Source organism: Paenibacillus polymyxa (assembly GCF_018614975.1).
GTDB lineage: Bacteria > Bacillota > Bacilli > Paenibacillales > Paenibacillaceae > Paenibacillus > Paenibacillus polymyxa_E.
The window spans coordinates 1-57,671 of record NZ_JAGGNR010000036.1 but is presented as its reverse complement, the minus strand read 5'-3'; the positions used below and the strand labels follow the sequence as shown (position 1 = coordinate 57,671).

50 protein-coding genes and 1 other annotated feature are annotated in these 57,671 nt (G+C 46.5%); of the genes, 36 read left to right on the top strand and 14 right to left on the bottom strand.

The window, feature by feature from the left end; genetic code table 11:
* Nucleotides 1-226 precede the first annotated feature (226 nt).
* From J7E78_RS23130 to J7E78_RS23100, 7 genes are all read left to right on the top strand, one after another.
* On the top strand, nt 227-478 hold the full coding sequence (locus J7E78_RS23130; RefSeq protein ID WP_143760279.1) for a hypothetical protein: 252 nt from the start codon (nt 227-229) through the stop codon (nt 476-478).
* Between the two features lie 32 nt (nt 479-510).
* Nucleotides 511-1,419 carry an ABC transporter ATP-binding protein gene (locus J7E78_RS23125; protein ID WP_215078356.1) on the top strand — a complete coding sequence of 303 codons (909 nt, stop codon included), beginning with the start codon at nt 511-513 and terminating at the stop codon, nt 1,417-1,419.
* Complete coding sequence (locus tag J7E78_RS23120; protein ID WP_036668933.1) at nt 1,412-2,203, top strand: ABC transporter permease; 792 nt, start codon at nt 1,412-1,414, stop codon at nt 2,201-2,203. Before J7E78_RS23125 ends, J7E78_RS23120 begins: the two co-directional genes overlap by 8 nt.
* A 175-nt stretch (nt 2,204-2,378) precedes the next feature.
* On the top strand, nt 2,379-3,452 hold the full coding sequence (locus J7E78_RS23115; protein ID WP_251035208.1) for an AI-2E family transporter: 1,074 nt from the start codon (nt 2,379-2,381) through the stop codon (nt 3,450-3,452).
* Nucleotides 3,453-3,666: 214 nt separating this feature from the next.
* Nucleotides 3,667-4,062 (top strand): GntR family transcriptional regulator, encoded by a 396-nt coding sequence (locus J7E78_RS23110; protein ID WP_215078354.1) that lies wholly within the window; start codon nt 3,667-3,669, stop codon nt 4,060-4,062.
* Nucleotides 4,063-4,085: 23 nt separating this feature from the next.
* Nucleotides 4,086-5,186, top strand: a complete 1,101-nt coding sequence (locus J7E78_RS23105) for a DUF1648 domain-containing protein (RefSeq protein WP_215078353.1) — start codon at nt 4,086-4,088, stop codon at nt 5,184-5,186.
* 58 nt (nt 5,187-5,244) lie between these two features.
* The gene (locus J7E78_RS23100; RefSeq protein ID WP_215078352.1) at nt 5,245-6,834 is read left to right on the top strand and encodes an alpha/beta hydrolase family protein; all 1,590 of its coding nucleotides are present in this window, start codon (nt 5,245-5,247) and stop codon (nt 6,832-6,834) included.
* Between the two features lie 117 nt (nt 6,835-6,951).
* Here the strand turns inward: J7E78_RS23100 and J7E78_RS23095 are convergent, their stop codons facing one another.
* Nucleotides 6,952-8,310 carry a hemolysin family protein gene (locus tag J7E78_RS23095; protein ID WP_091033797.1) on the bottom strand — a complete coding sequence of 453 codons (1,359 nt, stop codon included), beginning with the start codon at nt 8,308-8,310 and terminating at the stop codon, nt 6,952-6,954.
* A gap of 376 nt (nt 8,311-8,686) precedes the next feature.
* On the opposite strand from J7E78_RS23095, the gene cls reads away from it, so the two are divergent.
* On the top strand, nt 8,687-10,126 hold the full coding sequence (cls, locus tag J7E78_RS23090; RefSeq protein ID WP_215078351.1) for a cardiolipin synthase: 1,440 nt from the start codon (nt 8,687-8,689) through the stop codon (nt 10,124-10,126).
* A gap of 345 nt (nt 10,127-10,471) precedes the next feature.
* Nucleotides 10,472-11,380 (top strand): YitT family protein, encoded by a 909-nt coding sequence (locus tag J7E78_RS23085; protein WP_215078350.1) that lies wholly within the window; start codon nt 10,472-10,474, stop codon nt 11,378-11,380.
* 55 nt (nt 11,381-11,435) lie between these two features.
* Here J7E78_RS23085 and ligD read toward each other — a convergent pair whose 3' ends face one another.
* The 4 genes from ligD to ku form a co-directional block, all read right to left on the bottom strand.
* On the bottom strand, nt 11,436-12,326 hold the full coding sequence (gene ligD / locus J7E78_RS23080) for a non-homologous end-joining DNA ligase (protein ID WP_215078349.1): 891 nt from the start codon (nt 12,324-12,326) through the stop codon (nt 11,436-11,438).
* 40 nt (nt 12,327-12,366) lie between these two features.
* The gene (locus J7E78_RS23075) at nt 12,367-13,317 is read right to left on the bottom strand and encodes an ATP-dependent DNA ligase (protein ID WP_215078348.1); all 951 of its coding nucleotides are present in this window, start codon (nt 13,315-13,317) and stop codon (nt 12,367-12,369) included.
* A 322-nt stretch (nt 13,318-13,639) separates the two neighbouring features.
* Complete coding sequence (locus tag J7E78_RS23070) at nt 13,640-14,509, bottom strand: VOC family protein (protein WP_215078347.1); 870 nt, start codon at nt 14,507-14,509, stop codon at nt 13,640-13,642.
* Nucleotides 14,510-14,779: 270 nt separating this feature from the next.
* Nucleotides 14,780-15,694: a non-homologous end joining protein Ku gene (gene ku, locus J7E78_RS23065; protein ID WP_215078346.1), complete on the bottom strand. Its 915-nt coding sequence runs from the start codon at nt 15,692-15,694 to the stop codon at nt 14,780-14,782.
* 201 nt (nt 15,695-15,895) lie between these two features.
* On the opposite strand from ku, the gene J7E78_RS23060 reads away from it, so the two are divergent.
* From J7E78_RS23060 to J7E78_RS23030, 7 genes are all read left to right on the top strand, one after another.
* Nucleotides 15,896-16,192, top strand: coding sequence for a hypothetical protein (locus J7E78_RS23060; protein WP_215078401.1), 297 nt, complete (start codon nt 15,896-15,898; stop codon nt 16,190-16,192).
* A gap of 4 nt (nt 16,193-16,196) precedes the next feature.
* A complete protein-coding gene (locus J7E78_RS23055) occupies nt 16,197-16,373 on the top strand; it encodes an H-type small acid-soluble spore protein (RefSeq protein ID WP_026081228.1) in 177 nt (58 codons plus the stop codon).
* Nucleotides 16,374-16,626: 253 nt separating this feature from the next.
* Nucleotides 16,627-17,109: a tRNA (adenosine(37)-N6)-threonylcarbamoyltransferase complex ATPase subunit type 1 TsaE gene (tsaE, locus tag J7E78_RS23050; RefSeq protein ID WP_017690089.1), complete on the top strand. Its 483-nt coding sequence runs from the start codon at nt 16,627-16,629 to the stop codon at nt 17,107-17,109.
* Nucleotides 17,110-17,111: 2 nt separating this feature from the next.
* Nucleotides 17,112-17,960: a tRNA (adenosine(37)-N6)-threonylcarbamoyltransferase complex dimerization subunit type 1 TsaB gene (tsaB, locus tag J7E78_RS23045; protein WP_397330610.1), complete on the top strand. Its 849-nt coding sequence runs from the start codon at nt 17,112-17,114 to the stop codon at nt 17,958-17,960.
* 218 nt (nt 17,961-18,178) lie between these two features.
* Nucleotides 18,179-18,700 (top strand): ribosomal protein S18-alanine N-acetyltransferase, encoded by a 522-nt coding sequence (gene rimI / locus J7E78_RS23040; protein WP_062833068.1) that lies wholly within the window; start codon nt 18,179-18,181, stop codon nt 18,698-18,700.
* A complete protein-coding gene (tsaD, locus tag J7E78_RS23035) occupies nt 18,697-19,752 on the top strand; it encodes a tRNA (adenosine(37)-N6)-threonylcarbamoyltransferase complex transferase subunit TsaD (protein WP_215078344.1) in 1,056 nt (351 codons plus the stop codon). Before rimI ends, tsaD begins: the two co-directional genes overlap by 4 nt.
* A 517-nt stretch (nt 19,753-20,269) precedes the next feature.
* Nucleotides 20,270-20,608: a binding site (T-box leader), on the top strand.
* Nucleotides 20,609-20,946: 338 nt separating this feature from the next.
* Nucleotides 20,947-22,506, top strand: coding sequence for a 2-isopropylmalate synthase (locus J7E78_RS23030; protein ID WP_215078343.1), 1,560 nt, complete (start codon nt 20,947-20,949; stop codon nt 22,504-22,506).
* 649 nt (nt 22,507-23,155) lie between these two features.
* On the opposite strand, the gene J7E78_RS23025 is transcribed toward J7E78_RS23030, so the two are convergent.
* A complete protein-coding gene (locus J7E78_RS23025) occupies nt 23,156-25,114 on the bottom strand; it encodes an ABC-F family ATP-binding cassette domain-containing protein (protein ID WP_215078342.1) in 1,959 nt (652 codons plus the stop codon).
* A 277-nt stretch (nt 25,115-25,391) separates the two neighbouring features.
* On the opposite strand from J7E78_RS23025, the gene J7E78_RS23020 reads away from it, so the two are divergent.
* The 7 genes from J7E78_RS23020 to groL all read left to right on the top strand — a co-directional run bounded on the left by J7E78_RS23020 (nt 25,392) and on the right by groL (nt 30,781).
* Nucleotides 25,392-26,030 (top strand): 5-formyltetrahydrofolate cyclo-ligase, encoded by a 639-nt coding sequence (locus tag J7E78_RS23020; protein ID WP_215078341.1) that lies wholly within the window; start codon nt 25,392-25,394, stop codon nt 26,028-26,030.
* Nucleotides 26,031-26,045: 15 nt separating this feature from the next.
* On the top strand, nt 26,046-26,549 hold the full coding sequence (gene moaC, locus J7E78_RS23015; RefSeq protein WP_285229461.1) for a cyclic pyranopterin monophosphate synthase MoaC: 504 nt from the start codon (nt 26,046-26,048) through the stop codon (nt 26,547-26,549).
* Nucleotides 26,550-26,586: 37 nt separating this feature from the next.
* Complete coding sequence (locus tag J7E78_RS23010; RefSeq protein ID WP_215078340.1) at nt 26,587-27,072, top strand: MogA/MoaB family molybdenum cofactor biosynthesis protein; 486 nt, start codon at nt 26,587-26,589, stop codon at nt 27,070-27,072.
* 208 nt (nt 27,073-27,280) lie between these two features.
* Nucleotides 27,281-27,529 (top strand): twin-arginine translocase TatA/TatE family subunit, encoded by a 249-nt coding sequence (gene tatA, locus J7E78_RS23005; RefSeq protein ID WP_215078339.1) that lies wholly within the window; start codon nt 27,281-27,283, stop codon nt 27,527-27,529.
* A 78-nt stretch (nt 27,530-27,607) separates the two neighbouring features.
* Nucleotides 27,608-28,390, top strand: coding sequence for a twin-arginine translocase subunit TatC (gene tatC / locus J7E78_RS23000; protein ID WP_091033760.1), 783 nt, complete (start codon nt 27,608-27,610; stop codon nt 28,388-28,390).
* Nucleotides 28,391-28,791: 401 nt separating this feature from the next.
* Nucleotides 28,792-29,073: a co-chaperone GroES gene (gene groES / locus J7E78_RS22995; RefSeq protein ID WP_017690077.1), complete on the top strand. Its 282-nt coding sequence runs from the start codon at nt 28,792-28,794 to the stop codon at nt 29,071-29,073.
* Between the two features lie 73 nt (nt 29,074-29,146).
* On the top strand, nt 29,147-30,781 hold the full coding sequence (gene groL / locus J7E78_RS22990; protein ID WP_036611259.1) for a chaperonin GroEL: 1,635 nt from the start codon (nt 29,147-29,149) through the stop codon (nt 30,779-30,781).
* A gap of 242 nt (nt 30,782-31,023) precedes the next feature.
* On the opposite strand, the gene J7E78_RS22985 is transcribed toward groL, so the two are convergent.
* Nucleotides 31,024-31,599 carry a dihydrofolate reductase family protein gene (locus J7E78_RS22985; protein ID WP_215078338.1) on the bottom strand — a complete coding sequence of 192 codons (576 nt, stop codon included), beginning with the start codon at nt 31,597-31,599 and terminating at the stop codon, nt 31,024-31,026.
* A 288-nt stretch (nt 31,600-31,887) separates the two neighbouring features.
* Between J7E78_RS22985 and J7E78_RS22980 the strand changes: the two genes are divergently transcribed.
* Nucleotides 31,888-32,235, top strand: a complete 348-nt coding sequence (locus J7E78_RS22980) for a hypothetical protein (RefSeq protein ID WP_215078337.1) — start codon at nt 31,888-31,890, stop codon at nt 32,233-32,235.
* A 282-nt stretch (nt 32,236-32,517) separates the two neighbouring features.
* Here J7E78_RS22980 and J7E78_RS22975 read toward each other — a convergent pair whose 3' ends face one another.
* Complete coding sequence (locus J7E78_RS22975; RefSeq protein ID WP_215078336.1) at nt 32,518-33,306, bottom strand: hypothetical protein; 789 nt, start codon at nt 33,304-33,306, stop codon at nt 32,518-32,520.
* A 94-nt stretch (nt 33,307-33,400) separates the two neighbouring features.
* The gene (lacZ, locus tag J7E78_RS22970) at nt 33,401-36,520 is read right to left on the bottom strand and encodes a beta-galactosidase, LacZ type (RefSeq protein ID WP_215078335.1); all 3,120 of its coding nucleotides are present in this window, start codon (nt 36,518-36,520) and stop codon (nt 33,401-33,403) included.
* 126 nt (nt 36,521-36,646) lie between these two features.
* Here lacZ and J7E78_RS22965 point away from each other — a divergent pair, with 126 nt between their 5' ends.
* The 5 genes from J7E78_RS22965 to J7E78_RS22945 all read left to right on the top strand — a co-directional run bounded on the left by J7E78_RS22965 (nt 36,647) and on the right by J7E78_RS22945 (nt 40,418).
* The gene (locus J7E78_RS22965; RefSeq protein ID WP_215078334.1) at nt 36,647-37,480 is read left to right on the top strand and encodes a helix-turn-helix transcriptional regulator; all 834 of its coding nucleotides are present in this window, start codon (nt 36,647-36,649) and stop codon (nt 37,478-37,480) included.
* A 241-nt stretch (nt 37,481-37,721) separates the two neighbouring features.
* Complete coding sequence (locus tag J7E78_RS22960; protein ID WP_215078333.1) at nt 37,722-38,657, top strand: helix-turn-helix domain-containing protein; 936 nt, start codon at nt 37,722-37,724, stop codon at nt 38,655-38,657.
* A 27-nt stretch (nt 38,658-38,684) separates the two neighbouring features.
* Nucleotides 38,685-39,173 (top strand): DinB family protein, encoded by a 489-nt coding sequence (locus J7E78_RS22955; protein WP_091033740.1) that lies wholly within the window; start codon nt 38,685-38,687, stop codon nt 39,171-39,173.
* Between the two features lie 190 nt (nt 39,174-39,363).
* Nucleotides 39,364-39,651, top strand: a complete 288-nt coding sequence (locus J7E78_RS22950) for a hypothetical protein (protein ID WP_215078332.1) — start codon at nt 39,364-39,366, stop codon at nt 39,649-39,651.
* A gap of 239 nt (nt 39,652-39,890) precedes the next feature.
* Nucleotides 39,891-40,418 carry a GNAT family N-acetyltransferase gene (locus J7E78_RS22945; protein ID WP_215078331.1) on the top strand — a complete coding sequence of 176 codons (528 nt, stop codon included), beginning with the start codon at nt 39,891-39,893 and terminating at the stop codon, nt 40,416-40,418.
* A gap of 31 nt (nt 40,419-40,449) precedes the next feature.
* On the opposite strand, the gene J7E78_RS29510 is transcribed toward J7E78_RS22945, so the two are convergent.
* Together J7E78_RS29510 and J7E78_RS22935 are read right to left on the bottom strand one after the other, a co-directional pair.
* Complete coding sequence (locus J7E78_RS29510; protein WP_251035207.1) at nt 40,450-41,694, bottom strand: hypothetical protein; 1,245 nt, start codon at nt 41,692-41,694, stop codon at nt 40,450-40,452.
* A 16-nt stretch (nt 41,695-41,710) separates the two neighbouring features.
* Entirely contained in the window at nt 41,711-42,061 is a 351-nt protein-coding gene (locus tag J7E78_RS22935) for a hypothetical protein (RefSeq protein ID WP_215078330.1), read from the bottom strand.
* Between the two features lie 388 nt (nt 42,062-42,449).
* On the opposite strand from J7E78_RS22935, the gene rhaD reads away from it, so the two are divergent.
* From rhaD to J7E78_RS22905, 6 genes are all read left to right on the top strand, one after another.
* Nucleotides 42,450-43,295, top strand: a complete 846-nt coding sequence (gene rhaD / locus J7E78_RS22930) for a rhamnulose-1-phosphate aldolase (RefSeq protein WP_215078329.1) — start codon at nt 42,450-42,452, stop codon at nt 43,293-43,295.
* A 279-nt stretch (nt 43,296-43,574) separates the two neighbouring features.
* On the top strand, nt 43,575-45,392 hold the full coding sequence (locus J7E78_RS22925) for an APC family permease (RefSeq protein ID WP_215078328.1): 1,818 nt from the start codon (nt 43,575-43,577) through the stop codon (nt 45,390-45,392).
* Nucleotides 45,393-45,735: 343 nt separating this feature from the next.
* Nucleotides 45,736-46,698 carry a carbohydrate ABC transporter permease gene (locus J7E78_RS22920; protein WP_215078327.1) on the top strand — a complete coding sequence of 321 codons (963 nt, stop codon included), beginning with the start codon at nt 45,736-45,738 and terminating at the stop codon, nt 46,696-46,698.
* On the top strand, nt 46,695-47,516 hold the full coding sequence (locus J7E78_RS22915) for a carbohydrate ABC transporter permease (RefSeq protein WP_036669010.1): 822 nt from the start codon (nt 46,695-46,697) through the stop codon (nt 47,514-47,516). Before J7E78_RS22920 ends, J7E78_RS22915 begins: the two co-directional genes overlap by 4 nt.
* Before the next feature lie 380 nt (nt 47,517-47,896).
* A complete protein-coding gene (locus J7E78_RS22910; protein WP_215078326.1) occupies nt 47,897-49,270 on the top strand; it encodes an ABC transporter substrate-binding protein in 1,374 nt (457 codons plus the stop codon).
* Nucleotides 49,271-49,698: 428 nt separating this feature from the next.
* Nucleotides 49,699-49,911 (top strand): immunity 17 family protein, encoded by a 213-nt coding sequence (locus J7E78_RS22905; protein ID WP_215078325.1) that lies wholly within the window; start codon nt 49,699-49,701, stop codon nt 49,909-49,911.
* 186 nt (nt 49,912-50,097) lie between these two features.
* Here the strand turns inward: J7E78_RS22905 and J7E78_RS22900 are convergent, their stop codons facing one another.
* Both J7E78_RS22900 and J7E78_RS22895 read right to left on the bottom strand, forming a co-directional pair.
* Nucleotides 50,098-53,514, bottom strand: a complete 3,417-nt coding sequence (locus J7E78_RS22900) for a glycine betaine ABC transporter substrate-binding protein (protein ID WP_215078324.1) — start codon at nt 53,512-53,514, stop codon at nt 50,098-50,100.
* Entirely contained in the window at nt 53,480-54,709 is a 1,230-nt protein-coding gene (locus J7E78_RS22895) for a quaternary amine ABC transporter ATP-binding protein (protein ID WP_215078323.1), read from the bottom strand. Before J7E78_RS22895 ends, J7E78_RS22900 begins: the two co-directional genes overlap by 35 nt.
* A 499-nt stretch (nt 54,710-55,208) precedes the next feature.
* Between J7E78_RS22895 and J7E78_RS22890 the strand changes: the two genes are divergently transcribed.
* A complete protein-coding gene (locus J7E78_RS22890) occupies nt 55,209-55,784 on the top strand; it encodes a GbsR/MarR family transcriptional regulator (protein ID WP_215078322.1) in 576 nt (191 codons plus the stop codon).
* A 129-nt stretch (nt 55,785-55,913) separates the two neighbouring features.
* Here the strand turns inward: J7E78_RS22890 and J7E78_RS22885 are convergent, their stop codons facing one another.
* On the bottom strand, nt 55,914-57,539 hold the full coding sequence (locus J7E78_RS22885) for a helix-turn-helix domain-containing protein (RefSeq protein WP_215078321.1): 1,626 nt from the start codon (nt 57,537-57,539) through the stop codon (nt 55,914-55,916).
* Nucleotides 57,540-57,671: the final 132 nt, after the last annotated feature.

Here is a 57,671-nt window from a genome sequence, read left to right as displayed (position 1 = left end):
TTGAACCGAATTGTATCATTTACCTAACATGAGGCTCTGTAAATGCGAGACTTTTGTCGCATTTATGGAGCTTTTTTTGCGTTTTGCTTGTTTTTATGGCTGTAAAGCCTTGACATTAGTTCCGGTGTCAAGTAAATTACGAGATAGATACAAAATGTATCAATTTTCAGCTTCTAACGACAAATAACAAGGACTTCTAAGCTCCTTGTGAGGGGAAGGAATATTATTGATCGAAACGGGCCGCTTTTACTGTGTCAGTTGTGGGATGATTGTGTCGGTCACTAGAAGCTCTGTCGAAATGAAGGAAGAGGGCAATGGAGGCAATCACGTATTTCGCACCGGATTCTACCGGAGTGAAATGCCGCTTGGATGCTGTGAAGCGTGTGTAGTTGAAGCGAAACGTCAGGGGAAATCCCAGTTTGCGGGACAATATACTAAAGATTATGATACACTATGTTCATATGAGAAACGGGCATGAGTTATGTGCTCGTCCATGAAGGAGGGGATTGAATGCAGCAGGAGCCGGTCGTCCGGATTCAGGGCGTCAGCAAAATCATATCCTCCCGATCATTGGTCAGCGACCTGACTCTGGATATTTCTCCGGGGCAGGTTTTTGGTTTTTTAGGACCTAATGGCGCGGGGAAAACAACAACGATTCGGATGATGGTTGGATTGATGTCCATCAGTAAAGGTGACATTTTCATCTCGGGACACAGTGTGAAGAATGAATTTGAGAAGGCGGTAGCTCAAGTAGGAGCTATTGTGGAAAATCCGGAAATGTACAAGTTTCTGACCGGGTACCAGAATCTCGTTCACTTTGCCCGCATGTCGCCAGGAGTTACGAAAGAACGTATTGCGGAAACGATTGAGCGTGTGGGGCTTACGGCTCGTATTCACGATAAGGTCAAAACCTACTCACTGGGCATGCGCCAGCGTCTGGGTGTCGCGCAAGCGATATTACATAAACCGAAGCTGCTTGTACTGGATGAGCCGACCAATGGTCTGGACCCACAGGGTATACGTGAACTGAGAGATTATTTGCGTCAGCTCACCCAAGAGGAAGGCATTACGGTCTTTGTATCCAGTCATTTGTTGTCAGAGATGGAGCTGATGTGTGATACGGTGGCCATCATCCAGAATGGCAAGCTGATCGATGTAAGAAACCTTCGGGCTGAAGCCGGTTCGGATGCATTAATCGAAGTTGCTTTTGAGCTGAATGATGCTGACCGCGCTGCGGATCTGATTCAGGGTGCTATCGTACAGGGCAGTGTCCTGGTGATGCGAGTGTCTCGTGAGCAGATTCCGGATATCAATGCCAAGCTGGTTAGCGAAGGGTTTCAGGTATACGGTATTCGTAACGTGACTCACACCCTGGAAGAACAATTCTTGCAAGTCACTGGGGGTGGAGGCATTGGGTAGTTTCGGTAATCTGATATTGAATGAAAATATGAAAATTTTCCGTCGTCCCCGTACCTGGATCATGTTATCGATTCTGGCGCTGATCTCGCTATTAATGCCAGTGTTACTGAGAGAAGGAATGGGGTCCAATGAAGTTTTGTACTGGGAAGCCGCTGTAACGACCATCCAGATTACGTTTTTCCTGAACACGATCTTCTGTGTTGTGATTGCAGCGGAATCGGTCGCGGGCGAATTTACCTGGGGAACCATTAAGCTATTGCTGATCCGTCCATGGTCACGAAGCAAAGTTCTGGCTTCCAAATACTTGACCGTAGTTGGCTTCAGCATTGTCAGTACATTGCTAATCATCGCGATGGCCATGCTAACGTCTTATATCCTTTTCTCGCATGATGCTCCGGGAGGAAGCAGTAGTCCGGCTACGAATGCTTTGACGTTATGGGGATATTTGTACGTTGATCTGTTCATTACACTTGCGATTGCCTTTATGGTGTCCTCCGTATTTCGTTCAGGCGCACTTGCGATTGGATTATCCTTGTTCATTATGTTCTCACAGAGTATCTTCTCACTCATATTCAATCCGGTCCGTTATGAGTGGGCCAAGTATGTTCTGTTCAACAACATGGATCTTAGCAAATACATGACCTCCGGGGCGGATTTTGCGCTAATGGGTGGTCCAAGTGCAGGAATGACACTGGGTTTCTCTATTGCAGTTCTGGCGGTGTATTACGTTATTTTCATGGTAATTTCCTGGGTTGTATTCAGCAAAAGAGATGTGGCAGGCTAACGCCTGCTTCTTTTTTTGCTCCAATGCTGTTTTGGAAAGAAAAAAAGGGTATATTCAGCATCGCCTGTGGCATGGCTGTTATTTAAGGGTACTTAGTATCATAAGTAAATGACTAGATATACATATTACCGCCGCAGTCAATTTGGCAGAGCAGCGTATGGAGGGATTACGTTTCTTGATAAACAACAAGTTTTACCGTATATGCACAGCGATTATTCTGCTGCTGCTCATCGTGTATCTGGGGGATAAAGTGAACTTTATTTTCAACCCCCTGACCTCACTAATTCACATCATTATTATTCCGCTGCTGATTGCCGGGTTTTTCTATTATCTGCTCCGTCCGCTCGTCGATTATATGGAAAGGCATAAGATCAAGCGTGCATTGTCAGTTCTGATTATTTATGTCGTAATTGCATTAGTACTTGCAGGTTTTAGTGTGCTCGTATGGCCTTCCCTGCGTGAACAATTGATGAATTTTGTGGAGAATGCTCCGGCATTGGTCACTTCGCTCAAAGATCAGTTGAATAAATTCGAGAGGAGTGGTTTTCTTGCCAGATATCTGCCTGAGGATTCCAATCTGTTCTCACGTTTCTCCGAATTTCTGAGTCAAGGGGTTACAACGGTAACCGATTATGTATCCGGATTGTTCTCGGTGGTGTCCAATCTGGTCATCATTCTGGCTACGTTCCCGATTATGCTGTATTACATGCTCAAGGAAGGCAGGAAATTTGGAACCAACCTCACCCTATTACTTCCCAGACATTATCGTAAGGATGGCGAAGAAATGGTTCATGAAATTGATGAAGCGTTAAGCAGCTATATTGTAGGCCGTGTCATTGTTAATGTGGCTTTGGGTATCCTGATGTATATTGGTTTTCTCTTTCTTGGATTGCCATATGCGCTTCTCTTGACGGTTGTATCCATTATTCTGAACTTCATCCCTTATGTGGGTGCTTTGCTGGCAGCTATTCCGGTTGTCATTGTTGCGTTTATCGAATCACCTTCGATGGCGATCTGGTCACTAGTCATCATTGTAATCGCACAGCAAATTCAGGATAACCTGATCTCTCCATATGTCTATGGCAAGCAGCTCGATATTCATCCACTGACTACCGTTATTCTTTTGCTCGTGGGTGCTGACCTGGGAAATATCTTGGGTATGATCATCGTTATTCCCCTGTATATGATTATAAAAATTATAGTTCGCAAAATCCATTATCGGATTGTCGAAGATAAGACTGAAACTTAAATGGAATTTGAAATACAACGCTGTCATGTGCCACTACTAATGTTTGTTATTGAATCACTCCAATAAGCTCAACAGGATAAGCCGCATACCAACGCTGAAGGGTCAGGTAAGTTTGCCCTCACCATTGGTATGCGGCTTTTTTTATACATATTGCTTACTATTGTTATACCTGTTATATTTAATATATAACAGATAACAAAAAGAAGGTGAACTCTTGATTATTCAACTGGATATGCAATCCGAACTTCCCATCTATTCACAACTTGTTTATCAGATTATTGAAGGCATTGCTAGTGGTGAGTTACAGCTAGGTGAGGCGTTACCTTCGGTTCGGAATTTGGCCGCAGATATCGGTGTTAACCTTCACACCGTCAACAAGGCTTATACACTACTCAAGCAAGATGGATACATTCTGGTTCATAGACAAAAGGGAGTTGTAGTGAACCCTGATGGAATGCCTGGTCTAACGGATGCTTTTTTGAAAAAGCAGCAAAGTGAATTAAGACCGATTATTGCCGAAGCGATCTGTCGTGGAATGACCAAAGAGGAACTATCTACGGTGTTAAACCAAATGTATGATGATGTGAAGATGGGCCACAACAAAGAATAAAGGATCAAGGGAGTGTGTTATGTATGCAGCTATTTAGTATATTGCCTATCATTTTAATCTTTGTTCCATTAGCCTTACTTCTATCCTTTGCACCCTATCTGACAAGGGAAACAATTAGCTTTGGGGTTACGGTAAGTCAATATAATTACTACACACCAGTCTTACGTAAGCTCCGGAGAACGTTTGCTACAGTAAGTCTGATCGGAAACGGGTTAATTATTCTTGCTTGTCTGTATGTACCCCGATCTGCCAATGAAGAGTCTACCGCAATGATTACCGGTGTTTGCACAATGATATTCATTGTGTACTGGGCCGCACTACACATATTATTTCATTTCAAGATGAAAAAGATAAAAGAAACACTTACAACTGTAGAGTCATCTCCAAGGGTTAAAATCGATACCACCTTCCGCCAAAATAAACTCACCTATTCCAACTATTGGTTTCTCGTTCACATTGCTATTATTGTAGCCATTGCGATCATTACAATCTTGAATTATAACGCACTACCTAACGTCATTCCGATGAAATATGATCTTCAGGGCCATGTCACTTCCAGTGTGCCCAAAACCTACCTTTCGGTACTGGCTATTAACCTTGTACAGCTAGGAATCATTGCACTGATGATGTTGATGAACTGGAGTATTAAAACAAGCAAGCAACAGCTTACTCCATCTAATCCTGCCCAATTTGCTGCTGATCATATCCGATTCCGCCGTAAGTGGTCCCTATTTACGATCATAACAGGCCTGCTTCTTACCATCTTATTTGCCTTCATTCAGATCAATATGTTCGTTCCTAATCAAGTCTTGTTAACTGTGATTAGTCTGATCACTTCAGTGGCGATCTTATTAGGGGTTATATTGCTGTCTCTCACAGGCAGACAAGGCGGTGGAAAAATTAGGAATCATCAGGAAGATCGCGAACGGTCCAAGGAGCAGCCTGTGAATGACGATGATTATTGGAAGCTTGGCTTTATTTACTTCAATGCCAATGATCCTTCTTTTACCGTAGAAAAACGTTATGGAATAGGCTGGACGATTAACTTCGCTCGTCCACTATCTTGGGTCCTAGTGTTATTCATTATTGCTATTGTTGTTTTAAGCAGAGTTCTGAGCCAATAAAAGCTCATAATTCTATGCATATAATAGATGAAATTAATTATTAGGAGGAGTTATTACAATGAACAATTGGAAAAAGCTATTACTTTCTCTTACTTTCGTAGGTCTTATCCTTCCGGTGACATCCATCTCAGAAGCTGCTGAAAAACCCGCTGGTAGTAAAAATCTTGTTCCTATTCGTGAGATTGCAGAAAAGAATGGGGCAGAGGTATCTTGGCAACAAAAAACAGGACAAATCACAATACGAAAAAGTGAGCTTACGATTGTAGTTAAGGTAGGAGAGAAACAGGCGATGGTGAATGGGCAAGCCATATCCTTAGACAATCCTGTTCAGTTAACGAAAGGAGTTACCTATATGGAGGGGGGATTTCTGACCGAGACGCTGAAGGCAGCACCTGAGGACATATTCATTTCACTTATAAGTGAGGGCGATGGCAAGGAGGCCGCCAAGTATGTTCATACCTCTGTGAGTGGAGTGTTGTCACCGAAGATGTTGAGTCAGCTATGGGGAGCTTTAGAAGGACAAAATGGCAAAATTACAAGTGAAGCCATAGCTAAACACGTAGAAAATAATACCGTGCATCGCAATGTTACCTATACTTTTAAGACAGAGCTAACTCGTTTAAATATTACGGTCAGAATGAATCATAACGGACTTGTGGATGATTTGCATATTGCCGCCGCTACTCCAGATGTGTATCAAAAACCAAGCTACGACGACCCATCTGCCTATACAGAACAAGACATTACGGTTGGTCAGGGTGATCTAGCTTTGCCAGGGACATTAACTTTGCCCAAGGGAGAGGGACCTTTCCCGGTTGTCATTCTGGTACACGGATCTGGGCCTAGCAATCAAGATGCTGCCATTGGTGGTGCAAAGCCGTTTCGCGATCTTGCGGTAGGTTTAGCTTCACAAGGCGTTGCTGTATTAAGATACGATAAGATCACGTATGAGCATACCTACAAGGTGGCTTCACAGCCTAAATTCACATTAAAACAAGAGAGCGTAGATCAGGTAAATGATGCAGTGGAATTCCTTAAAAAGAATACACATATTGATTCTACAGCGATTTTTGTAGCTGGACATAGTCAAGGCGGGTTTGCAATGCCGTTAATCATTGCTGAGGATAAACAACATGATATTGCAGGAAGTATTCTACTTGCTGCACCAAGTAGTAGCTTTGTGGATGTGCTTACCGAGCAGCAGGATGAATTGGTAGAGCGGATGAAGAAGCTAGGTTTAGACACGGATGTCATTCAAGGGCAAGCTGATTTTTATAAAAATGTGGCTGCGATGGTCAAAGATCCAAAATATTCTGTAGATCATCTTCCTGAGGCGTTTCCACTTCAACCTGCTTATTGGTGGTTTGAGCAGAGAGATTATGTGCCTGCGGAACTGGCTAGAACACAAAATACACCTATGCTTGTTATCCAAGGCGAAAACGATGTGCAAGTATCTATGAATCAATTCCAAACCTGGAAATCGTCTCTTCAAGGTCATTCCAATGTAACGTACAATAGCTATCCAAAGGTAAATCATCTTTTATCCAGCTATGATGAACTTTCAATTGGTCAAGAGTACACTGAGCCATCTAATGTCTCCAAAGCCATTATTGATGATATTGCGAAGTGGGTATTAAAATCAAACTAAAAAACGGGAGTTCCATTCTTGATTGATAACAGGGAGAAGTGACGGATGGGGCGATATATAAGAAGAGGAGCACTTACCAATATAGGCAAGTGCTCCTCCTTTTATTTATAAGTTCCTTTATTTAGACCAATTGGACTCTTTCTCGTCTTCATCGGTATAATCAGACATGGTCAGTGGTTCCTTGGGAACAACGGCCACTTTGTAGAACCGATTCTTGTCTTTTTCCAGCAAAACAAAGATTAGATTCTCGAACTCATATTCTTCCTGTTCGTTCATCTCGGGACGATGGCTATAGAGCCATCCACCAATGGTGTCCCACTCATCTGCATCCAGGCTGGACATAAACATGTCGTTCACCTTCGATAAGGAAACCTTACCGTCCATAATAACATAGTTCTCATTGATGACTTGAATATCTTCCACTTCGTCTGCGTCGAACTCGTCGCGAATCTCACCAACAATCTGCTCAAGCACATCCTCGATGGTTACAATTCCGGAAGTTCCTCCATATTCGTCGACCAGTACGGCGATGTGTACGCCATCCTTCTGCATTTTCTTGAGCAAATCCTTCACAGGAGTTGTTTCGTGAACAGCCGATACAGGCTGAATCAGGGAGGATAGATCAACAGGTTCATCGTTTCCGTAAAGTTCCAGGAAGAATTGTTTCGTATTAATGATACCGATGATATCGTCTTTACTCTCATTCACTACTGGAAAACGGGTATATTGTTCTTCACGAATGATCTCCAGGTTTTCCTCGTTTGTTCTATTCACATAAAGGCAGACCATATCGGTCCGGGGTACCATGATTTCTTTGGCTAACATCTCATCAAAAGCAAAGATCCGGCTTACATAACCGAATTCGGCTTGGTTGATTTTACCACTTTCAAAGCTTTCATTAATAATGATCTGCAACTCTTCTTCGGAGTGTGCATCTTCATGTTCAGAAGCAGGTTTGATTCCGAACAGTTTCACCAGTTGGTTCGCTGAGCCGTTTAACAGCCAGATAAAAGGATACATAATTCGGTTAAACCAGATGATAGGTGTAGACGTCAGTAGTGCAACAGTCTCGGCTTTCCGGATTGCAATCGTTTTTGGAGCGAGTTCACCAACCACAACATGCAGATACGTGATGGAAGCAAACGCGATTACAAACGATAAGAATGAAGAAACCGCCTCAGGAATTTGCATGCTTTCGAACACAGGGTGGAGAATCTTCTCTACCGTTGGTTCACCCAGCCAGCCTAGTCCCAGAGATGTGATCGTGATTCCAAGCTGGCAGGCGGACAAATAGCCATCCAGATTGGCAACGGCTTGTTTAACAGCCAGCGCACGTTTGTTTCCTTCTGCAATCATTTGGTCGATCCGGCTCGGTCTAACCCGTACCAGAGCGAATTCCACTGCGACAAAAAACGCCGAAAGTCCTATCAAAATCGCAACCAATACTAAATTTAACGCATACCTCTCACTGTCCATTCACTACTGTTCTCCTTTAAGTAATAAGTTTTTAACGACTATTATATCTAATTTTACGTAAGAAGACCACCTCCAGACAAAGAAATGAGGAAGAGTCTGGAAGGTGGAATGAGCAGATTGGCGTCACCATGCGAATCTGTTCCATGATAAATCTGATATGTAGAAGGGTACACAGTCAGAATATACAATGAACGAAGTAGAAATTTGAATTTCCAGAATCAAGTATTCCGTCTGCTTATGTAAAGTTTTATCTAAGTAAACGTTACGAATAGGGGGTACATTGGGTATCTATGATTAGCTGTATACATAATCGTCAAAGCTGTGTAGGTGAGAGAAAGGCAAGGTCATGAAGCTTGCCACTTGAGGAGGAAGCCGAATGTTCTGGTTGGTCATTATATTATTCGTATTTATTTTCCAGGCAGCCACAATTCTTTTGCTGGAATTTCGTAATCCGGCTAAAGCTGTGGCTTGGCTGTTTATTTTGTTTTGCGTGCCTTTGATCGGTTTTGTAGTGTACTATTTCGTGGCGCAGGATTATAACAAACGAAAAAAACTCCGCAAGGGTGGATCGCGCATCTTCCGTGAAATGAAGGAAACGATCTGGGAACAAGCCCACATCATTGGAGATGTCGAACAGATGCCTGGCGATCGTTTCAGTCACCAGCATCGATTGTTTAACCTGTTATCCCATCTGTCGGAGAGCCCGATTACAGGTTGTAACCACAGTACAGTGCTCACAAATGGTGAAGAGGCATTTGCAGCAATGCTGAGGGAAATGGAACAAGCAAAGCACCATCTGCATGTGGAATTTTACATTTTCCGTGATGATGTGATCAGTACGAAGTTTCAGGATGTCATGATACGCAAGGCAAAGGAGGGTGTGAAGGTTCGGTTTATTTGTGACGGTCTCGGCAGTCACAAGATGAGCTGGAATTTTATCCGCAAACTGCAGGATGCAGGTGTGGAGTTTCATTATTTTCTACCGCCACTGATTGCAACGATTGACCGAAGAGTCAACTACCGGAATCACCGTAAAATTGTCGTTGTGGATGGACGGGTTGGCTTCGTGGGTGGCATTAATGTAGGTGATGATTACCTTGGACAATATCCAGAGGTGGGTTTCTGGCGTGATACACATGTGCAGATTGAGGGAGATGCCGTATATTTTCTGCAAAGTACGTTCCTTAACGACTGGAAATTGGCTTCCGGTGAGCGAATTACCGAACCCCAGCTTGCAGAATTATTTCCACCCCATATCTGTAGCGGGGAAGAGCGAATTCAGATTCTGGCCAGTGGGCCGGATCAGGACTGGGATGCCATTCAGGAAATGTGTTTTGGCGCTATTTCGGTAGCTTGTGACCGGATTTACATTACCACACCTTATTTTATCCCTGATCCTGCGCTGTATGAGGCACTCAAAACAGCTGCTGTCAGTGGAGTTGATGTAAAAATTATCATTCCTTATCAATCCGATTCCAAGCTCGTGCATCTGGCGTCACTTTCATACGTGGAGGAGTTGCTGCGAGCAGGTGTTGAGTTCTTCCAATATCGTAAAGGTTTTGTACATGCCAAAGTGATGATTGTGGATGCGTTGCTTGCAACGGTAGGCACGGCCAATATGGATATGCGCAGTTTTTTTTGCAATTTTGAGTTGACGGCTGTCCTGTTCGAGTCCTCTGCGATTCGTCGTTTGATCACTGACTTTGAACGTGATCTCGGGGAATGCAGTCAGATCGATGGGGAGGGATTTCAGAAGCGTTCACGGTGGCAAAAAGGCGCGGAAATGCTTTCTCGCATGCTTTCTCCGCTTCTTTAGCCGATTTAGGGCTGATTTCTAAAGATAAGTTCACTTTTTGTGAATTTATCTTCTTTTTGCTAAGTATTTTGCTCACATTTGATCTTTTATGATATAATAGTTACATAAATCATGTCTTGGCGAAGGAGGGGAGTCTGCGGGAAAACAGGCTCCCTTTTGCTCTCTTTTGAAAGTGTAAACCGGAATTAAGACAATCTTGAATACATTTCATATAACCTTTAGGTGCTTTAATTACAGGGTGCGTACAGAATCTGAACGATACGTTTCTTCTATATGCTGGTTTCCTCTCGGTACTTAAACGATATATGAAATGGATTCACATACTGATCCAACGGGGGGGATACCATGTCCAATGTAACGGTTAAAGAACTGACATCCAAGCCTGACCGGGGTGTCAAAAGCTCGGTGTTTACATTAAAGTTGCTGCAACGTATTGTAATGATTCTGATTGGTGCTGCACTGATGGCTGTATCACTTGAAATATTCCTTGTGCCCAATGGCGTCATTGATGGGGGAATTACAGGGATTTCGATTATGGTGTCAGAGGTAACGCATCTGCCACTCGGAATATTCCTGACCTTGCTTAACTTGCCATTCCTGATTCTGGGTTACAAACAGATTGGTAAAACATTTGCGTTATCGACATTGCTAGGGATCGTGGTGATGTCCATAGGGACTGCGTTGTTGCACCACGTGCCTGCATTGACACCGGGGGAACCATTGCTTGGAGCCGTGTTTGGGGGGCTGATTCTTGGTGTGGGTGTTGGACTTGTTATTCGGTCTGGCGGTTCACTGGACGGCACGGAGATTGTGGCCATCTTGCTTAGTGAGAAATCACCGTTGTCTGTAGGACAGATCGTATTGTTCATTAACGTATTTATTTTCGCGGGAGCAGGTTTCCTGTTCGGATGGCCGAATGCCCTGTATTCCATGATTGCCTATTACATTGCGATGAAAATGATTGATATTGTGAATGAAGGACTGGATCAATCCAAATCTGTATGGATCATCAGTGAGAAGTATCGTGATATTGGTTCAGCCTTGACGGACCGTCTCGGTCGTGGAGTTACTTACCTGGATGGAGAGGGTGGATTCAGCGGTGATGAGAAGAAAATCATCTTTGTTGTTATCACTCGTTTGGAAGAAGCGAAGTTGAAATCCATCGTTGAAGATTGGGACCCGCAGGCCTTTGTGGCGATCGGTAACATTCATGATGTGAAGGGCGGACGTTTCAAGAAAAAAGGTATCCATTAGCGATTGATATACACATGAATGATAATAGCCGACACCCTTGTGATGAGGGAGTCGGCTATTTTTTCTTCAAATGCTTGAGAATGTGTTCAACGGGTTGGGGTTCAACGGCTGCGATTAAATCACCGGTTTGGTTCAAGCGTTCAATGATATTCATCAGATGGTAATCCTGGATGGAGACGTTGTTTCGAACCTCATCCCAGGTAAGGGGTGTAGAGACAGTGGCGCCAGATTTGGCACGTGGTGTATAGGGAGCGGCAAGGGTTTTGCCTCCATAATGCTGGAGATAGTCAAAATAAATGCGGTCTCCACGGTCCTTTTTAAGTCGTTCCAGTGTGAACAGATCCGGGTGCTTCTGAGTTACATATTTCCCCACAAAATAGCCGATATCCCGTAATTCATCGAAGGTTACCCCTTGCACAATGGGAACGATGATCTGAACTCCTGTTGCGCCTGAAGTTTTGGGAATCGACCTCAGACCTAGGGAAGTCAGGGTTTCGCCAACGATGAGCGCAGCTTGCATGATCCGGGGTTCATGTTCCTGAGAGGGGTCCAGATCAATCATCCATTCACAGGGCAGATGGTTTCCCACAGCATGCAGAGAAGGATGGAATTCAAGTGCGGCCAGATTGCCAAGCCATAACAATTCGGGAAGTCCATTCATGACCACATAGCGGATGCCGTCGTGAACTTCAGTCCGCACATAATCTGGTACAGGCTCAGGGGCATTCTTTTGATAGAAAAATGTCCCTCCAGCGCCGTGGGGATATCTTATCGTGGTGAGAAGTCGATTGCTCGTATACGTGAGCAGATAAGGAGCCAGAGCGGCCAGCTTTTGCAGATAGATGGCTTTGGTAACACCCGCTTCCGGCCATAACAGCTTGTCCGGGTTCGTGACTGTCAGCTCTGTGCCTTCTATTATGATGGTTCCCTGGATCTTGGGGGCCATACGGATCACCTCCTATATGTGTAATCAATCTTGGACTGACTCATTGAAGAAGCTGGTTCGCCAGACAATCCTCACGGGTCACATCCGCGAAGGTCTGAATACTGGGATGGCGTAGAGTGTTATGATGAGTCAGTTCCATATACTGCACTTTGACTCCTATTCGTGGTTCCACCCAGGTGGTCTCCGCACTGCGCTCAGGTACATTATGGAACGGTCTGTCCTGCCTGATCAGAGGCTCGACTTGATGTGTGAGTTCCCGCCACGTATTGGAGTTCAGCTTGCCAGTCCCGACATGACCAATATAGACAAAGTTTGGCCCATCATATACACCAACCGCGACAGCATTCACAATACCGCTCCGGTACGTGACTCCCCCGATCATGGCATATACATCATGCATGATTTTGACCTTCTGCCAGCGCTGGTCCTTGCCCTGTATGCCATAACTGCTGGTGAGATCCTTGCAGACGATGCCTTCCATCTGATGTTGTCTCATGACCGTAAGCAGGGAAGCGGCATCAAGCGTATTGGTGACCTCCTGAACATGGGGAGCGGTGTTAAGGACCTCGTGCAACAGGCGCTGTCGATCTGCCAAAGGCTGATCCGTCACCCATTTCCCCTCATAGAACAGGATATCAAATACCATATATGTGACCGGAATCTGATGTATGGCTTGGGCGATACCTTCGGGTCTGCTCATCCGATCCCGCCGCAGGACATGATAAAACGAAGGTGTTCCGGTGTCCGGGTCCAGCGCAATAACTTCTCCATCCAAGATATAGGAGGAGCCTGAACATAAATTTCGTGGTGTTACCAGCTCGGGATACTGTGCGGTTCGATCATGTAATCTGCGATTCACCAGGCGAAGCTCATGCCCGTCCTCATAGGCAAGCATGCGGACTCCATCCCACTTGACCTGGGCAATCCATTGCGTCCCTGTGGGCAAAGTATCTCTGGAGATGGGTTCGAACGGAATCAACGGTTTGAACATGGGGAACTCCTTCCTCGTACCAACCAATTAGCGCAGGTTAATTCGGAATTTCACTATATTTTTTTGAAAACGGGAATTCATATGATGCACCAGAATGAGCAATGACGGCGAGCTGCCTAAACAGTCAAGCTTCCTACTCAATCATAAGGTATCTCCCTAAGATATCTTGTCTACGTATTGGTTAGAATGTACCAATTGTGCCAGTTTTATAAGAGCCAACTCCAAAAGCCCGTGCAGCCGATCCCTCTGTGATGTAGAGAAATCAGTTACCCGGGCTTAATAAAATGTGGTTAAGCAAACATATTGTAACGCCTAAACAAAATCAGTTCGCAGTTGTCAGACGTATACGAATATTTTGTGGGTCTACCGTAAACCAGGTTCCCTCCACTTGTGTAACGACTGCACCGGATTGACGCAATTGTTCAAGTGCCTGTTCCAATTGTTCCTTTGTGGCGTACACAATGGTGAAGTAGTCAATTCCTGTAGCGTTATCTGGATTGACAGGTGCATTCACTCCTGCCCAGATATTCAGTCCCAGATGATGATGATAGCCACCTGCGGATACAAATAGTGCAGACATGTTCGCGAAGTTACCCACGATATCAAAACCGAGTATGCCGGTGTAGAAGTTGCGGGCTTCTTCCAGGCTGCGGACGTGGAAATGTACGTGACCAATAACGGTGCCAGCAGGCAGGCCCTGCCAAGGTTCATTCTCCGATATGGCAAACAGGCTTTCCACATCAACAGGATCACTTGCCATCACGTAGTTATTGTCGCTATCCCGTTCCCACGTATCACGTGCACGGTCAGCATAGATCTCAATCCCGTTCTGATCGGGATCGGAGATATAGAAGGCTTCGCTGACCAAGTGATCGCCTTGGCCGATATCGATACCGGATGCAGCCAGATTACGAAGAGCAAGACCCAGGGACTTGCGGTCAGGCAGCAGGATGGCGAAATGATACAAGCCAGCATGTGAACGTTCCGGCAGGGTAATTCCATCCGTGAGCTCTTCCAATCGCAGCAGGGACTGTTTTCCGTCAGCTGTCAACGTAGCCACTTTGCCAGTACGCTCCAGTAATTTTAATCCAACCACATCGGTATAGAACTTAATTGAACGGTCCAGGTTCATAATTCGGAGACTCACTTCACCCAGATGGGTTGTGGCAGGGATTTGATACGTTGTATTCATGATTGTTTCCTCCTGATCATAGATAATATGGATTCTCGTTTAATTGTGTATATGCGTTGAGAACGGATTATTTAATTGCATACTGTTAAAGCAGAATTACAGGGTGACTGTATATTCATAAATAAGTTACTTTTCATAAGTTAATATAAAATATAAATCAGCTTTCGTCAATCGCATTTTACAAAACAAAAAAATCCGACTGTGAAGCCGGATCGGGGTAAACATCATTACATGAGTTATATAACGGAATCGATCTTGGCTTAGCGACATTCAAACTTTTGGTTTGGGAGTCGCCTTTTTTCTTTTGGCTGGTGCAGCAGCTGTATCGGATTCTCCTCCGGCAACCGCTTGAGCAGGCGTTTTTCGCGGTGCACGTTTCTTAGGCTTGGCCGTTGTTGTCCCAGGGTCAGCCGGAATAGGCTTCACGGCCTCGATACTTGCCTGCAAGGCAGCCATCAAATCCATCACATTAGCTTCAGGTTTGGCTGGAGCAATCTTGATTTCTTCGCCTGCCACTTTGTGCTGAATAAGATCCAGCAGTTTGCTGCGATAGTCATCGGTGTATTTACCAGGTTCAAAAGGCGTGGACAATTGGTCAATCAGCAGCTTTGCCATCGTGAGTTCCTTTTCATTCACGTTCTGCACTTCCGGCAAGTTAGGGACCTGGGAGACAGGACGAATCTCGTCGGGATAGAAAATCGTCTCCATGGAGAGACAATCTTCCAGTACTCGTATGGCAGCCAGACTGCTCTTCGAGCGAATGGAGATTTTGGCGATGCCAATTTTGCCGGTATCTCGCATCGCATTCATCAACAGCTGGTAGGCATTTCCACCGGCCTGATCGGGTGATAGGTAATATGTTTTCTGAAAATAGATGGGATCAATCTCAGTCAAGTCGACAAAATCCAGTATGGTAATGGTTTTGCTGGTGGAATCATTCAACGCTTCCAATTCATCTTTCTCGAAGAGTACGAATTTACCCTTTTCATATTCATAGCCTTTGGTAATCTCTTCCCACTTCACGTCCACTTCACAGGATGGACATTGACGAACATAAGCGAGCGGGCTGCCGCAGACTTTATGGATATAACGCATGGAGATGTCTTTGTCTTCGGTAGCCGAGAACATTTTGACAGGGACATGCACAAGGCCAAAACTGATTGCGCCTTTCCAGACGGTATGCATAGATCGGCTCCTTTCATTGAGATTCCTTTTTATTCAATAGTATGGGCATCTGGCGCAAGGGATAATCGTCTTATGGACGAACGAATTCGTATGGTTCGGCGAGACTCGGGGATGATAACAGAAACATGCTTGGATTCCGACAGGAAGATGAGCATGGGATAGGTAGTTATTCTCGCAGCACATATGCCGGGAGGTGCAATATTGAAGAACAGACGTGATGAGGAAGAAGCGCACAAGCATGCATTTTCTCCGTATCCTCTTGCCGAAGCCGAAAGTGCTGAAGAATTCTATATACCTGCTACAGCTGTTAACTGGGAAGCGGTCACTTCGGAAGAATTGCCCCTTGATCGGGAGTCGTTCATGCTCGACATTGACCGGATGGTAAATGAAGGGTTAGGCGGGGGACAGGTTACGGAAGATAACGGTTATATTGGTGAAAGTACAACAGATAGCATGGTTCAAGAATCACATGATGATCCGGAAGGGGAGTATGAATAAGATGATGGATGCGAAGCGCGCCAAAGCGATCTATGATTCCAAGGATACCATTGCCGTTACATTGGAGGGAGATCCAGTCTGGATCGAAAATGTGGATGAAGCTAATGGTATGGCGACCGTGCAGGTTGGCAGCAGGCCGGGAAATACCCAGACGGTTCGTGTGGATCGCTTGGAGGAGTAGATACAAGTAACATATCGTTATTGAGGAATCGGAGAATGAATAAAAGCTGAAATATATGCATAACACGGCCGGTACCGAGAGGTGCCGGTTTTTGGTTTTTCCTATCAGGTGTCTGAGCGAGTTTTGAGACACGTCTAATAATGCATGTTATATTTCCGCTTGCCTTCTTGGATGTTGCGGGGGAAGAAAGGGACCGATATAATAAGGTTCAAAGTGAACTCAGGCGGCTGGACCGCCAAAGGTGGGGCGAATATTGAATCAGACGCACGAGCAGTGGGTGTATCAATCCCATGGCATTGCAGATACAGAAGCACTCGCTTCCGCACTCGCCAGACAGGCAAACGCCGGCATGGTGATTGCTCTGGATGGTGATCTGGGCGCGGGAAAAACGGCATTTTCACAGAAATTTGCCTGGCATTTGGGTGTACGTGATGTGGTAAGCAGTCCCACATTCACACTAATCAAGGAGTACGAAGGGCGTCTACCCTTATATCACATGGATGTATATCGCATATCGCTGGAAGAAGCGGATGAGCTTGGACTTGATGAATATTTCTATGGAGCCGGAGTCAGTCTGGTGGAGTGGTCGAGTATCATTCCCGAATTGCTGCCGCAAGAGCACTTGCATGTGCAGATTGAAACAACCGGCCTGGAGGATCGAACGATTACACTGGATGGGTACGGCGAGACTTATGCAGCCATGTGCCGACAGTTCAGACAGAATGGGGTCAAATGATGATGGAAGATTTACAAAAAGAGCCGCGTCAGCGGTTTTTGGCGTTGGATACCTCCACCGCAGTGATGGCAGCTGCGATGATGGAAGATCATGCGCTTCTGGAAGAACGCAATGAACGGGCTGAGCGCAACCATTCGGTACACGTTGTACCGGTGATGGAGCAGCTGCTGGCCGCCAGCAACACACAGCCTGGCCAACTGGACGGCATTGCCGTTGGCGTTGGCCCAGGCTCGTACACGGGCATCCGCATTGCGGTGACCGCGGCGAAGACACTGGCCTGGGCGTGGGACATCCCCGTAGCCGGGGTGTCCAGCCTTCAGGCCATCGCCTGGGGCGGCTGGCACAGCGGCCTCGCCGCCAAGGCGGAAGCTGCGGCAGAGGATGCCGCAGCAGGGGCTGGCGGAACGCCATCCGCGGACCAGGGCAGCACAAGTGCTGCCCCTGTCCACTGGATCGTTCCGCTTGTGGATGCACGGCGCGGTCAAGCGTGCACCGCGCTGTTTGCCTCCGCCGGGAGCGATGCGCCCCGGCGTCTGGCGCCTGATGCCATCCGCAAGATGGACGGATGGCTGGAAGCCCTCGCCGCCCGTATGGCGGAGGCGGCGCCGGAAGAGCGGCCCGTAGCCGTCTGGATCGTCGGCGAGACGGGCCCTCATGCTGCGGCAGCGGCGGAGCTTCGCTGCCCCGCAGGAACGGCGCTCCAGCTCGTACCTTATGAGCTGGAAGGCCGCTGGGTTGGGCGCCTTGGCGCCGCCGCGCTGCTTGCAGGTCAGCGTGATGACGTACATGCGCTGGTGCCGAACTACACCCAGCTGTCTGAAGCGGAAGCCAATCTGCTGCGCAAAGGCTAAAAGAGGTTGTTCAAAAAGTCCGCTTTTGATTACGAAGGATACCTGGTGGCATCATCAGCATCGAATATGGAATTCAGCCGAAATAAGCGGGAGGCTTACGAAGTATGTTTCCTTTGGAAACATTGTGGTTGCTCACGTAGTTTTCCCTACGCTCCGCTACTCCATTTCTAGCTTCATCCGGTCTTTTTGAACACGCACTAAAGGGGGAGGGGAAGCAGATGGACAACGTGGCGAATAATAAGCAGGAAGCAGCGCTTCAGTTCAGGTTCATGACACTTGCGGATATTCCCGATGTGATGGAGATTGAACATGAGGCCTTTACCCTGCCCTGGACGGAAGAAGCATTTCAAAATGAATTGACACACAATCATTTTGCTAAATATATGGTGATGGAATTGGAAGGCAAGGCCATTGGCTATGCAGGTATGTGGACGATTATGGATGAAGCCCATATTACCAATATTGCAGTCAGAGGCGCGTACCGTGGACGCAAGCTTGGTGAAAAGTTACTGGATGAATTAATGAGTACAGCGGCTTATCTCGGGATGGAACGAATGACGCTGGAGGTCAGAGTCTCGAACAGTATTGCCCAGCGTTTGTATCAGAAAAAAGGGTTTGAATCGGCGGGTCTTCGTAAAGGGTATTACTCCGATAATGGGGAAGATGCGATGATTATGTGGGCGAACTTGCCGTCTGCAGGCCGGAGCGGCGAAGAGGAAGGAAGCGTACTGGATTCATGAACGAACTCAATGAAAAAATAAATTCTGCACCATCCTACATTTTGGCGGTGGAGACAAGCTGTGATGAAACATCGGTAGCTGTAGTTAAGGATGGGAGAGAAGTGTTATCCAATCTCATCTCAAGTCAGATCGAGACGCATAAGGCATTTGGTGGAGTGGTACCTGAAGTGGCTTCACGCAAACACGTTGAAGTCATTACGTTGATGCTGGAACAGGCGATCGAACAGTCCGGCATTCGTCCGCGTGATCTAAGTGCAATTGCCGTAACACAAGGTCCGGGGCTGGTCGGTGCACTCTTGGTAGGAATCGTTGCGGCCAAAACGATGGCGATGGCACTGGGCAAACCGCTCATTGGCACACATCATATTGCGGGGCATATCTATGCCAACCGACTTACTCATGAACTGCAATACCCGGCGATGGCACTAGTCGTATCCGGTGGACATACAGAACTCGTGCATATGGAATCCGAGGGCAAGTTCAAACTGATTGGTCGGACACGTGATGATGCTGTAGGCGAAGCGTATGACAAAGTAGCACGTGCATTGGGCTGTCCTTATCCGGGTGGCCCGCATGTGGACCGGATGGCATCTGAAGCGGAGGATGTAGTGCCATTACCACGGGTATGGCTGGAAGCAGGTTCGTACGATTTCAGTCTCAGTGGCTTGAAGTCTGCTGTACTGAATGCGCTCAATCAGGCCAAAATGCGCGGAGAGACCTTGGAGCCGTCTGCGGTTGCACGTGGATTCCAGGAAGCTGTTGTTGAAGTGTTGGTGGAGAAAGCCGTTAGAGCGGTGCGTGAGTATGGTTCACGACAATTGCTGTTGTGTGGTGGTGTTGCAGCAAACCGGGGATTGCGCTCAGCATTACAGGAGCGTTGCACGAAGGAAGGGCTTGAACTGTTAATCCCGCCAATGGAATATTGTACAGATAATGCGGCCATGATTGGAGCGGCTGCGTATCTGAAATGGCAGCGGGGAGAAATTGCTGAATTTGATGCGAAGGCAGATCCAGGACTTTCCCTGGAGGAATGGTCCGTTCAGTCCGTATAGGCAAGCAGTTTGAGATTAAGAGTTGACAACAGGGATGTAAAGAATGTATATTTAGTTACAAATTTAAACAGGAATTCAGATTCCTGAACTGATAAACGCGATGAACAGGACTAGTAAGGTCATTCCCGGTCTTAGAGAGCTGCGGTATGGTGCAACGCAGTCGAAGGAAACCTGAAACTCACCTGGAAGCGGAACGATGGAACACGGTGACTCCCCGGGAGAATCCGAAGGCCGATCATGGCCCAAAGTACATGGTTACGGGTTGCCTCCGTGAATGGGCCGTTGTTGGTAGGACCGTTATTACAAGGATCAACTGACGATAACTGAGGGGGCTTTCAGGCTGCTTCAAGTGATCCGATTATGCGAAAGCATTCAGGGGTTGTCTTGAATGAACAGGAAGGAAGTCAACAAGAGTGGTACCGCGAAGGTGAACAGCCTGTCGTCTCTTGCATTATTGCATGAGGTGGCAGGCTTTTTTTGATTTTCAAAATAAGGATGAATGAAGTTAGGTCATATTATAAATGTGATGAACGGGAGCAGTAGAACGATAAAGCGCTCAGAGAGCTGCGGGGTGGTGCGACGCAGTGGCTGGAATCCTTCGAATCTCGCCCGGGAACGGAGTTGTGGAAGCGTGGGGACGATATTAATCGCCCAGTTGTCCTGATGGACAACAACATGTGTTACACAGCAACGGTTAACCCCCGTTATAGGGTGTTTCTCCGAATTCCAGTGATGTCGTGTGTGCACGCTCATCCAGCGGATTTCGGAGACGACGAGGTGGATGGAGTCTGGCGCAAGCCTGGCCCATCAAGCAAGAGTGGTACCGCGGAGGGGATAATAACCCGCCGTCTCTTATATGAGATGGCGGGTTATTTGTGTTTGCTGCCGGCAGCAGGGTGGGCATGGGAAGAACCATATGGAGATTGAAAAGTCAGAAGGTCAGGGTGTAAGTCGACGTACACTCTGTCATGAGGGTAAGCAGGATATGCAACGAACGAGCAATGAATGAAGATGGAACATCAAGTGTAGGACACAAACATTCAACAGGCTTTAATGATTACCAAGGACTAAGCTACAAACAACATACGCGTTACAAACAAAATATATAAAAACAGGAGCGGCGATCAGCGGGTGTTCTGAGGCTCGTGGATCGTAACGAAAATGCTTATAAAAATTTGATGGAGGTTGATGGATATGACAACAACTAATAACAAACGCATGATTGAGATTTTTGATACAACGCTGCGTGATGGAGAACAGGCACCAGGAGCAAGTCTGCAACCCGAGCAAAAGATTGAACTGGCACATCAACTGGCTTCTCTGGGTATCGACGTCATTGAGCCTGGATTCCCGATCTCCAGTCCAGGTGAGTTCGCGGCGGTTCAGGCGATTTCGAGACAGTTGCAGAACGTGGAGATCTGTGGATTCGCGCGTGCGGTCAAAGGTGATATCGATGCAGCAGTTCAAGCAACAGCGGATGCAGCACGGCGCCGAATTCACCTGTTTATCTCTTCTTCGGATATTCATATTGAGCATCAACTGCGCCGTCCGCGCAGTGAAGTGGTAGCTACTGCTCGTGAGATGGTATCTTATGCACGACAGTTCACGGACATCGTAGAGTTCACAGCTATGGACGCTGCCCGTGCCAAGATGGACGATCTGATTGAAATGGTTGAAGTCGCCATTGAAGCTGGAGCGACCATTATTAATCTGCCGGATACGGTAGGATATGCCCTGCCACATGAGTATGGCGAGATGTTCCGCCGGGTGCGTGAGGGTGCAAGAGGCGGCGATCGGGTTCGCTATAGTGCTCACTGTCACAATGATCTGGGCCTGGCCGTAGCCAATAGCTTGGCTGCAATTGCCAATGGGGCTTCCCAGATTGAAGTGACCATCAATGGTATCGGAGAACGGACGGGGAACTGTGCACTGGAAGAGCTGATTATGGCGCTGGAGACTCGGGGAGACGCAATTGGTGCAACGACGAACATTAAGCTGAATCAGCTGTATGAGACTTCACGTCAGATTAGCCGTGCGATGCACTTCCCGATTGCGTACAACAAACCAGTGGTGGGACGTAATGCATTCCAGCATGAATCTGGCATCCATCAGGATGGTCTGCTGAAGAATCGGAACACTTATGAGATTATGGACCCGGAAGCGCTGGGTATTCCGCGTAGCATGATTATTTTGGGCAAACACTCCGGTCGTCACGCCCTGAAGGATCGGGTTCGCAAATACGGTTTTGAGCCGGATGAGCAACAGATGGAACAATTGTATGAGGTGTTCAAAGAAACCGCAGACCAGCAAAAAGTGGTCAGTGACGACCAGTTATTACAGATGGTTAGCCAGACCATGAATATTCCTGCACAGGACTATGAACTGGTTGAATTGCAGGTGACGGCGGGCAGTATGACGGATCGAATGGCCGCCGTTCGCATTCGCACAAGTGCTGGAGAACAGTCTTACGCCGCTGTTGGCGGTGGACCCGTGGATGCGACCATTCGTGCAATTGGTCAAAGTATTTCTGATGATATTGCATTTGTTGATATGGAGATGCATGCCTTGAGTGGTGGAGAGGGTGCAAGTGCGGAAGCTGTAGTTACCGTGGAGCGTGCAGGACGTGAGTTCCGGGGAACGGCAACACATAATGATATCGTCATGGCTGCCGGTTTGGCTTATGTAGCCGCTTGTAATGCTGCCGGGCTGAAGGCGGAGTCTTCCGAACATCATGAACAAGAAGCACATGTGTAGAGCATTCCTGGACAGATCGCATTTGCAGCAGCTATTGTAACAATCACGATTCGATGTAATCTACATTCATGAAGTGAGCAAACAACGGGCAGGCCTTGAACCACAGAGGTCTGCTTTTGTCTTATTATGGAGGAGCATTCAGGAGTGGAAGATGCATTTGTCAAGGTGTGACTATAGTTATCCACATATCCAGTGGAAATTGTGGGTAACTAGGATAAAGCCAAACCAGTATAGTTTTCGAAACCAAAAGGATTTAGGGGATAGAATGACTCCTTACTATCCACAAAGTTGTGGATAAAGTGGATAACTTAGTGGATAAATATGGTTTTTGTGTGTAAAAGACTATTCTACCGCTGTATAATTAAGTTTATTAATGTGCTTGCTATCTTGCTTTCTTGTGGATAAGTGTGAGGGGAAGAGGGGTAAAAATATTTCTCTTCATTCGAGTAAATTTGACAAAAGTCAAAACAGCGCCCCTAACCTCCATATGTTAGAGTTCAATCTCAAGGAACATAAAGAACATAAGGCGCCTAGATTCAATACTCATCCTCAACACACAAAAAGCTGATCCCAATAAGGAATCAGCCGGTGGTACAACTATACTTGTATGGACGCGATCAAGCCATGGTCTGAGTCTGGACTATTCGTACTATTCCATAGCTAGTTCTTCCCAGTCCTCGTATGCCTTGGTGAGTTCTGCTTTGTGTTTCTCCGATTGTAGCTGGAGTTCTTGCAGCTTCATATAATCCTGATAGATTTCAGGCAGAGCCATCTGTGCCTCAAGCTCTGTAATCTTCGTTTCCAGCTCTGCAATCTGTTGTTCCAAAGCTTCCTGCTTGCGTTGCCGGTTACGTTCTTCACGCTTCGCCTGTTTTTCCGCTTCGAATGAAGCCGCTCCGGATTTTTCGGTTGTGGCTGTGCTCAGATCGGATTTGGACGAGTTCTTGGACGAAGCTTGACGTGCCTCAGCAGCTTCGCGTGCGATGTCCTCAAGCTCCTGTTTTTTCTCCACATAATCATCATAATTTCCAAGATAGTGTTCCGTGCCGCCTGGATGAAGCTCGACAATCCGTTCAGCCATTTTGTTGAGGAAATATCGGTCATGGGAGATGAATAGCAGGGTGCCTTCATAATCCATTAATGCCGCCTCCAGCACTTCTTTGGCAAACAGGTCGAGATGGTTCGTAGGCTCATCCAGGATGAGCATGTTGGCTTCCTTCAGCATCAGCTTGGAGAGAGACACACGAGCTTTTTCGCCGCCGCTGAGGGAGGATATCTTCTTGAGTACATCGTCACCGCTGAACAAAAAGTTCCCCAGTACGGTCCGAATGCGTGCTTCTTCCATCCCGGGATAGGCACTCCACAGTTCTTCCAGAACCGTGTTAGACGGATTGAGGCCGGTCTGTTCCTGATCGTAATAACCAATCTGTACTTTCGTTCCCCATTGGATCTCCCCGGTTACCGGACGTAAACTTCCCGTAAGACACTTCAGCATGGTGGATTTACCAATACCGTTTGGACCAATCAGAGCAACCGTTTCCCCGCGCCGCAGATCGAAGGAGACGTTGCGGAACAATGGAGAAGCCTCGTCATAAGCAACAGACAGCTGATCCACACGAAGCACTTCCTTGCCAGACATCACGGCGGTTTCGAAGGAAAAATGGGCTTTTTTCAAATCTCCCATCGGTTTATCAAGGCGCTCCATTTTGTCGAGGGCTTTGCGCCGGCTTTGCGCCCGTTTGGTCGTCGAAGCACGTACGATATTTTTCTGAACAAAATCTTCCATCTTGGAGATTTCACCCTGTTGTTTCTCATATTGCTTCATCTGAGTTTCATACTCGGCAGCTTTGAGCTCCATATAACGGCTGTAATTGCCCGTATATTTTTTGGAGCGGTGACGTTCGATCTCAACGATGGTCGTTACGAGTCGATCAAGGAAGTACCGGTCATGGGATACCACGAGCAGTGCGCCTGAATAACCTCTCAGATAATCTTCCAACCAAGTAAGGGTGGCGATATCGAGATAGTTGGTAGGCTCGTCCAGCATGAGCAGATCGGGTGCCTGAAGCAAAATACGAGCAAGCGCAAGGCGTGTCTTCTGCCCGCCGCTCAGCGTAGCAATGGGGGTGTCTGGTGAAAATTCGCCGAATCCCATCCCGTGCAGTACGCTGCGAATGCGGGTTTCCATCTCATAACCGCCATGGTCCTTGAACCAGTCGGAGCGTTTCGCATAACGTTCCAGCAGGTCCGCGTACTTTTTCTCGTCTTCCATCTGGGCAGGGTCGGCAATATCGCGCTCCATCTGACGCAGATCAGCTTCAGCCTGTGTCAGGTGAGCGAACACGTTCATCATTTCTTCCCAGATGCTGCGATCGGATTGCAGCCCGCTGTTCTGAGCCAGGTAACCGAGCGTGGTTTCTTTGGATTTGAAAATCTGTCCTCCGTCATAGGACATCTCACCGGCTACAATTTTGAGCAAAGTGGATTTTCCTGCACCGTTTACACCAACGAGGCCGATGCGCTCGCGTTCTAATATTTGTAAGTTCACGCCGTCCAGGATTGGATCGACACCAAAACGTTTGATAATTCCGGATACTTGCAGCAGCATAAAATTAAGTTCCTCCATAGGTCCAGTTCTTGATATGACAACTACATCTCAGTTTACATGAAATACAGAGCAATTGCACCGATTGGTAACGCATGGGGCATGTAGTCTTTTTGATCAATCAATGATAAACTGAAAGAAGGCATGTTATTACATGAGGATTTTGCAGAAAATGAATCATTTTAACCATTTCAACAAGATGACAACTGGTCATAACATATATTTTTTTTAATGAGCGCTTTTTTCTACCTTCCCGATCAACAGGAGGTTATTCAAGGATATGCAGGATCATGCGGAACTGAAAAGCCAGCTTCGATCCAGACTGAGGCAGAGCCGTGATCTGATGGATGCAAGCATGCATCAGCAGGCGATGACTAAGATTAACGCTGGAGTGAAGCGGGAGCTGGAACGCCTTAGACAGGCCAAGAGTAAGGTCGTGAACAGACCACTCGTTATATTCAGTTATTTGTCCTATGGAAGCGAAGCATCCACAGCTTTTCTGTTTCAAGAGGGCTGGAACCATGGAGATGTGATGTTTGCACCGAAAGTGTTGGCGAATCCACCTCGAATGGAGTTGCGGCGAGTGACCGGAGAACAGGATCTGGAGCCAGGCATATGGGGCATACCGGAACCCAAAGATTCTTGTGAAGTTCTGTCACCTGAGGATTGGCCGGATATCGATCTTGTCTTGGTACCGGGGCTTGGTTATGACCTTCATGGAGGACGCATTGGCTATGGTGGCGGTTATTATGATCGTTTTGCCGAGACGCTTGCAGCAACATGTGCGATGACGGGCAAGAAACCGTTGATGGCTGGGATGGTGTTGCCGGGTCAGCTACAAGAGGAGATCCCGATGGACCTGCTCGATCTGCGGATGGATCTGTTGATAACAACCGAAGGTATATTACATATCGAATAAAGGGTTGTGATGTGATTGAGTTCAGAAGTGAACAACGGCCAGCCTTCCGGTGGCAAACTGACCCATTTTAATGAACAGGGACGGGCCCGGATGGTTGATATTTCGGGTAAGGAAATTACGGTGCGTACGGCTGTGGCTGTAACGAAAGTGACGATGAACCCGGATACGCTGGAAGCGATTCGGGAGGGCCGAATCGGCAAAGGTGACGTTCTGGCTGTGGCTCAGATTGCCGGAATTCAAGGCGCGAAAAAAACGTCGGACTGGATTCCAATGTGCCATCCGCTGGCACTGACGGGTGTGGATATTCGTTTTCATGATAACGGAGTGGATGAATTACACATTGAAGTTACTGTCAAAACCGAAGGCAAAACGGGTGTTGAGATGGAGGCACTCACGGCGGCTGCGGCTGCGGCACTGACGGTTTATGACATGTGCAAGGCGATGCAAAAAGATATGATTATCGGTCCAACTATGCTCAATTCCAAGAGTGGTGGCAAAAACGGCGATTACAGCCGATAGGCAATATTTATTTTCATAGAGGAGAAGGGTGATCTTTATGGTGTGGAGAACAGCAATCCTGACAGCCAGTGACAAAGGAGCCCGCGGGGAACGTGAGGATACGAGTGCACAAGTCATTCGGGAGCTGGTGGAAGAAGAGCTGGGTGGTCAAATCGTGGAGTACCGTATCGTTCCGGATGAACCCGATGAGATTATTGCGGCTTTGATTGAGATGACGGATTATTTTCACGCCGATCTGGTGCTGACTACCGGTGGCACGGAGCTGGCCATTCGTGATATTACTCCGGAAGCGACCCGGCGCGTGATTGAACGGGAAGTTCCCGGGATGGCAGAGGCCATGCGGTACAGTGTAATGGGCAAAAACCGTTCTGCAATGCTGTTCCGTGGGGTATGTGGCATTCGTGGACGCACGCTGATTGTTAATCTGCCAGGTACACCAAAGGGTGTGCATGAACATCTGGCTGCCATTATGGATCAGCTTCCGGAAGCACTGCTGATGGTTACGGGTCAGTTCAAGCAATAATCGAGCATGGACTCTGGGGCAAGACATCCTATTAGCCATGACCGTTGTTAGATCGTTCTAGTGACATCTCTTATTTGTGAATTTTGCGGGTTATGTAAGTGGTTACATCTATGGTATGATGGGCTTAAATTAAGAACGCAGCAGAGACATCTATGGACATATGGCCGAATATGCGCATCTTTGAAGCTTGAGACGAGGAGGAATATCAATGTTAGGTCAAATTGGACCAACGGGTTTTATTTTGCTGGCCGTGATTGCATTGTTGTTGTTTGGACCCAACAAACTTCCGGAACTGGGACGTGCAGTTGGGCGTACCTTCCGTGAATTCAAAGAGGGCGCTCGCGAGATTATCTCTGAGGATGACTCGTCCAATCGCAAAGAGCAGGAGAAGGCGAAACCGCTGGCGGCTGAGAGCACACCTGCAGACAAGCCTGCTGATAAACGCCTGCCGGAATAATCTTGACGGCAATGAAAGAGAAATCCCTTCCTGCCGGAAGGGTTTTGTATTTTAAGCTGGCAATAATGGGGGGCAGGCATGACGCAGCAAATGGAAGAAATGTCGATTACGGAACATCTGAGTGAGCTGCGGAAGCGGCTGATTTATGTATTAAGCATTTTTGTGCTGGGACTGATTGCAGGATTTTTTGTGGCGGACCCGGTATACCAATATCTGACCAAGGCAGAGTCGGCAAAAGGTTTTGTATTACATGCCTTCTCGTTCTGGGACGGAATTGGCATCTACATGAAGATTGCAGGGCTGTTTTCACTTATTATTACGCTGCCGTTTACGGTGTATCAGATCTGGAAGTTTGTTAGTCCAGGGCTAAAGCCGCGCGAACGAAAAGCAACGCTGAAGTATGTGCCCTATGTGTTTCTCTTATTTCTGACAGGTATGGCTTTCTCGTATTATGTTATTTTTCCGATGGCACTTGCCTTCACAACAGCGATAACGGAGAAGATGGGGCTTGTGGAGACCTACGGGATGAAACAGTACTTCAGCTTCTTGTTTGGCATTGTGCTTCCTGTATCCCTGTTATTTGAACTTCCTTTACTTATTATGTTTCTGACAGGACTGCGGATTCTGAATCCAATTCGCCTTCGCAAGATGCGCAGAGTTGCTTATTTTGTTCTGATCTTCATTGCGGTGGTTATTACACCTCCAGACTTTATTTCCGATCTGCTGGTGATGATTCCCTTGCTCTTGTTATATGAGATCAGTGTGTTATTATCCGCAATCGTATATCGCAAGCAGCTTGCAGCCGATGAAGAGATCGAATCCCGTTACGTTCGTGCCGAGGATAAGAAACATGCGGGCTGAATGAGGATAAGCTGTAATGTGCCCGGAAAAGACGGTCTGTTCTTATCCGGGCTATTGCTGCAGATTGTTCACCTGCAAGGCAGGACAAGCAGGCATATTATGTTCAACAATGGATACAATGGGAAAGGGACTGTCTGATAACGTTGCAGAAGGGCTAAACAATTTCGTAGAATAAAAGTAGCGATTTTGCAACAATTATCCAGGCATACCGGGTGTTATTTGGTTGTGATGATGTAAATTCAACGTAAATTCTCGCAGGAATTCGTCAAAAGGACTTGAAAATATGCTTCAAGTTGAGTATCATAAAGTTGATTGTTAGCACTGAACACTGTCGAGTGCTAATACATATGGCAACAATCCATAATGTAACGTTATATAATTTCAAAAGGAGGCTATTTTTCATGATCAGACCTTTAGGTGAACGCGTATTGGTAGAACCACTGGAGCAAGAGCAAACAACTTCTTTCGGGATCGTACTCCCGGACTCCGCCAAAGAAAAACCGCAAGAGGGTAGAATCATTGCAGTCGGTGCCGGAGTATTGAAAGACGGAGTACGTGTGGCTCTGGAAGTGAAAGAAGGAGATCGCGTTATTTTCTCCAAATATGCCGGTACAGAAATCAAATTCGAAGGTAAAGAATATTTGATTATGAAAGAAAGCGATATTCACGCGATTCTCGACTAATTCAAATTTAATCGGATAACCGAACCATATAGCAATACCATTTTCCAACAAAAACTAGGGAGGTTTTCTTAACATGGCTAAAGACATTAAATTCAGTGAAGACGCTCGTCGCTCCATGCTTCGTGGTGTGGACGCATTGGCTAATGCAGTAAAAGTAACACTCGGTCCGAAAGGTCGTAACGTGGTTCTGGAGAAAAAATTCGGAAGCCCGCTTATCACCAATGATGGTGTAACCATTGCTAAAGAAATCGAACTGGAAGATGCATTCGAGAACATGGGTGCTCAACTGGTTAAAGAAGTAGCAACGAAAACCAACGATGTTGCCGGTGACGGTACTACAACAGCAACTGTACTCGCGCAAGCGCTGATCACAGAAGGTCTGAAAAACGTAACTGCAGGCGCTAGCCCAATCGGTATCCGTAAAGGGATCGACAAAGCGGTTAAAGCTGCGGTTGCTGAATTGCAATCCATCTCCAAACCAATCGATTCCAAACAATCCATCGCACAAGTTGCAGCAATCTCTGCAGCTGACGAAGAAGTAGGCGAATTGATCGCTGAAGCTATGGAAAAAGTAGGTAAAGATGGCGTAATCACAGTAGAAGAATCCAAAGGATTCGCTACAGAGCTTGAAGTGGTTGAAGGTATGCAATTCGACCGTGGATACATCTCTCCTTACATGATCACGGATACGGACAAAATGGAAGCTGTTTTGGACAATCCGTACATCCTGATCACAGACAAAAAAATCTCCAGCACGCAAGATATCTTGCCATTGCTTGAGAAAATCGTTCAACAAGGCAAACCACTGGTATTGATCGCTGAAGATATCGAAGGCGAAGCGCTGGCTATGCTGGTTGTGAACAAATTGCGTGGTACATTCAATGCTGTAGCTGTTAAAGCTCCAGGATTCGGTGACCGTCGTAAAGCAATGCTGCAAGACATTGCTGCCCTCACTGGTGGCCAATTGATCACGGAAGAACTAGGTCTGGATCTGAAATCCGCTGTTGTGGAACAACTGGGTACAGCTCGCCAAATCCGTGTAACCAAAGAAAACACAATCATCGTTGACGGTGCTGGTAACAAATCCGATATCGATGCACGTGTTAGCCAAATCCGTACGCAACTGGAAGAAACAACTTCCGAGTTCGACAAAGAGAAACTGCAAGAGCGTCTGGCTAAATTGTCCGGCGGTGTAGCAGTAATCAAAGTTGGTGCGGCTACTGAAACAGAATTGAAAGAACGCAAACTTCGCATCGAAGATGCCCTGAACGCAACTCGCGCTGCGGTTGAAGAAGGTATCGTATCCGGTGGTGGTACAGCGCTCATGAACGTATATAGCGCGGTTGCGGCTGTAGCTCTGTCCGGTGACGAGCAAACAGGCGTAAACATCGTCCTGCGTGCTCTGGAAGCACCAATCCGCACAATCGCAGCTAACGCTGGCGAAGAAGGTTCCGTAATCGTGGAACGTCTGAAAAAAGAACAAACAGGAATCGGCTTCAACGCTGCAACTGGCGAGTGGGTTAACATGATCGAAGCTGGTATCGTTGACCCTGCAAAAGTAACACGTTATGCATTGCAAAACGCTGCTTCTGTAGCGGCAATGTTCCTGACGACTGAAGCAGTTATCGCTGACAAACCAGAACCTGCAGGTGCTGGTGGCGGAATGCCTGACATGGGCGGTATGGGTGGAATGGGCGGCATGATGTAATAAAGGCTGAAAAGCCTTGTGGGGAATGGGTTTCTCTGCGTAGAAGCCCGGTTTGCCCACATTTTGCCCGCATTGTTTAAAACGAAGACACCTTGGAGTGATGGAAATCGCTCTAAGGTGTCTTCTATTATTTAGGCTCTGTTATTGTTAAATGCTGATTTTCGAGCAAAAGAAAACCGCCTCTTATACGGATGGTGATTGCACTATCGTACCCGTTAGCAATCTACTTTAGGGCAAGAAGGTCATCTCACCGTCTGGTAAACGAGACCTATGGCTCCAGAATCAAAGGTCTTGTTTTCGATAAGTTTAAGATTGATCTTCTCTTTGAGACCTTGGAATAACGGCAACCCGTTGCCGATCAGGACGGGAGAAACCGTAATTCTATACTCATCGATTAAATCAAGCTGCATAAGGTGGTGTGCGAACCTAGGACTGCCGAGGATGACCATATCCTTGCCTGGCTGCTGTTTGAGGTTCTTGATCTCTTCCTCGACATCTTCTTTCACCAGTCTTGAATTGTTCCATTCGACTTTATCCAGCGTCGTGGAAAAAACGATTTTGGTTGTATTTTCGATCCACTCGGCATGATTCAGTTCATGCTGCGAAGCTGATGGGTTCGAAGGCATAGATGGCCAGTAACTGTGCATCATCTGATAAGTCCCACGTCCCCAAATGACAGTGTCGGTAGTACTCAGAATTTCTTTCGCGTGTTTCTCCAAATCAGCATCGTAGGAAACCCAGCCAATGTCCATTTCACCGTTCGGCCCTTCTACAAAACCGTCAAGCGATGCATGCAAAAATAGAATGAGTTTTCTCATTTTCAGTTCTCCTTTGTTCATGAGGGATATTTACATTAACAGTTTTAGCACATTTCAGCTTGGGTTGTTTCTTATGGATTGTTAACCCCACATGAGATATTCTACTAATCCACAAAAAATCCCTCCATTATATTCTGCAAAACTACCCGTGTAAGCATCTTGAGGAATTTTTTGAATACATAACTGCTCAGAAGATTGAGGTGTATAATGAGTTTAGCCTTCAGCACGAATTAGGTATTTTTTTGCGGACGATTTTCCCGCAATATAAAGTGAAAAAGGAGGAATTTTATGAAATTATTTAAATTGCCAATGATTCTTTGTATTATAGTACTTTTATCTATTTTGTCAGCTTGTGGTGCGGATGATATTATACACGGAAAGAGCGATCACTGGGATGTATCGCTTCAGAGATCTACAGGGAGCTATAGTATTACCTACATTGGTGATGAAACGCACATAAAGGATTTTGTGTTTGACCTTACCGGCAATAATATAGACCAGCAGGGGAAAGCGCTGGAAGAACAAGAGGTCCCGTTCAGCATGTCGGGAACGGCTACTGAGGCGGAGAATACGAAAGATCCAATTACCTTTAAAATGAGTTGGAACAATCAGAGCGAGATTGTAACTTTTGAGTAACTCTCGCATGCGGGAGGTATTCATCATTGGACTTATGGCAACTATTAATCGCCTGGGTATGCATTGTTTGTTGGATTGTCACTTACAAAGATAAGATCAGTAAATGGATACTGTACCCTGTATCGCTTTTTTGTATAGTGATTACTTTAATTTTTTGGCTTACTAATCAATAAAATAGGAAAATGTTAGATCAGAGACTGTGACTACTAAATTATCCAAAAAAAGTACATACCACAGGTTAGGCCGTTCCTTCATGGAGCGGCCTTTTTGCACAATCGCATCTTATTTCGCAACAGTTATTTCAAAAGTGGAGTGACCATAATCTTGAATGTTGAAGCGATATTCCAATTCATTTCGAACTGTCGCCTCATCAAAATCAGACTGATTCACATCGCGATCCAATAGACCGATATCCTGGATGACATCTTGTGCATCGTTATACGTGTACTCACTATTGGTTGTGAGAATGAGTGTAGCGATAGCAGTTAAAAAAATTCCACCTGTTGGTTTACGCGTATCACCAGTTCCATATAACCTGATTTCCTGTACGCTCTCATCCGCATTCACTACACCAACCAAACGCAATTCATCATTGAATACATACTCGAAAGTACCAGTACCCTGCTCAGAAGAGTCTTTCACATTCAAGCGGGTAATACTCAAACCATTCAGTCGGTATTTGCCAACGGCACCATTAAACTTGTTTTTGAATTCATCGGTAGTCATGTGGAAGCCAGACAATTTAATTTGGGGTGAAGTTGCCGGATTTTTTTCTGTTGTAGCGTCACTTGATTCGTGTTCCACCGCCTGATCTACTTCAGACTGAGTAGAGTTCGAAGATAAATTCAGCATCCCATATAAACCTATTGAAGCAATCGCAAAAAAGGCCGTCGTTAGAAAAATAAATCTGATCGGCAACCTATTACCTTTGCGAATAGATAAGATCATCAGAACAACAGATACCAAGAAAGAAATAAATCCAAGAATGAAAAGAGCGGTAAATAGGTATTGCAAATTCTCACCTCTTAATAGCGTAATATTTGGTAAAAATCTTTCTTGCACCTCATTCATTATAATGTTCCCATAAAAAAGTTCAAACTCCCAATACTCACTGTCCGAACAAAAAAAGCACTGCTGGCAGTATGCCGGCAGTGCTTGCTTGATGTTATACAGGTCTTACCGTAAAGGTGAAGTGATACGCTCGGTTGGCTGGCAAGGTGTATTCAGCGTGGGTACGTGCGCCCCAGCTGTCATCTCCGCCGACACCCATTTGTTTGTAATTGATACGTGTGACAGTCTGTGTGCTTTGAGGCAATTTGTACACATGGTCGTTTGCTTCCAGTTCCTCCGGTGTCCACGGCAACGCATTGATTTCAAATGGTATGGTGGCTTCAACGTGCAGACCAGTTCGACCATCCGTTGATGTAATTTTAGCGTAACGCACATCGGTTTTGTTGCCGCACTCTTGTGGTTTCAGATATGGAACGAATTGATCACGAACCGCACCTGTGTAATATCCCAATCGTGCACTGGTCAGGCGGTCTGCGTAGTTGTCGTGCGGCCCTCTGCCGTACCAGGATATCGTATCCAAGCGGTTATTCAGTTGCAGCAGCATACCGAATTCCGGAAGATCGGGTAGGCCTTCGCCTGGAATAAGGGTTTGACTGATTTCCAATACACCATCCGCATCAATTCGGTATGTGATGGACAGTGTACATCCCGGATGTTGATCCCACGTATAATCGGTCGTCACGAGAATACCTTGTTCGTCTGCATGGTGCTCGAAGCGAATTAATCTGCTGGTTGCATGAGCATCTCTCCAGAAGGCAGAACGCTCATTCAGGCGGTTCCCCATATCGTTGTCTGTCATGGCTCGCCAGAAATTCGGCCGGACAGGTGCGAGCAATTGCTCCTGATTGTTGATCTGATAAGACGTCAATGCGCCAGTAGCCGGGTTAAAGCTCAACGTGACTTGTCCTGTAGCTACGCTAAGTTCATCTTGCAGCTCCTGTACCTGTGGCGAATTGCCTTGTCCTTGATGTACCGGTTGGATTGGACGCAATCGCGGAGATACCAAGAACTGATCCCAGGCAATCTCATGACCTACTCCTGCCCATTTGGTTGCGACTTTCGTAACCAGAGATACAGTCAGCACCGCTTCGTAGAACAGATCGGACGATGGCGTATATGGGATGGGGACTTCAACCGATTCGCCAGGAGGTACCGCGATATCCAACGTGCCGTTCTCTACGGATACACCATCGTGTGTTACTGTCCATACGAGCGAATATTCGCTCAGATCCGTGAAGAGGAACTGATTTCGGATGCGCAGCAGGCCGTCTTTGATATCAATAGCTTCCATACGAACGTTCTGATAACACTTCTTCACTTCTTCCAGCTTCGGTGTAACCGTCTTATCGGCCAGAATCAGTCCGTTTCCGCAGAAATTGCCATCATGAGGGGATTCACCGAAATCGCCGCCATAAGCAAAATATTCTACACCGTCTGCCGTAGTGGTACGAATGGACTGATCGACCCAGTCCCAGATGAATGCACCCTGCAACATATCATATTTATCGAACAAATCCCAATACAGATGCAGGCCGCCGCAAGAGTTACCCATGGCATGGCTGTATTCGCAGATAATATAAGGTTTCTTCGGACCCTTCATGCGCGCATATTGCTCCACATCTTGTGGGCTGATATACATTGTCGATTCAATATCGCTTGCCGAATCAGAAGGGCGATAATGGAAAGTCCCTTCATAATGAACGAGACGGGTTGGATCGACTTGTTTCAGATAATCGTACATGGCGATGAAGTTATCGCCGCCAAAGGACTCGTTACCCAGAGACCAGATAATAACGGACGGATGGTTTTTGTCCCGCTGGAACATCGAGTTACAGCGATCGATGACGTTGTTACGCCATTCCGGCTTGCTCGCGGGAATATTGTTCTCATTCATTTCCTTTTGCCCATAGTACCATGTGCCGTGAGTCTCCAGATTCGTTTCATCAATGACATAGAGGCCATACTCATCACACAGCTCGTACCAGAGTGACTGATTCGGATAATGGGATGTACGCACGGCGTTAACGTTATAGGACTTCATCAGCTCGATGTCACGGATCATGTCTTCCCGCCCGATGGCTCGACCGGTATCCGGGGAAAATTCATGACGATTCACGCCTTTGAATACAATGCGTTTGCCATTGATTTGCATCAGGCCGTCTTTCAGTTCAAACTTGCGGAATCCGATCCGGCTGCGAACAGCCTCTAACGTTTCGCCGGATTCATTCTGAATGGACAGCACAAGTGTATACAGATGAGGGAACTCGGCGCTCCATAAGAGCGGTTGAATAACCTCTGTTGACAATTTGAACGAAAGTTCATCTTCACCCTGGAAAGTAATGGCCGCAGTAAGGGGTTGCTTCAGTACAGTCTGCTGCTGTGCATCATAAAGCTGCGCCTGAACGGACAATCCGGCAGTAGTCTGCGCGGCATTATGATTAAATAACTTCAAATCCAGCAGTAGCTCCGCATCCTGGTACGCGTCATCCAGTTCAGTGCGAACAAAGAAATCGGCGATCTGAACCGGTGAAGGTGAATGCAGGTATACACCACGGAAGATTCCGCTTAACCGCCAGAAATCCTGATTCTCCAGCCAGCTTGCATCACACCAGCGATATACCTCCACAGCCAGCTTGTTCTCACCTTCCGTTAGATACGGAGTGATATCGAATTCTGCGGGCGTGAACGTGTCTTCACTATAACCGACGAGCTCCCCGTTCACCCATACATAAAAGGCGGATTCAACACCCTCAAAGTGCAGCAGGACAGGACGGTCTTTCCAGTCTGCCGGAACCGTAAACGTACGGATATATGAACCCACAGGATTATAGGTTGTTGGTGCAAATGGTGGCTTCAGTTCTGGCTCACGCTCGACCCACGGATACGTCATATTTGTATATTGGGGATAATCATAACCTTGCAACTGCCAGTTGGAAGGAACGGCGATCTCGTCCCAGTCACGGGCATCATAATTGTTCTCATAAAAGGATGTAATCCGTTGCTCTGGAGTCTCCGCAAAGGCAAACTTCCATTGACCATTCAGTGATTCGTACCATGGCGATGCGCTGGAATCATTGGATAACGCTTCTGCTACAGATGGAAACGCTACCATAGACGCATGTGCGGGTAGACGGTTTACTTGAAAAGTCTCGGGATTATTGTTCCATTCCGGGTATCCATTTGCCGGAGGGGTGTGTACCAGTTTCTTTCGCATAACAGCAACTCCTTCTGAAATGTTATAATATTGTCATTATAGAATTGAATGATGACTTAGAGAATAAAGAATATTGCCCATATATATCACAATATGAAACTAACGATGGAGAAAGTGGTGTACGGGATGGATACCCGGATTTTTTTTGGTAAAACAGAAGAAGCTGCTCGCCTGCCGATCTATATGACCACGGTGGGTTACTGGGAACACCAATATGAAACCGAGCGTCCAGAGGGATTCCCGGATTATCAGATCCACCAGATTATTCATGGTCAGGGGAGGCTGATTATACAAGAAGACGAGTATATCGTCGGACCGGGTGACGTTTTCTTTCTGTATCCCGATGTGCCGCATCGATATATGCCCATTAGTGACCGCTGGGAGCTGGCTTGGGTCTCGTTTCAGGGGAGAGAGGCCAGCCAGTTATTATCTTATGCGGGGATAACCGGTTCACGCGTATGCAGACTCAGGACAGCCACGCTGCTGCGTGGCCTGGAGCAACTTCTGGTTAGAGGAGAAAATGGGGATACTACGGATTACGCAGATTACGATGTTGAATGCTCCAAACAATTATATGCCCTGCTGCTGGATCTGAAGCCACTGCTCATCGCATCCGCCAATTATAATGATGAACTGGAGCGTTTGAAGCCTGTGTTCCGTTATATCGCTGAGCATCTGGATCGTTCACTTTCGCTGAAGGAACTGGCCGATGTGGCTGTGGTATCTCCCCAATATTTGTGCAGGCTGTTTCAGAAGGCGCTCCATACCAGACCTGTATTTTACGTGAACCAGGAACGGATCAATCGAAGCAAACAACTCATGTTCAGTGAGAGAGAGCTCCGAATATATGAAGTTGCTGATCGGGTGGGTTACGAGAATGCCAGTTATTTCTGTGCGATGTTCAAAAGGCATACAGGCATGAGTCCAGAGCGTTTTCGCAAACTGCACGGACTGAATTGAAAGTCTGAATGCGGTTATTCATTTTGAATTTTGATCTGTTATTCATCCCAATTTCAGTTTTCATTAAGGTTGGGAAGGTAAGATAAGTCTTGTAAACCCCTTCTCGTGTTAAATAGATGTGTGACTGGCCCTATCGGATTGTCCTCCGGTAGGGCACTTTTTTTCTTCATTTCTTCGGTTGGTGGTATGATATATGAATACAATAATGTGTAATCAACTCTAGTGACCGGAGGATGGAATTGTGGATCACAGCTTGCACCCGTTGTTTAAACCTATTCAAATGAATGGAACGTACCCTAACAGTTATTATGTTGAGAAAATACCTGCTACCGGTCTGATGGCTTATGTGGCCTGTTATTGGGAATCAGGATCTCTTCCGAACACACATGCAGATGTTGCTTCGGGAGAAGATCGAGAGCCATCGGTGACGACTGTGCCTGCCCGGGTATTGCCAGATGGTTGCACGGACATGCTGATTACATACGACCCAGTCTGTTCAGAGTACTCCTATGCTTACTGTGGCAATTATACACAGCCATTCGCTGTACCTGAGCCATCCGATGATGGTTCGTCTGCTGGAGACTACACCTTTGGTGTCCGATTCTTTCCGGGTGGAGCGCATGTCTTCCATGGTATGCCTCTGGAGTGGTTTACGGATAAGAGAATTCCCCTTCAGGAATGTTGGCCGGATAAGCTGAATGAGCTTCAGGAACGGATGGCCGAAACGAATTATTTTGCAGAGCGAGTAGAGGTTATGAATGCGTACTTGAGTCCGTTGCGCGTGCAGGCAAGCACATCGGAGAACAATGTGATGAAAAACGTGCTGCACCGCATCTTTATAGATGGGGGACGTATGAGTGTCCAAGAGCTGGCGATGCGTGAAGTGATCAGTGAGCGGCAGCTGCATCGAAAATTCTCGGAGTGGGTCGGAATCAGCCCCAAGCGATTCAGTGAGGTGGTTCGTTTTCATCGTGTGCTGAGTGATATTCATCAAGGGAACACGGCAGACTGGGCAATGCTTGCCCAGAATCATGGATTTTTTGACCAAGCCCATCTGATTCGGCAATTTCGCAAGTTTTATGGAGAGACTCCGTTGACGGCAGCCAGGGAGCATGGCAGGATGTTGTCCGATTTGTACAATAGATCTGTAGCACCTTCGGTTATACTGAAGTCGTGAGAATAAAAGATAAGGGAGACATCATATATGAATGGAACATTACAGATTCGGGATCACTTGTTAAATGAATTGGAAACAGGCGTACGGACGGGGGCTTCGTTAATTCGCTTGATCCGTTCGGAGGATTGGTCGTATCGTCCACAGGAGAATATGCGTTCATTGGTGGAGCTAGTGCATCATTTTATCCAGATTACCGCATCTGATCTTGCCATTATGCAGGAAAAAGGTGAAGCTGAGGTTGGGCTGGTAGAGAATAGCCTGTCGGGGATTGAGGATATCGAGAAGCTTGAAGCAACATTATGGAGTAATTTCGAATCCTACAAAGCCTATATCACGGGATTGAGCGAAGATGACTTTTTGAATCGTTCAACGAAAGCTTTTTATATGGAACATGGTCACTTGCAGGTTCAATGGCAGATTGAAACGGTAACGCATGTGTTCCATCACCGTTCGCAGCTGTATAACTATCTCAAGCAGCAGGGCCATGAACTGAACTTTTTCATGCTGTATGCGTAATTAAACCTGTAATATGAAAGTAAGTTTAGTTGGCTCCACCGGATGGTCCGGTGGGGCTTTTTTGTGTACAGTTGTCTATCAATCTATGAAGTCTATCAAAATTGTACATTATGACGCTGGTAATTCACCGTTGCTTTAATAGATCTCAAGCATAGAATACCGTATCAAAGCAAAAAGGAGGTGATATCAAATGGCCATCCTTTTACCGATACAAAACTACAACCTTCCTGCCGGAGTAGGCAAGTCCTACTACGAAAACTTGGCTGGAGGCACAAATGCCAGCGCTACAGTGAACAACGTTGGACCTTTTCCAGTATCTCTCGTGATCACACGTGTTAATGCACCAGTAGTCACTTACGTTGTTCCTGTAAACAGCAGTCTTACCATTTCTGCAGGTGGAGTTCTGGTGTTTGCCTTGTTAGCAAACCTTGGAGGCGCAGCTGCCGGAACAATTCAATTCGCCGTAGCAGATTTGTAATTGATGTGGACTGGAATGGAATGGCCTCTGTCGGACATCTTGTCGGCGGGGGTCTTCTTTTTTTATGGATATACATAGATTTATATTAATTAAGTGGCTAGTCTACGGTTACATCTGTATTCGATGCTTTTAAAACTTTAACAGCGCCTTTATACAGGTTTGTTTACTTTAGTGGTCATTCGATTAATTTAAGGTATAGGCGGCACGCAGATTGGTGTTGGCATACAGGAGGTTAGTCGATGATGAACAGAACAATCTTATTAGAAACGGAAAGACTGGAATGTGCGATTTGGAACGAAGGGGATCTTGCTTTGGCGTTTGCGTTGTGGGACGATCATGAGGTTACCAAGTGGATTACCAGCAAGGGATTTCTGAGCGAGGATGAAGTAGAGGCGCGATTAACACAGGAGATTCAAAGGCAGAAGGAAGCGGGTGTGCAATATTGGCCGCTCTTTGAGAAAGAGTCGGAGGTGTTTGTCGGTTGCTGTGGCCTGCGTCCGTATTCTCCAGAAGAGGAGAGCTATGAACTGGGATTTTATCTAACCAGGGATCACTGGGGCAAAGGATATGCCCAGGAAGCAGCGCTGGCAGTGATTGGTTATGCCTTTGACAAAATGAACGTGAAGGCGCTGTTTGCCGGACATCACCCGGATAATAAAGTGTCACGTCACATCTTGATCAAGCTGGGATTCGAGTATACAGGTGATGAACGCGATGAACCGACAGGAAAGATGCATCCATCCTATTCATTACGGGAAAAAACATAATCCCCATCCAATGAAGGACAGGGATTGTGTATTAAGCCAGACTGAACAATATTGTTTTGGCTCCGACGAGCGTAGATCCGCTGTTAACAAAATAATAGTTGGAGGCGGCATCCAAAGTTAAAGGTCCTGTCCAGGTGATCGTAGCAAACTGACTACTAAATATGCCAGTGGGCGGGACATCGCTAAGCGCGAGTGTAACAGTCACGTCGCCATTAATTGTCGAGTTGGTAATGTGAGAGTAACCTCTTACGTTAATCGTGCTGTCCGAAGTACTATCTACCATCCGCTGAATATTCAATCCAGTATGAACCATCGTGTTGATTCGACTGTGATACAGGTACGTGTTCAGATTACCCATATGACCGGATTGTACAATATTTCCAACGACTCTCGCATTGAGTAATTGGAATTCGATGGTTGTAAACGGGTCACCGACAGCTACATTCTGAAAAGTCACGTTACCACTTATAATGGCGCCGTCCGTGTAGTTGGTGTGTGTACTGACGGATGTGCCATTATTGAGTGTACCAATTACTGTAACAGGACGAGCATCAAATGCAGGTCCTTGAACCAGATAGACATCTTCTGCAGCCTGGCTCGTCTGGATCGTGACGTTGCGGGGAATGGAAGAAGCGAAGTTGGCCAGATCGGAGTTACCGAGCTGCCATGGCCCGATGCCGAGAAGCTGCACATGCCTTGCAGGTGGGATGACAATGTCTTCATTGAAGGATGAGTTGCCAGCGATTAGAATAATCAAACGGGCTCTCATGCCAAAAGTAACCGCAAGTGGGCTATTCGTGGCTGCGTCAATAGCAGCCTGCAGGGAGTTAAATGGATCAAAAGGTGATCCCGTTCCCGGTCCTGGAGCGCTTGAGTCCGCCCAGTAGATGGTCTGTCCCCACTCGAAGTCGGGAGTACCACCTTCAGCACCCAGCAATTCAGAAGTTACCAGGCGATGGGCAGCGACCAATTGTCCTGTGGCATTTTTGCCCCACATGGAAATGTCGGTTAAGCTCTCCGCCAAGCCGCTGGTAGTGAAAATAAATTCGAAGCCATCCAAGTTTGCAAAATAACTTTTGGTGAAGACTTCATTAGGAGCAAGCGAGATGGATTCCAGTACATACAAGGTCCGCGTTCCGTTCAGCGCATATCCTTCGATAAGAACAGTTGAGGCGTTGACTGGATCTTCGTTATCAATTTTGACGGTAACCGATTGGGTAAGTCTTGACCCAGCTACCAGATTGTTCTCAATGGGTCCGGATGAGATTGTGGCCATCTTTGTTTTCCCCCTTTTATAGAGCTAGTTCATTTGAAACAATGCGATGTGCTGTGACGATTTGCCCGGTGCTGTCCTTGCCCCACACTGAAACTTCAGTTAATGCAGCTGCGTCTCCACTCGTTGTGAATACATATTCGTATCCATCCAAATTGGCATAGTAGGTTTGAGAGAAGACTTGCCCGGGGTTCAGATCAACGGATTGAAGAACGTATAAGGTCCTCGTTCCATTCAGGAAATAACCTTCAATGAGTACATTGGACGTATTGATGGAATCGGTGTTGACCATTTTGATGGTGACTTGTTGTGTAGGCCTGCTGCCACCGGAGAGGTTGTTCTCGATCGGGCCTGTCGAAAGGACTGCCATAGGTTCATCTCCTTTTTTATGAATTTCTTTTCCTGAGAAAAGCTAGAATAGCATATGTTAGAATTGACGAAAGCGTTTGGACAGAGAGATATATGTTTTCATGCTTTTTTTATTTCGCTTTCAGCTTCTATTAAGGTAGCGGAGGTATGATAACTCTTGTAAACCCCTTCTCGTGTTAAATAGATGTGTGACTGACCCTGCCGGGCGCCGGCGGGGTATTTTTTTGTTTGATTTTCAAATAAACAAAACTAAACAAAAATAAATAAAAGTTTATTTCTGTGTTTGTTATTGACTATCGAAGATAAGCAAAGGTATAATGAATGTGAAATAAGGAACTTACTATGTGCGTGGCAAGCCATATGACTTTCAATATAAGGAGAGATTGACCATGAACGTGACCCTTACGAATGATACAACGCAGGCTGCGGGTTTCGAGATTCCATTTGTCCGTGAGATGGCTGAGATTACACAACATATGTGGAAAAATGGCTGGGATGAGCGTAATGGTGGTAATGTCAGTTATCTGCTGGAGGAAGAGGAAGTTGCCCAATATATCGATATCCATCATGTGATTCGCAAGATCAAACCGGCTTTTTCGGTGCAGGAGCTGGCAGGCAAGTATTTTATCGTGACCGCATCGGGCAAATATTTCAAAAATGTACTCGCTGATCCCGAGAGTAATCTGGGATTGCTGCGTGTATCGCAAGATGGACAGGAGCTGGAAGTGCTCTGGGGATTGAAGTCGGGGGCGAATCCAACAAGTGAGTTGCCTACGCATTTCATGAGCCATATTGAACGTCTGAAATTGGACCCTAACCACCGGGTTGTTATGCACAATCACGCTACTCATGTATTGGCTATGACGTTTATCCACGAATTGGATGAGGCAAAATTCACGAAGACCCTCTGGCAGATGTGCACGGAGTGTGTGGTTGTATTCCCGGATGGAATTGGCATTATTCCATGGATGATTCCTGGATCGAACGAGATTGGCCGCGAAACGGCTGAGAAAATGAAAGAATACCACGCGGTCATCTGGCCGCAGCATGGCATATTCGGAACGGGCACAACGATTGACGAGGCATTTGGTCTGATTGAAACCATTGAGAAGGCAGCCCAAGTGTATATGCTGGTTGCCGGTCAAGAGATCCGGCAGAGAATTACGGATGAGCAGCTGACCACACTGGCGCAAGCGTTTGGCGTTACCCCTCGTCCCGGTATTCTGGGCAGTTAAGGAATGTTGTAATTGCATTACAGTTAACGCATAGATTAAGGAAGTGGTCTTTGGTTCATTGAACCAAAGGCCATTTCCTTTTTTTTGACGAACAATCGTCGTTTTGGTTCAAAAAAGTTCAAATTGCTGAACAAGAATGGCTTTGTTAACGATTATTGAATCGTAGAATGCATTATCACGTGCTGGCGAATTCCGGGTGAAATGACGTATTGTCAATGGCTCTGCGATTTTGCATAATAACAATGCTTCACAGATGAGAGACGGAAGGAAGTTATGATCATGCTTGGCAAAATGAAGAGAATCTTAATAGGCAAGCCCATGAAATCGGCTGAACTGGATGGAGAAAAATTGGGGAAATGGAAGGCGCTCGCCATCCTGTCCTCGGATGCCCTATCGTCCGTTGCCTACGGTACGGAACAGATTTTGCTGGTGCTCGTTGCGGCCGGATTCGCCGCCCTGTGGTACTCCGTTCCGATTTCCATCGCCGTGCTGGGATTACTCGTCATTTTAATTTTTTCCTATCGCCAGACGATATTTGCTTATCCAACAGGGGGCGGCGCTTATATCGTAGCCAAGGATAACCTGGGTACAACATCCAGTCTGATTGCCGGGGGATCTCTGCTGGTCGATTATATTCTGACTGTTGCGGTAAGTTCGTCCGCAGGCACGGATGCGATTACGTCGGCTTTTCCTATGCTGCATGATTACAGTGTTGTGATTGCACTCATTATGATTGTATTTCTAACGATTATGAATTTGCGGGGAGTGACGGAATCGGCTTCCGTGCTGGCGATCCCTATCTATCTGTTTATCTTTTCAATTGCGATTCTGATTATCTCGGGCGGAATCAAATTTCTTGCCGGGGGGATGGAAGCAGCTGCACCTGAATTCGGAACAAGTCTATCCCATGTGAGTATGTTTCTGCTGCTGAAGGCGTTCAGTTCAGGCTGTTCGGCTCTGACCGGGGTAGAGGCGGTAAGTAACGCAATCCCGAATTTCAAGCAGCCTGCCGAGAAAAATGCCGCAGGTACATTACTGCTCATGGGTTGTATATTGGGAGCCATGTTCATCGGCATTACCTTACTGGCTTATGGGTACGGAGTGAAGCCTGATCCCAAAGCAACAGTCATTTCCCAGATTGCTGAAGCAACGTTTGGCAGGGGCACGATGTATTTTATCATCCAGGCTGTAACGGCACTAATCTTGTTCCTGGCAGCCAACACAGCTTATTCGGCTTTTCCGCTGTTATCCTTCATGATGGCAAAGGACAAATACATGCCGCATGCATTTATGGTCAGAGGAGACCGGCTTGGCTTCTCGAACGGGATCATTTTTCTCAGTGTGATGTCTGCGCTGCTGGTGGTCGGGTTCAAAGGGAATACGGAAAGTCTGATTCCGCTCTATGCGGTAGGGGTGTTCATTCCATTTACTCTGTCACAGCTCGGTATGATGATTCGCTGGATCAAAGTCAAGCCGTCTGGCTGGCAGATGAAGTTGCTGGTCAATACAGTTGGGATGCTGACTACGTTATCGATTACGCTGATCTTTATTTTCACCAAGTTCACGCAGACATGGGTCATCTTTATCTTTTTGCCACTCGTTGTCTATGTGTTCATGCGTATTCACCGTCACTATTGCAACATTGCCGATGAGCTGCGGATTGATATTCAGGTCGATAAGCCAGCGCAAAAAGGCAATACGATAGTCATTCCTGTTGCAGGCATTACCCGGGTCGTTATGAACACGATCAGTTACGCCCAGACGATGTCGGATCACGTGGTCGCGCTGTACATTGGATTCGATGATGAGGCCATACGCAAGATGGAGCAGAAGTGGGAAGAGTGGAATCCAGGCGTTCGTCTGGTTGTGATCAAATCGAGATACCGCAGCATTATGGGGCCGCTCAAGAAATTCATTGATACCGTAGAGTGGAAAACGGCCGAGACTGATCACATCACCGTATTGATTCCGCAATTCATCACCAAGCACTGGTGGCAAAATGTACTGCACAACCAGACCAGCTTCATGATTCGGGCCTATCTGATCAATTACAAAGACGTGATTGTCACCACGGTGCCATATCATCTTAATCGTTAACTCGAACGGTTAATCGCTTCACCTCGTTTAGAAGATTTACAGATTATTGTAAAATGAGTCACGTTTTTTAATAGGCAAACGTTCATATTCCATTTACACATCGAACCGCAGGGATATCTCCAAAAAGGGGAGTTCTTGCGGTTTTTTGTCGTGAGATCCGGTCTGGATACCGCTTTCGAATGGATGCACATTTGAGTAAACTCCCTTGTCCATGATTAACGTTACGTTGATTCAGAATGAATTTTGCTGTGACATTCGACTCTTACACTAGATAACGTGGTGCTGAAGTTGATGGAACATTTCACACACACTGAATGCGTGAAACAAGGGGGAAGAAAATCCGATGAGTGAGCTTGATAACCGGATCAGCTTGCCCGCCGCCAAACGGCGCGTATCCGGTACGAGTGAGCGCCGGACAGCCTCGCTGCGTGTGCAGCGAATGCGGGAGAATATGCTGGCCTATGGTTTCCTGGCACCATCGCTGCTTTTGTTTGCAGTGTTTCTGTTTTACCCGATGTTTAAGTCCGTGTATCTCAGTCTGCATTCCACAGATCCGACGGGACAGATTGCGGCTTATGTAGGACTGGATAACTTCAAGGCGGTCTTCCAGTCAGGGCTGTTTATGCAAGGGATGAAAGTGACATTACTATTTGTTCTGTTCACAGTGCCTACGGGCATGCTGGCTGCTCTGATTCTGGCAGCACTGACCCACAACCGGTTCAAGGGAATGCGTGTTTTCCAATTTGTATTCTCTCTGCCCGTGGTGTTATCCGTCGGTTCGTCAGCGGTCATCTGGAAGTTTCTATTCCATCCGACCCTGGGCATGCTGAATTATCTGCTTGGCAAAGTAGGTATTGATCCAATTCCCTGGCTTACCAGCCCGGATTGGGCATTGATCTCCATCTCCATCATGACGATCTGGATGAATCTTGGATTTAACTACATTATTCTATCCAGTGGTCTAGCGGGCATCCCGGATGAGATCTATGAGAGTGCCAAGATTGACGGCGCAGGACCAGTACTTACTTTTCGCAAAATCTCGATGCCTCTACTGTCACCAACATTATTCTTTGTTACGGTCGTATCGATCATTGGTGCTTTTCAATCGTTTGGTCAGATCAACATTTTAACCCGGGGTGGCCCGATGGACAGTACAAATGTGTTTGTCTATTCCATCTATCAGGAAGCCTTCGTTAATTTTCGCTTTGGTACAGGTAGTGCACAAGCACTGATCCTGTTCGTGGTGATTATGCTGCTGACCCTGATCCAGTTCAAATGGGTAGAAAGGAAAGTGCATTACCAATGAGTGCCACATGGACCAAAACGCTGTTGTATGTATTACTGACGATCTGTGCAGCGCTTGTGCTGTATCCGGTGATGTACACCTTTTTCATGGCCGTGATGACGCCGGAAGATGCGAGTGCTTATCCGCCGCATATCATTCCGAATTCCATCGATCTGTCCAACTTTAGCGAAGTATTTGATATCGTTCCGATCGGCCGATTTATCGGCAATACCTTTCTTGTTGCAGGACTGACAACGCTTGGTCAATTGATTACAGCGAGTATGGCAGCCTATGCTTTTGCAAAAATGCAGTTCAAAGGCAAAAACGTCATCTTCAGCATGTTTGTCGCAACGATGATGATTCCATGGGAAGTAACCATGATCCCAAATTATCTGACAGTTCGCAGTTGGGGCTGGCTGGATAGTTACCAGGGGCTTACCGTGCCGTTTCTGGCAACAGCGTTTGGTACATTCCTGCTAAGACAGTTCTTCATGCAGCTGCCCAAGGAATTGTTCGAGGCGGCGAGGATCGACGGTTGTGGTCATATTCGCTATTTCATATCGCACGTTTTGCCTTTGTCCCGTCCGGCACTTGGTACATTGGCAATCTATTCATTTTTAAGTATGTACAATTCGTATCTCTGGCCGCTGCTGGTGACAAACACACCGGAAATGAGAACCGCGCAGATCGGGATCTCGATGCTGGAGTTCCAGGAATCCACCGCGTGGAATCTGGTATTTGCCGGAACAGCAATGGTTATTCTCCCATCCTTACTGTTATTGATTTTCGGGTTGAAACAGCTTGTCCGCGGAATGGCCGCAGGCGCGCTGAAGGGATAGGCAATGAATGTTTTGCAACTATTAAATTGAAATTGATGTGGAAGCTCTGAAGGTTTTGATCTAAAGATTTTAATTTAGAGGTTTTGCATTAAACCTTGTATCTTCGTACAAGGTCTACGGTTTTAGATACCAGAAGCGAATAAAATGAGGCTCGTGTTTCAAATAAGATGTTGAAATGAACGACGGTAGTAGTGGAGGGGACGAAATCGATTCTGAAGAAGCGAAGCGTTCGCCTTTATCCCCGGATTTTCCCCTTTGAAAGGGAGAATGAAAAAATCCGGGGATAACAGCGATCAAAAGAACGATTCGTAACCGTAACGGCCACACCGCGTCATCCCCAAGATTTTATTGTACGCGAGTCATATAAAAGGAGAGCGATTATGAACGGATTTCGTTTGAAAAAAAGAGGAACATTTGCATTAATGCTGGCTGCCCTGATGTTGGTCATCTCCGCTTGCGGAACAAAAGCTGAAACAAGCAGCCCGGCAAGTGGAACCCCAGCAGAAGCGGCCGCAGCTGAGACAACACAATTGACTTGGTGGCATTCCATGTCTGGCGCAGGGGAGAAGGCAATTAACCAGCTCGCTTCCGACTTTAACGCTAGCCATCCCGACATTCAGGTGAAACCCATCTATCAGGGGAAATACGATGAAAGTCTGAACAAACTCAAAGCATCCATGGGATCAGACAGCGGTCCTGACATTATCCAGGTCTACGAGATCGGTAGCAAGTTCATGATCGATTCGGGCATGATTACACCAGTACAACAGTTCATCGACAAGGATCAGTTCGACCTGTCCCAACTGGAGCCAAACATCATCCGATACTACACCATCGATGGTAAGTTGAACGCGATGCCGTTTAACACATCCAACCCGATCCTCTACTACAACAAGGATATGTTCAAAGCAGCAGGTCTGGACCCGGAGAACCCGCCGAAGACGTATGAAGAGTTTGAGCAAGCAGCGAAAGCACTGGCGAAAGACGGTAAGCCAGGTGCATCCATGGCGATCTACGGCTGGTTTATGGAACAGTTCTTTGCAAACCAGAATGCAGATTATGTAAACAATGGAAACGGAAGAACCGAAGCAGCTACAGAGTCTCTGTTGAACTCGGAAGCAGGAGTGAAGACATTAACGTGGTGGAAAAAGATGATCGACGAGAAAACCCTCTCCAATCTGGGACGCAGCACAGATGATACAACAGCTGCATTTACCGCACAGCAGATCGGTATGACCCTTGATTCCACGGCTGGCCTGCGTAAAATCGTAGAAGGATCAGGCGGAAAGTTTGAACTGGGAACAGGCTTCCTGCCTCGTCCGGCGGATGCCAAAGAAGGCGGCGTCGTGGTTGGTGGAGCGAGCTTGTACATCATGAACAACAAATCAGAAGCACAACAGCAAGCGGCATGGGAGTTCATTAAGTACTTGGCTACACCTGAGGTACAAGCGAACTGGAGTGTTGCGACAGGATACTTCCCAATTACGACAGCAGCTTACGATGAGCAAGTATTAAAGGATAATATGGCGAAGTACCCGCAATTCCAGACAGCAGTCGACCAATTGCACGCTTCCGCAGATTCGACAGCAACATCCGGGGCGTTAATGGGCGTATTCCCTGAAGCTCGACAACTTGTCGAAACAGCGATTGAAACGGTACTGAATGGACAAGGTACACCACAGGAAGCATTGGATGCAGCAGCCAAACAAATTACAGACAAGATTGCGCAGTATAACAGTACGGTGAAGAAGTAATTGCGGGCAACGCTTTGGTTTAAAAACAGATGCGGTGCTCATTAATGATCGTCGCATTGTTGTAATTCTATGATATCCTCTGAGACCTTTGACGGATTTATCTTAATGTACAACCTGTTTGAACAAATGAATGCAACGCTGATAACATGATGAATGTTATCAGGTTATGTCAGATCCCAGGCCAAGTTACAAAAGTATGGCTTAAAAGGGTGAGGGATTGTATGTCGGAGCAAAAGATATTTAATTAACATAAATTAGCGGGTATTGTAGAAATTAGTTCTCTATAGGCAGATGAATACAATATGTTTAACTCCCTAGAACAGCTTGCAGACTTCCATCTGCAAGCTGTTTTTTACTAATTAATGCCTGTTAATTTTCACCAGGTGAAGGTATAGTGGACAGGATTACATTGAAGGAGTGTTGAGGACATGCAAGATCAACCCGTTTTAATCGCATTAATTGCCATAGCGGCAGGAATTTTTAGTTTACTCGGTGGTATCAACAACTGGGACTGGTTCATGAGGAGTTTTAGAGCAGGAATTTTTGTGAAGACCATTGGACGGCAGGGTGCAAGAGTGGTATATGGCATCTTGGGTGTTGTCATGATTGTCATTGGTGTATTACTTCTGCTGATCGGATAGTTATCGGGAAATAATTAAACTTACCAAGTATCATCTACATACAATATGAACGCTTAAGATAGGTCGTATGACCAAGATTGAATATCAATTAGCTTGGCTGAAAGATCATAGCTAAAAGAAAAGACCACCGAAATTTAATTTCGGTGGTCTTTTTACTAAATTCAGGGTTATACAACGCAATCTGGTTTAATTATCTTTTAAATCTTGAATGGATTTAACATCCATATATTCAGGTACTACGAGTCCGGTTTTAACACCAGTCATATTCGCACCCAGGTCATCGATTTGATCCTTGTATTTATCCCAGTAGTCTGCATGTGTGAGAGGTAACCAGGCAGCTGGAGAAGCATCCACATCACCTGATGCTACACCAGTCCACATAGGACCAGCCTCAACTTGTAATGCGGTTACTTTGTAACCGAGCTTGGTCTCCATCACATATTTCAGCAGGTTCGTGCTGGCAATTTCGGAATCCCAGGCCACATAACCCAAACGGAATGTATCACCGTTCACCGGAGTCAGATCTTTGGTCCATTCATCGATTTGATCGGTATGTTTCTCGGCATAGTCCTGGGCCGCTTGTTCTGGAGAAGTTCCCCCTTGAATCGCAATCATCATTTCGCCCATATCATCCGAGGTCCATTGGAAGCGGGACAGGAATTCATGAGCAACCGGATGATCGGCTTTCAGACCTTTACGGGCAATGGTGTGAATTTCTTCCGCGTCACCATAAACCTTGTCGGGATCTTCAAGATATTTCAGATCATACTGATTGAACATCCAGTGGGGAGTCCAGCCCGTAATGATAATCGGCTCTTCATTCTTATAAGCTTTGTCGAGCGTAGCTGTCATGGCAGCTCCTGAACCTTCAATCAGTTTCCAGTTAGACAAACCATATTTTTCAATTGCACTCGCTGTCGATTTCATAATACCGGCACCCGGATCGATACCGATAATCTGGTGATCAACTTCTGCACCTACATTAGCGGTAGCTGATGGCGCAGAGGAAACATTTGCATTATCCTTTAAATCTTCAACGGAGTTGATATCCATATAAGTCGGAACAACCAGTCCTTGTTTGACTCCAGTCATACTGACAGCTATATCAACAATCTGGTCTCCGTACGTCTCCCAATAATCCCCATGTGTAAGCGGGAGCCAAACGGCTGGAGAAGCATCGATATCACCTGCTGCCAAGCCTGCCCACATGGGACCGGCTTCAACTTGTAGGGCTTTGACGGAATAACCCAGTTCCGTCTCAAGCACATACTTCATCAGGTTCGTACTTGCAATTTCAGAGTCCCATGCCACATAACCAAGACGAAGATTGTCACCACTAACAGGGGTTAACCCTTTGGTCCATTCTTCAATTTGGTCCGGATGTTTTTCTGCATAAGTCTTGGCTGCTTCTTCAGGCGAAACGCCCTTTTGAATGTCAGTCATAATCTCACTCATTTGATCCGCAGTCCAATTAAAGCGAGAGAAGAATTCATAAGCAACGGGAAGATCTTCCTTGATTCCCTTACGTCCAACGGTGTGAACTTCCTCTGCATCGCCAAAAATTAAGTCGGGATCGTCCAAATACTTCAGATCATACTGATTGAACATCCAGTGGGGAGTCCAGCCTGTAACGATGATTGGCTCCTGATTTTTATAGGCTTTGTCCAGCGATGCAGTCATTGCTGCTCCGGAGCCTTCAATCAGATTCCAGTTCGACAATTCATAATGCTTAATGGCGTTTGCCGTGGCCTTCATGAGACCTGCACCCGGGTCAATACCAACGATTTGGTAATTAACCTCTTCTCCCACATTGGCACTTGCCGCTGGAGCGGAAGAAGCGGAACCTGTTTCCAGATCTTCAATCGAATTCACTTCAGTCATGTAACTAGGAACCACGAGACCTGTACGTACACCCGTCATATTGGCCCCCAGATCGTCGATCTGGTCCTTGTACTTATCCCAATAGTCAGCGTGTGTCAGTGGCAACCAAGCGGCTGGAGAGGCATCTACGTCGCCTGAGGCAACACCCGTCCACATCGGTCCGGCTTCAACTTGGAGAGCATTCACTTTATAACCCAGTTTGTTTTCCAGTACATATTTCAGCAAATTGGTACTTGCGATTTCGGAATCCCAAGCCACATAGCTAATTTTAAAGTCGTCGCCGTTCACCGGAGTCAGACCTTTGGTCCACTCATCAATCTGATCGGCATGTTTCTCGGCATAAGTTTTGGCTGCTTCTTCCGGAGATGTACCCTCCTGGATGGCAGTCATCATTTCACCCATTTCATCAGAAGTCCATTGGAAACGAGACAGGAATTCATAAGCAACAGGATGATCTTCTTTTAATCCTTTACGAACGATGGTATGAATTTCTTCCGCATCACCGAAAGATTTCTTTGGATCTTCCAGATATTTCAGATCATATTTGTTGAACATCCAGTGCGGAGTCCAACCCGTAATAATGATCGGTTCCTCAGCTTTGATCGCTTTGTCCAGTGTGGCAGTCATGGCTGCGCCTGAACCTTCAATGAGGGTCCAGTCGGACAGATTGTAATCATCGATCGCTTTGGCTGTGGATTTCATGATACCGGCACCTGCATCGATACCAATAATCTGATAGTTAACCTCTTCACCTACAGCATTGGCTGGTGCATTGGTGCCACCGGCAGAAGTGTTTCCCCCAACGAAATACTGAGAGAAACCAGCTATGAGTACAAGCAACGTTGCCGCAGCAGTAATCCATGCTTTTTGCTTTTTCGTGATCCGTGAGGTTCTTTTGCGACCTGGCATAAACAGATTTTGTGTAAAACGGTCAAGCACAATCGCGAGTACGACGACAGCGAGACCCGCTTCGAAACCTTTACCAATCTGTAGCTGTGTTACCGCACGATATACTTCCGCACCAATACCTTGAGCACCGATCATGGATGCAATAACAACCATGGACAGTGAGAGCATGATGGTCTGGTTAATACCGGACATCACAGTAGGCAAAGCGAGTGGAAGTTGTACTTTGAACAACTTTTGCATAGACGTTGAGCCGAACGCATCAGCTGCTTCGACCAATTCACCAGACACCTGCTTGATACCGAGGTGGGTCAGACGAATCGTTGGCGGAATCGCAAAAATGACGGATGCGATAACACCTGGAACAACACCAAGGCTAAAGAACGTAACCGCAGGCAGCAAATAGACAAATGCAGGCATCGTCTGCATGAAGTCAAGCAGCGGAGTAATGATACGCGCCGCAGTTTTACTGTATGCGAGCCAGATTCCGACAGGTACACCAAGCAAGATGGATACCAATCCTGAAGTGATAACCAGGCCGAGTGTGTCCATAGATTGGGACCAGTAGCCCAAGTTATCAACGAGCAAGAACCCGATAACTGTAAATAGTGTGAGTGGGAGTCGACCTACGATAAACGCAAGAACACCTAATATCGCAATGAACAGGAGCGGATGGGGCAACATAAACAGCCCGGAGAAATATCCGACAACCGTTTGAATAACGGTGGAAATTACATTAAACAATCCGGAGAGCGAGGAGCTCATCCAGTCAACGATGGATTCAATCCACGACGCTAGTGGTATTTTGGGAATCATTCACAAGTTCCTCCTTTACTGCAACTTCACCGCTAAGTGCACCCAGCAGGGCACCGCGGACGATAACACCTTGCAGACGGCCATTCTCACCAACAACAGCGAGAGGCACATGGGCTGAACTTACAATTTCGAACAATTCATGAATCAGGGTCTCAGGCGACACAGTAGGCCCGTCCGTGATCAGAATGTCTTTTAATACTTTGTTTTCACGCATCGCACGAGAAGCGTCTTCTGCTGTAATGACACCAAGCAGCTTCTTCGAACGGTCAATGACAAACAGGTTGGAAACGCCACTTTCGCGCATTAATTCGAGGGCAACGCGAGGTCCGCGGTCAAGCGTGATTGTTTCAGGGCGACGCATGACATGAGCGGCAGTGAGGACCTTGGACAAGTCCACATCTTCGACGAAGCGGGCCACGTAAGAGTTGGCCGGTTGAATCATGATTTCTTCCGGTGTACCAATCTGCACAACTGCGCCGTCTTTCATAAGGGCAATACGATCACCGATGCGCAGCGCTTCGTCCAAGTCATGGGTAATGAAAATAATGGTCTTTTTCATTTTATCCTGAAGCTCAATCAACTCATCCTGCATATCACGACGGATTAATGGGTCAAGTGCACTAAAGGCTTCATCCATTAGCAGTATTTCCGGATCATTGGCAAGGGCACGGGCCAAGCCAACACGCTGCTGCATCCCGCCACTGAGTTCATCTGGCATCTTGTCTTCCCAACCTTTAAGGCCGACCAGCTCAAGAGAGGTTGTCGCCTTCTCGCGGCGCACTTCCTTGTCTACTTTCTGTATTTCCAATCCATACTCCACATTATCAAGAACGGTACGGTGCGGGAATAACGCAAACTTCTGGAATACCATACTAATCGTTTTCCGGCGCACTTCGCGCAATTGTTCTTTGTTCATCTTGCGTAGATCCTTACCATGGACCAGAATTTCTCCGGATGTTGGTTCAATCAGGCGATTGAACATGCGAACCAGTGTGGATTTACCACTTCCGGACAGCCCCATAATAACGAAAATTTCACCTTCCTGAATTTCCATGCTGACCCGGTTGACACCAACCGTTATCTGTTTTTCTTTGGCCAACTTTTCTTTACCCCAACCTTGCTCCAGTAATTGCAGACCTTGCTCGGTTTGGGGGCCGAACAATTTACTTACGTTTTTCACTTCAAGTATGGTCATGTTTTCACCCCTTCTGATGTGTTGTGCACTTCGAACGGCTTACAGCATCCACAAGCCCATACACTTATGCGCCCAGCCACGAAATCCGGTAATTGTTGCTTCGCTTCCCGTCTTTCTGGGTAACGTTTTTAATTCTAACAATACTTAACCAGTATATCAACCGAATAAACAGTACATAATGTTTGTACAGTAAAAACTGTACAAAGTTTTTCGTCCAAATACTCTGTCATCCTCCTTATTCTGGCTAATAAGGCACCTTTACATTTGACATTGCTTTTCCTACAATAGAAAATGAGTTGAATTGAAGCTGAATTATTTGGTTAAGAGATAGTCATAGGCAATTGTAGCCTGGTAAAGTTCCCATTTTCATACATTGGGTGAAAGAAACCCTCTGGCATATAGGATGTCCGGCCGGATGCTTTCCCATGTAAGCAGGACTTTTAAAGTGTTGCAAATATTTTGCCAAGACTGTGGAATGTTCAGAATGGAGGTTGCAAGCATGGGCTTGGACCATTTACAAGAGGAACAGCAGGCAACCGTGCTGAAGATTCGTAAGCGTGTTATTGAAGCCATTGGACGTAATATGGATCTTTACGGCGTTACGCTGTCTACGGGACACTTGTATGGATTGCTATTTTTTGCAGACAAACCAATGACCCTTGACGATATGGGACGGGAAATGGAAATGAGCAAAACGAGTATGAGTACAGGTGTACGAACACTGCTGGATTTGAAAATGGTGAATAAAGTGTGGAGCAAGGGCTCCCGAAAAGACCTATATGAAGTGGAATATGACTGGCATCAGACGTTTACAGATTATTTTGCTATCAAATGGAAAAAAGCGGTGGAGAGTAACCTCCAGGTTCTACGCAAATCGATTGAAGAACTGAATCGATTAGTTGAAAATCTGGATGAACAGGCAGATGCTGAACTGATCCACATTCTGTTGGAAGACAAACATAAGGTTTTGCAAGCGGAAGCATACTACAAATGGTTGGATCGGTTGATTGATACCATGGAAAATGAAGAGATATACAAGCTGGTTCCGAAGGAAGAGATCAAGGAACATTCATAATTAGATGCAAAGGGCCCCTTCCGTTACAGGAGAGGGCCCTTTGGCTTGTGCAATATCTTATTGGAGTAATAATGAAGGAACACGATGGAAGAGATAACACTTACATCGTGTTCGAGCTAATATTATCATTTATTGTCCGATGAGACTTGCATGAGGAAAGACCACAGATTGCTGAGTAATCTGTTCCAGTTCATTCAGAATCTGTAATTGGCCAGAGGGGGTCCAGCATAACCGTTGCCAATTCGAAATATCGTGAATGTTACCATGCAACACGGCAGGAGAACGATTCCAGGATGCCGTTTGTTTCATGCGTCGGAATACCTTTTCACTGGCAGGCTGAAGCGTAGCACGATGAATAAACAGGTAGTCCGTGTCCAGCGCGGGGATACTATCCGCAACATACTCATTTCTGGAACTTTCGGGAGATACAAGCTGAGCAGGCTGGAGTCCCAATTCAGCATACAACAAGTGATTTAATGGGTGCTCGCCAGATCCCTGCAAGTGTATGAACTGGTTCGTAATGTACATCAGAGCAATACGTCGTTGTTCGAAATAGGGTTGTAGGTTCAGGCTTGCTTCAAGCTTGCGAAACTCAAGTTCTTTGAAATTCAGTAGTGCCTGCTTCTCACGTCCGACCAGTTCTGCTATGCGAATATGGTTCTCTTTCCAGTCATCAGTGGACTCCAATATGATGGTGGGTGCAATACTTTTCAGGCGATCGTAATAGGGCTTGTGGTAAACGTCGCCGATGATCAAGTCTGGCTTCGCCTGCCGTAGTTGATCTAATTGTCTCGTTAATCGGCGTTCCTGTTCATATTCATCCGATTCTCGGTCAAGAACTCCTTCCAGCACAGCTATCGGATGCAGTCCAAGCGAAGCCAGGTTCTCATGGAATCCCATGATGGATGCCGTAGCTACGCGAAGTTGGTCTCTTTTCATATATACGCTGGGAGCAATCCCCAAGGTTTGTTTGAATTTGCGGCTAAAATAATACTCATTGCCATAGCCGACAGATATCGCAACGGCTTTGATGTTACACGTTTCCGCTGTCAGCTGTTTTTTGGCTTCGTTTATACGTAAACGATTCAGATAATCGGTCGGTGACATGCCCTTGGCTTTCTTGAAACTGCGAGAATAGGAGCTGGGTGTGAGTCCAGCAATCTTGGCAAGTTGATCCATGCTGATTCCTTCACTCATGTAACGTCGCATATACATAATACTGCGTTCCAAGGCAGGATCCACTTTCTCATGATTGGCTTCCAGCCGGTTCTCTGAGAGAAATTGCAATAGTTCATGCAGCTGGCTATGTATGCTAATAAAGTGATCCGGTTGAAGACCGCGATAGGTTTCATACAGCTGTTCCAAACGTAATACAGCCTGCTGCTCATGACGAACCAGCAACCTGCCTGTCTGCCAATCCAGCGGGAAGGCGGGTGAAGAGGTCATTTTCCATTCACCGCGCACTTGCTGCAAACGAACCGTATCCATGCTTAGCAATATACATTCGGTCACATTCGAGCGTGCAGCGGCCTCAATGGTTGTACCTGGCTTCAGTACAAACAAGCTGCCCGCTTGCGCCGTATAGACTGTATCATTCAGGACCAGAACACCGTCTCCTTGCAAAATAAGACAGAGCATGGGCCGTGATACCATCTTGCCTTGCACACGGAAATTCTCCCCACGACGCACACGGCACATGGAGGAGAGGAGCGGTAGAGATGAGGTTTCAGCAATGAAGGGAAACTGTTCAGTCATACGGACCATCCTTTTGTCTTATTTTCTTAATGATAACAATTATCATTCTCATATGGAAGATGTTTTTGAAAAATAGTTTTCGACAATCAAAATAGGACTACCAAGAGCCGTTATGATATGCTCCCCTCATAG

What these genes read in the sequence shown, in the direction of transcription:
- J7E78_RS23125 (WP_215078356.1), top strand. Translation starts at nt 511, where the DNA reads ATGCAGCAGGAGCCGGTCGTCCGGATTCAGGGCGTCAGCAAAATCATA.
- J7E78_RS23105 (WP_215078353.1), top strand. Translation starts at nt 4,086, where the DNA reads ATGCAGCTATTTAGTATATTGCCTATCATTTTAATCTTTGTTCCATTA.
- J7E78_RS23100 (WP_215078352.1), top strand. Translation starts at nt 5,245, where the DNA reads ATGAACAATTGGAAAAAGCTATTACTTTCTCTTACTTTCGTAGGTCTT.
- J7E78_RS23095 (WP_091033797.1), bottom strand. Translation starts at nt 8,310, where the DNA reads ATGGACAGTGAGAGGTATGCGTTAAATTTAGTATTGGTTGCGATTTTG.
- cls (WP_215078351.1), top strand. Translation starts at nt 8,687, where the DNA reads ATGTTCTGGTTGGTCATTATATTATTCGTATTTATTTTCCAGGCAGCC.
- J7E78_RS23085 (WP_215078350.1), top strand. Translation starts at nt 10,472, where the DNA reads ATGTCCAATGTAACGGTTAAAGAACTGACATCCAAGCCTGACCGGGGT.
- ligD (WP_215078349.1), bottom strand. Translation starts at nt 12,326, where the DNA reads ATGGCCCCCAAGATCCAGGGAACCATCATAATAGAAGGCACAGAGCTG.
- J7E78_RS23075 (WP_215078348.1), bottom strand. Translation starts at nt 13,317, where the DNA reads ATGTTCAAACCGTTGATTCCGTTCGAACCCATCTCCAGAGATACTTTG.
- J7E78_RS23070 (WP_215078347.1), bottom strand. Translation starts at nt 14,509, where the DNA reads ATGAATACAACGTATCAAATCCCTGCCACAACCCATCTGGGTGAAGTG.
- ku (WP_215078346.1), bottom strand. Translation starts at nt 15,694, where the DNA reads ATGCATACCGTCTGGAAAGGCGCAATCAGTTTTGGCCTTGTGCATGTC.
- J7E78_RS23055 (WP_026081228.1), top strand. Translation starts at nt 16,197, where the DNA reads ATGGATGCGAAGCGCGCCAAAGCGATCTATGATTCCAAGGATACCATT.
- tsaB (WP_397330610.1), top strand. Translation starts at nt 17,112, where the DNA reads ATGGAAGATTTACAAAAAGAGCCGCGTCAGCGGTTTTTGGCGTTGGAT.
- rimI (WP_062833068.1), top strand. Translation starts at nt 18,179, where the DNA reads ATGGACAACGTGGCGAATAATAAGCAGGAAGCAGCGCTTCAGTTCAGG.
- tsaD (WP_215078344.1), top strand. Translation starts at nt 18,697, where the DNA reads ATGAACGAACTCAATGAAAAAATAAATTCTGCACCATCCTACATTTTG.
- J7E78_RS23030 (WP_215078343.1), top strand. Translation starts at nt 20,947, where the DNA reads ATGACAACAACTAATAACAAACGCATGATTGAGATTTTTGATACAACG.
- J7E78_RS23025 (WP_215078342.1), bottom strand. Translation starts at nt 25,114, where the DNA reads ATGCTGCTGCAAGTATCCGGAATTATCAAACGTTTTGGTGTCGATCCA.
- J7E78_RS23020 (WP_215078341.1), top strand. Translation starts at nt 25,392, where the DNA reads ATGCAGGATCATGCGGAACTGAAAAGCCAGCTTCGATCCAGACTGAGG.
- J7E78_RS23010 (WP_215078340.1), top strand. Translation starts at nt 26,587, where the DNA reads ATGGTGTGGAGAACAGCAATCCTGACAGCCAGTGACAAAGGAGCCCGC.
- tatA (WP_215078339.1), top strand. Translation starts at nt 27,281, where the DNA reads ATGTTAGGTCAAATTGGACCAACGGGTTTTATTTTGCTGGCCGTGATT.
- tatC (WP_091033760.1), top strand. Translation starts at nt 27,608, where the DNA reads ATGACGCAGCAAATGGAAGAAATGTCGATTACGGAACATCTGAGTGAG.
- groES (WP_017690077.1), top strand. Translation starts at nt 28,792, where the DNA reads ATGATCAGACCTTTAGGTGAACGCGTATTGGTAGAACCACTGGAGCAA.
- groL (WP_036611259.1), top strand. Translation starts at nt 29,147, where the DNA reads ATGGCTAAAGACATTAAATTCAGTGAAGACGCTCGTCGCTCCATGCTT.
- J7E78_RS22985 (WP_215078338.1), bottom strand. Translation starts at nt 31,599, where the DNA reads ATGAGAAAACTCATTCTATTTTTGCATGCATCGCTTGACGGTTTTGTA.
- J7E78_RS22980 (WP_215078337.1), top strand. Translation starts at nt 31,888, where the DNA reads ATGAAATTATTTAAATTGCCAATGATTCTTTGTATTATAGTACTTTTA.
- J7E78_RS22975 (WP_215078336.1), bottom strand. Translation starts at nt 33,306, where the DNA reads ATGAATGAGGTGCAAGAAAGATTTTTACCAAATATTACGCTATTAAGA.
- lacZ (WP_215078335.1), bottom strand. Translation starts at nt 36,520, where the DNA reads ATGCGAAAGAAACTGGTACACACCCCTCCGGCAAATGGATACCCGGAA.
- J7E78_RS22965 (WP_215078334.1), top strand. Translation starts at nt 36,647, where the DNA reads ATGGATACCCGGATTTTTTTTGGTAAAACAGAAGAAGCTGCTCGCCTG.
- J7E78_RS22955 (WP_091033740.1), top strand. Translation starts at nt 38,685, where the DNA reads ATGAATGGAACATTACAGATTCGGGATCACTTGTTAAATGAATTGGAA.
- J7E78_RS22950 (WP_215078332.1), top strand. Translation starts at nt 39,364, where the DNA reads ATGGCCATCCTTTTACCGATACAAAACTACAACCTTCCTGCCGGAGTA.
- J7E78_RS22945 (WP_215078331.1), top strand. Translation starts at nt 39,891, where the DNA reads ATGATGAACAGAACAATCTTATTAGAAACGGAAAGACTGGAATGTGCG.
- J7E78_RS29510 (WP_251035207.1), bottom strand. Translation starts at nt 41,694, where the DNA reads ATGGCCACAATCTCATCCGGACCCATTGAGAACAATCTGGTAGCTGGG.
- J7E78_RS22935 (WP_215078330.1), bottom strand. Translation starts at nt 42,061, where the DNA reads ATGGCAGTCCTTTCGACAGGCCCGATCGAGAACAACCTCTCCGGTGGC.
- rhaD (WP_215078329.1), top strand. Translation starts at nt 42,450, where the DNA reads ATGAACGTGACCCTTACGAATGATACAACGCAGGCTGCGGGTTTCGAG.
- J7E78_RS22925 (WP_215078328.1), top strand. Translation starts at nt 43,575, where the DNA reads ATGCTTGGCAAAATGAAGAGAATCTTAATAGGCAAGCCCATGAAATCG.
- J7E78_RS22920 (WP_215078327.1), top strand. Translation starts at nt 45,736, where the DNA reads ATGAGTGAGCTTGATAACCGGATCAGCTTGCCCGCCGCCAAACGGCGC.
- J7E78_RS22915 (WP_036669010.1), top strand. Translation starts at nt 46,695, where the DNA reads ATGAGTGCCACATGGACCAAAACGCTGTTGTATGTATTACTGACGATC.
- J7E78_RS22910 (WP_215078326.1), top strand. Translation starts at nt 47,897, where the DNA reads ATGAACGGATTTCGTTTGAAAAAAAGAGGAACATTTGCATTAATGCTG.
- J7E78_RS22905 (WP_215078325.1), top strand. Translation starts at nt 49,699, where the DNA reads ATGCAAGATCAACCCGTTTTAATCGCATTAATTGCCATAGCGGCAGGA.
- J7E78_RS22900 (WP_215078324.1), bottom strand. Translation starts at nt 53,514, where the DNA reads ATGATTCCCAAAATACCACTAGCGTCGTGGATTGAATCCATCGTTGAC.
- J7E78_RS22895 (WP_215078323.1), bottom strand. Translation starts at nt 54,709, where the DNA reads ATGACCATACTTGAAGTGAAAAACGTAAGTAAATTGTTCGGCCCCCAA.
- J7E78_RS22890 (WP_215078322.1), top strand. Translation starts at nt 55,209, where the DNA reads ATGGGCTTGGACCATTTACAAGAGGAACAGCAGGCAACCGTGCTGAAG.
- J7E78_RS22885 (WP_215078321.1), bottom strand. Translation starts at nt 57,539, where the DNA reads ATGACTGAACAGTTTCCCTTCATTGCTGAAACCTCATCTCTACCGCTC.